The organism is Pelatocladus sp. (assembly GCF_059505505.1).
In genome coordinates, this window is the sequence record NZ_JCACKS010000227.1 from 1 (window position 1) to 41,516 (window position 41,516).

Genomic DNA, 41,516 nt, shown 5'->3' on the forward strand with positions numbered 1-41,516 from the left:
AGCGTTTAAAAGCTTTTGACTATTTTTAGTTTGTACTCACCCGTGGTCGATTACAGCAATGCTGGTAGTAGTATGAACTTTTTTAGCCATTCCAATGTGAACTTTACAGTTGGAAGCGATAGTAGAATCGCACTAGATACAACAGGTGTTGGTGATGCAGTTGTAGCTGGCTTTTTGTATGGTTTATTAGAAGGAGAAACTATTAAAGGATGTGCTGACCTTGCATTTATCCTCGCAACACATGTATCTACCAGATTTGGAGCAAGAGCAGGACTTCTCGATAAATATTCGTTGGCGGCGGAAAGAAGCAAACTTGGATAAGCTGTTTATGAAGCTTACACAGTGGATTGAATCAGCGATGCGATCGCCGCCTCAACTCGCTCCCAACCTGTAGGTGAACTGAAATCCAAGCCCATAAATGTTTTGCTGACTTTAGTACGCAGCACTAGATAGACGATTCCTGCTACTAAAACAGCACTGATTGCAGGAATATCTTGATCTTCAGGGAACGAACACTTCTGTTTGAGAAAATTAAGGCTATCTAACGCCATAGAATCGCGGACATTGGCCAGTTCACGAGTTAGTTCATTGCCTTCTAGCAATTCCCAACGCATAATCTCTTGTGTAATTGGTCGTTCTTTTAAATCATCTAGCAATCGTATTAATAGGTAGATCATCCAATCAGCTAGAGACTCAGCATCAGCAGTTGTTTCATCACCAATCAGCGCCTCAGCAGTGATCCAATAGTCTCCCTCTTTGCCAAACTTTTGCAGTAGAGATGGCAAATTCTCAAAATATCGGTAAATCAATACTTTATCAACACCAGCCTCACGAGCGATCGCATTCACACCTAATTGCTGAAATCCAGACTCTGCCAACAGTTTGCCCACCGCCGCCAAAATTCGAGCTTTGGTTTCCTCTTTATCACGCATCATGAATAGTTCTTATCTACTTGTCACTTCTTGGTGACTATGATACCTTGTCACCAAGGAGTGACTTTTACACTACTATTGCTTCCCTGTGAGAAGTAGACATGCAGAAAATTGCTTTTGACTTGGATGTTTATTCTTATCAAATTGATTTCATTGGACACGTAAACAATGCTGTTTATATCCAGTGGATGGAAATAGGACGAACTAAGCTATTAGAAACAGTGGGAATGGCGACCCATGAAATTTTTCAGCAGGGTTTCGTACCGATTTTAGTTCATACCAGTATTACCTACAAATCACCATTGTATTTAGGCGATCGCGTGCAAGTAGAACTCTGGCTGTCTCAACTGCGAAATGCTTCTGCCATCATGCAGTTTCGTTTCTACAATAGTCAACAAGTGCTGGCGGCTGAGGGACTACAAAAAGGATTGTTCGTTGACAAGCAAACTATGCGTCCAAGGCGACTTTACCCAGAGGAACGTGCTTTATTTGCTCGATACTTAGATGCAAGCACTGAAACTAGCTAGCGATTTTAACAGAGTGTATGGAGTTGTACGATCGCAATCGTTGAACATACGCCCTAATAAGAATCAGGCGATCGCTCACCTTAAGTATGAAATATTATTCATCTCCTGTAAGCAGTTTTGTAAACGCGATATGCTCTTGGGGGTTTGCGACTACCAGTAGGCGATCGCCTGACTCAAGGGTGAATTCACCAGTTGGGTAGCGATAGAGTTGTTTGTTGCGTTCAATTGCCATAATAGTGGCTCCGGTTAAACGGCGAGCGTTGGTTTGAGCTAGACTCAATCCTACAAAAAAAGAATCTGAATGTAAGATATACCAATTATGTTGTAGCCCTGCGATCGCCACTTCCAGATCAGCCGCGCCCCAGTACTGCGATCGTTCCGGTAAAATGTCTCGATACCGTCCACGGCGATAACGATTCACGACTTGCTGCACTGCATAGGTAGAATCCCCCAACTTCAACAGCATATGTGCGCCCATTTCTAGAGAAGCTTCAAATTCTGGTTGAACCACCTCTTGAGCGCCCAGTTGGTAGAGCGAATCAATTTCGTCATTCACATGAGCGCGGACGGTAATATCTAAATCTGGTGCTAGACTTAAAGCACGCTTCAAAGTTAGTCGAGTTGCCATTGGATCAGGTAGAGCGATCGCCATTGCTTTGGCTTGAGTGATATTGGCTTTTTCCAAAACTAACGAGCTCGAAGCATCTCCAAAAAGATAGGGAATCTTCCGCTCTCTTAAAGTTTGGAGAGCGGCTTCATTATTGTCAATTACTAGGATTTTATGTCCCTGAAAATACAGCATCCTGACAAGAGTTTGCCCTACCCTACCATATCCCACCACTAGCACATGGTTGACAAGTTCTTCTTCTAACCCAACTAGGTGAGGAGAATTGTTCAACTGCAATAACGAATTGATCTGGGGGAACCGTTCTAACCACTGAAGCAGATACGGTGTTACCTTCAGCATAAAGGGCGCGAGCAATAAGGTTGTAGCTGTGGTTCCTACGGTCAATCCATAAAGTCTAGACGAAAATAGTCCCTCACTTTGAGCGACACCTGCTAACACAAAGGAGAATTCTCCAATTTGGTTGATACCAATACCGACTGTAAGCGCCATTTTCAAGGAATAGCCAAACCCCTTGATAATTAATGCAACAATCGCTGCTTTCCCAATCATAGTAATGGCTATTAACCCGATTAATATCCCAGCATTGGCAAACAAGAAAGCAGGATCGATTAAGAGTCCAATCGAAACAAAAAACAGAGTCGCAAAAACATCTCGCATCGGTAGAACCCGATCAAGGGCATGATCGGCATACTCTACATTAGAAATCATTAATCCTGCGACAAATGCACCCATAGCGATACCTAAACCGATAGCGTAGGTGAATAGCGCAATTCCTAAGCAAAGTACCAAAATTCCCAGTAGAAATAATTCCTGAGATCCCGTTTGAGCAATTAATCGAATTAGGAACGGAATCACCCACTTTCCGGCTAAAATTGCCCCGCTCAGAAAAAGTACCACTTTGAGCAGTGCAGCAAATAAAGCAATACCGATCATCTCGGTTGGTTGGGTCAAGGCAGGAAGGACTGCCAGCATCAGTCCTAAGCCAAGGTCTTGTACAATAAGAATCGCCAGCATAATTTGTCCATGAATGGTCTGGACTTCATTCCCCTCAATTAAACTTTTGAGTACGACTGCTGTTGAGGATAGAGAAAGCACAGCACCCAGAAAAATCGCCTGGGGAAATGTCTCGACCCAGCCTGTCAAATACGCGAGTCCTCCTCCGAGTAGAATCGTGAGTAAGATTTGCAGCGATCCACCACCAAGGGCGATCATCCGTAACCGCAATAGGTCTTTGAGGGAAAACTCAACACCCAGAGCAAACAACAATAAGGCTACCCCAACTTCGGATAGCACTTGAATATCCCCCTCAAGTGTGACAAGCTTTAACCCTGCTGGACCGACAACCATACCTCCGAGCAAATATCCAAGTAACACGGGCTGATGCAAACGATTGACCAGATACCCTCCGCTTACCGCAACCCCTAACACTGTTACCATTTCGACAATCAGTGTTAATTCACCAGCCATCGATTCTCTTTCCTTAAATATTTTCTACAGGGTATCGTTTTTTAAATCATACCTAGCGAAGTTCGTTTGTATGTTTGCCAGAAGGTACAACGAACACTATAAAATAATATAGTTAATAACATAGCCCTAAGTCGGCTTTTTTACGTCAATTGATTTAATAAATGCATTCATATAGTTATCAAAGGGAGCATTTTGTTATGGATATGCAAGTCCTGAGAGAACGTGCGGAACTTAGCCGTGCAGAAGTCGCTTTCAGGCTTGCAATCAGTGAAACCAGTGTTCGCAACTGGGAAGCAGGGCGTACAGAACCGACAATGACGCCGAAAAAATACTTAGAAGCGTTGCGACTATTTAAATGCACACCAGAAGAATTGGCAGCAGCCAGCGAAAAATCTATCAACCAGCGACATAAACGTAAACCAGGAAGACCGAGGAGATTTCCCAATAATCAATTAAATCAAGTAACACCTATGCCTGATACACCAACTGCTGAGATGCGGCTATAGCTCAATCAAATCAGAGATACTACTATCTTAATGTTTATGAAAAATTCATGAAATTATTGATAAAATTTATACCATATAGGTGCAAATGAGGTAGAAGGCTTTGTAGGCGTCTTTTGCCACACTTTTCCCAAAATTAATGCTGGTACACAAAAGTTTGCGTTGAGCGAATTATCCGCAATAGACGTAGAATATTCCTGTGGCAACAATTTAACGATTTGCATAGCAATTTGTGTGTCACTCCAAGAGCATAAGTTTTGAGATATACCCGAAGTTATCAAATAAATTCATGTGTTTCACACACATTGAGAACAGCAGCATCGCTGACCGTATTTCCAGCTCAAGCACGATAAGATTCTAAAACAATAAATTTATAAGAGGTCGAATGGCAGAAACACTACTCTTCAACGCCTTAAAAGAAGCCATTGATGAAGAAATGGCGCGTGACTCCACAGTATTTGTACTTGGTGAAGATGTGGGACATTATGGTGGTTCCTACAAAGTGACAAAGGACTTGTATCAAAAATACGGAGAACTCCGAGTTTTAGATACTCCTATTGCGGAAAACAGCTTCACTGGTCTAGCTGTAGGTGCAGCAATGACCGGGTTACGACCAATTATAGAAGGCATGAACATGGGTTTTTTGCTCCTTGCCTTTAATCAAATTGCCAACAACGCCGGGATGCTACGCTATACTTCCGGCGGTAACTACAAAATTCCCATGGTAATTCGTGGTCCTGGGGGTGTAGGGCGTCAACTTGGTGCTGAACATTCCCAACGATTAGAAGCTTACTTCCAAGCTGTACCAGGATTGAAGATTGTAGCTTGTTCTACACCTTACAACGCCAAAGGATTGCTCAAATCTGCTATTCGCGATGAGAATCCAGTCCTATTTTTTGAACACGTCCTACTTTACAACTTAAAAGAAAACCTACCAGAAGAAGAATACTTCCTACCTCTGGATAAAGCAGAAATTGTACGACGTGGTAAAGATGTCACAATCCTCACTTACTCACGGATGCGTCATCATGTCACACAAGCCTTGAAAACTTTGGAAAAACAAGGTTATGACCCAGAGGTTATTGATTTAATATCTCTCAAACCCTTAGATATGGAAACGATAGGGGCATCTATACGCAAAACCCATCGAGTGATTATAGTTGAAGAGTGTATGCGAACAGGAGGCGTGGCAGCAGAATTAATTGCCTCAATTAACGAGCGCTTTTTTGATGAGTTGGATGCACCTGTACTGCGGCTTTCTTCTCAAGATATTCCCACACCTTACAACGGTATGCTGGAAAGATTGACAATTGTTCAACCAGAGCAAATTGTCGAAGCTGTAGAAAAAATGATCGCTTTGCGAGTTTAGAACCGGGGATTGGGGATCAGGTATTGGGGATCAGGTATCGGAACAGTTATTTATTGTCCCCCTTGTCTCTCTTGTCCTCTCCCCAATCCCCAATCCCCAATCCCCGATCCCTGATCGCTAAAATAATCATAAAGTTATCAAAGAGCGTTATCATATCGTTTGTCGCAGCGAGTTATGGTATGCAAAGACAGCGATCGCTATTAGCTTTAATTTTAGTTTTGGTGATTGCCGCAATAGCGGTAATTGCCACAATTCCTATACCGCTTGGCTTAGACTTGCGGGGAGGTTCGCAACTGACAATTCAGGTGAAGTCAACACCAGAAATTCCACGGATCACTGAACGAGAATTAGAAGCTGTCAAAAGTGTCGTGGAAGGTCGTGTCAACGGTCTTGGTGTCTCTGAACCTGTAATTCAAACAGTTGGCGAAGATAAGATTTTAGTGCAGCTACCCGGAGTTAATGATCCAGAGGACGCAGAACGAGTACTAGGTAGTACAGCACAGTTAGAGTTTCGCCAACAAAAACCAAATACAGAAACTCAGTTACTTGCTTTACGAAGTTCTCAACTAGAATTCAAACAAAAGCAGCAGGAATTAAGAAACTCTCAAGACACCGCAGCGATCGCCCAAAATAAAGAAGCGCTGCAAAATAACAGCAAAGCGATCGCAGAACTTTTTGAGAGTACCAACCCGCCACTCACTGGTCAATACCTCAAGGATGCCCGTGGTGAGCCAACATCAGGTAATAATTGGGAAGTAGCCATTCGCTTTGACCAAAAAGGTGGTGAACTTTTCGCCTTACTCACCAAAAATCTTGCTGGAACTGGTCGCAGTATTGGTATTTTTCTTGACAACGAACTAATTAGTTCTCCTGTAGTTGGGCCTGAATTTGCTGCTACAGGTATTAGTGGTGGTGGAGCTGTAATTACAGGTAACTTTACACCTCAACAAGCCAGTGAATTAGGTATACAACTCAAAGGTGGTTCTTTACCAGTACCAGTAGAAATTGGTGAGATCCGTACAGTTGGGGCAACATTAGGTAAAGATAGTATCCAAAGCAGCATCTGGGCAGGTGTCGGCGGTCTCATCTTAGTTCTCATATTTATGGTAATTTACTACAGATTACCAGGAGTAATTGCGGACATCGCACTAGTCATTTATGCCCTGTTGACTTGCGCTTGTTTTGCTCTGCTGGGCGTTACACTTACCCTACCCGGAATCGCAGGTTTTATCCTGAGTATTGGGATGGCAGTTGATGCTAATGTACTTATATTTGAACGTACACGGGAAGAATTACGAGCAGGCAAAACTTTATACCGTTCTGTAGAATCTGGCTTTTACCGCGCCTTTTCTAGTATTTTAGACAGTAACGTCACGACCTGGATTGCTTGTGCTGCGCTGTTTTGGTTGGGTTCTGGTTTAGTCAAAGGCTTTGCTCTAACTCTTGCTTTAGGTGTAGCGGTCAGTATGTTCTCAGCAATTACCTGTAGTCGGACATTAATGTTTTTGGCAATTTCTATTCCTTCCTTACGCAAACCTGGACTATACTCTCCTGATGTGCCAGCCTCAAATAAGACGGAGGTGGCTCGATGAAACTGAGTATCAACAAATCGCGATCGCTATGGTGGATAATTTCTGGCATCATTATTCTTGCTGGTATCATCTCTATGGTGATTTCCTACCAGCAAATAGGCGCACCCCTACGCCCTAGTCTAGATTTTGTTGGTGGTACACGCTTGCAGTTTGAACGAGATTGTACAAACCCAGATAACTGTAGTAAAGCCATTGATATCAACGAAGTTCGGGAAGTAGCCAACGCCCAAGGACTTGGTGATAGCAGTATTCAGATTATTGCTGATAAGGATACACGCAAAGATAACGGCGTATTAATTCGTACTAAAGCTTTGGATGTAGAAAAACGTACCAGTTTACAAAATGCTTTAAGCGAAAAAATAGGCAGCTTTGACCCACAAAAAACCCAAATTGACACTGTTGGTCCTACGATTGGACGGGAACTGTTTAGGAGTGGTGTAATCGCGCTTATAGTCTCATTTGTAGGTATAATAGTTTACTTAAGTTTTCGTTTCCAGTTAGACTATGCCATCTTTGCGATCATTGCTCTATTTCACGATGTCTTAATTACAGTAGGGATTTTCTCGATTCTGGGTTTGGTCGCAGGTATAGAAGTAGATAGCCTATTTATCGTTGCTTTGCTAACGATTACAGGTTTTTCTGTGAATGACACCGTGGTGATTTATGACCGAATTCGGGAGACACTAAAAACAAATCCTAATCGTCCCATTGCTGACATTGTAGATGATGCAGTTAACCAAACTCTTGCACGGTCAATCAATACAACCTTAACAACCTTGCTGACGTTGTCTGCGATCTTCCTCTTTGGTGGAGCAACCCTGAAATTCTTTTCCCTAGCTTTAATTATTGGCTTCACGATGGGCGCGTATTCCAGTATTTTTATCGCCAGTACTTTTTTAGCTTTGTGGCGAGAACGTAAAGGACAACCCGTCGTTTCTCCAACTTCTGAATCTATAAATAGTTAGTGTAAGTTGTTAGTTGAGTTGTTAGTTTTCTTCCTTGTCCTCTTTGTCCTCCCTATCCTTGTCCCCTCTCCCTCGCCTATGGATGAACCAGAAAAATTCTTACCTAGTGAAAACACAGATATTACTTTTGTTAAACAAGTACAAAAGCTACATCTGTTAACAGTGTATAGTAGATGGTTGTTTGTTGGCTTTTTATGGCTGACTATTGTGCCTTGGTGCTTGTGGAGTTTACGTGAAGAGATAGCTTTGTGGCAACAATATTTTACTTGGGTGGCGGTCAGATATGGACTTTTTTTCCATCCATTTGCCACTCTTGGTTTAGCTTTCTGTATCGGAATGACAGTTGCTGTTTTGGTTTGGCAAAGCCGTAATATTCTATTTGGATTACCGTTGCAGGATCAGGAACGTCTAGAAAATCAGGTTTTTCGGATACGTCAACAGGGGCCAAGTCATCCTTTGTGGAAATGGATATGTCAGTAAACCTTGAATTATTAGTAAAAAAATAGTTGCGATATCAGCATAAAGGCTGTATCTTCAAAGCGAAACTCAGCAAAAGTACTGCCTAAATTGGTGTGATGATTACTTCTTCTCAAATTCAATTAAGCGATCGCAAGTCAAAAATCGACCTTTACCAACTCCAGCAGCTGTTAGATATTTCAACTTTTTGGGCAAAAGAACGCAGTACTGAAGATTTAGAGGTAGCGATTGCTAACAGTGACCCCGTGATCAGTCTTTGGGATGGACAACAACTAATTGGCTTTGCTAGAGCAACTTCCGATTGTATTTATCGCGCTACAATTTGGGACGTTGTGATTCATCCAGATTATCGCGGTAACGGACTGGGCTGTAAATTGATAGAAACAGTTCTGAGTCATCCTCGTCTCCAACGAGTAGAACGCGTCTACTTAATGACTACTCACCAACAAGAATTCTATGAAAAAATTGGCTTTCAACAAAATTCCACTACTACAATGGTGTTTTACAGTTAACAGTTATCAGTTCTCAGTGATCAGAATTTTTTGATTACTGAGAACTGATAACTGTTAACTGATAAATTGAGGGATCGTTATTTGCAATCTAGCCATGTCTTCAGCTTGTTGTGTAGTCAGAGAAAATGGAACAATTTCTAAATTTCCCCCCATCACTCCTAAAATAGTTTGATTGAGTAAGAACTTCATTCCGGGGTCGAAAGTAATATTTTCTTCCTCAGTTTCAGCAACCTGATTTTTAGATGAAATTAAATCTATTGGTTCACTGTGTAAAATACCCTGTTTAGGTACATCTAGCCAGACATAAACAAAATTATCTGTAGATGAAGTTTGGGAAGAAATATAAATATTACCTTCCTCTATTTGAGCGATCGCACTTTCGATTAAGTTAATTAATACTTGTTTGAACCAACGAGAATCCACAACCACTTTCAAATCTGATTCTGGTAATAAGACTTTGAAAGGGAAATTGCGATTTTCCGCCAGCATGTAAGTTAAATCATAAACTTCCTGCAACAGTTCTGTAAGCGATCGCGGTTGCAAGTCGAGTTTATTTGTACCATGTTCTAATCTGGCAACTGTGAGAATTTCATCAATTAATTTCAGTAGCTTCAGTGTTCGATCATGAGCTTGTTTGATAAATTCTCGTTCTTCTTCTGGATCTTCACACAGATTTGCCAAAATTAATTGCTGTAAACCAATTAAACCATTGATTGGCGATCGCAATACGTGGGTAGTCCGCGCCAAATACCCCGCTTTAAACTGGCTCATTTCTCGCGCCATTTCATACGCTAGTTGAGTCTGTTTAATCTGTTGTTGGAGTTTCACAACATCTTGTTTTTCTGCTGGTAGTACTGGGGATGAACTAGATGGCCTATTTATACGTGCCAATAATCCAGCAATACCCAATCCTAATAAAAGTCCGGCTCCGAGATCTACCCAGTTACTCCAATTCATACATTCGGCAAATATCAACTTTTTAACAGTAATCATTTATCAGTTATCAGTTATCAGTTAACAAGCTTAATCACTGATAACTGATCATTGATTTAATCCAGCTTAACTCCTCCTTGCCGCAAAATCTGCCAATTCATTCCAGTCCATTTGGCAACAGTGGAAGGTACTCCATTTCTTGGTATTTTATTTTCATATTCTGTACTAGCCAAAGCCAGAACTTCAGGGAATTGGGCTGTGATTTCTGTCATTGTTTGCAAAGGTGGCTGGCCTGACAAGTTAGCACTAGTGGTAGCGAGAGGGCCTGTTTGTGCTAATATCTTTTGAGCGATCGCACAATCAGGAACTCGGATACCAATGGTCGTTGCATCTATAGGATTCATCACTCTTGGAAGCCGTGTAGAGGCTGGTAAAACTAAAGTCAGCGCCCCTGGCCAATATTTCTGAGCAACTTCTTGCCAAATTTGATACTCTTGTTCGCTACCTTTAACAAAAGCCCAGAGTGCTTCTGGATGAGCCGCCATTAAAATTAATGGTTTATCTTGAGTGCGTTGTTTAGCTTGAAAAATTAAGGTCGCCTGCTCTGGTAAACTTGCCAAAGCGGGAACAGTGTCTGTAGGAAAACTGATTAATCTACCTGCTTTTACAGCAGCTACGAGCGTATCGAAAGAAACTTGTGCCATTTCAAAATTATGAATTATAAATTATGAATTATGAAAATTAATTTTTATTTCATAATTTATAAGCAAGGGCAAAACGGTCGATACCAGCTAAATCAGCATGAATTTCAATATTGCAGTAGCTACCTTGATTTTGTAGCATCTCCCGTACTGCATCCGCTTGTCCGGCCATCATCTCTACAAGCCACACTCCACCTGATTTTAAATAACTAGGGGAAGTTTCGATTAAATAGCGGATACAGTCTAAACCATCATCACCACCATCAAGTGCCATATGTGGCTCATGATTGACAACTTCTGGTTGCAGGGTTGACATGGTACTGGTAGGGATATAAGGGGGGTTTGACACCATCCCACTGAATTGTCCTTTTAAAGACTCCAGTGGTTCCCACCAATAGCCTTGATAAAAGTTGATGCGATCGCTCAGTCCAGCATTCTGAGCATTAATTTGAGCGATCGCAATTGCTGCTGATGAGTAGTCAACCGCGTGAATTGTCGCTTTGTGCAAAGCATCTGCTAGCCCAATGGCGATCGCTCCACTACCGCTTCCTAAATCGACCCAGTGTCCTTGTTGGAGGCTCAGATTTTCCTTACTCTTGGCTACTGCTGCAACAGTAATATCAATCAAACATTCAGTTTCTGGTCTTGGGATTAAAACCGCAGGAGAAACTGTAATTTTAAATTGTCGCCAAGGTGTAACTCCTGCAATGTATTGTATTGGCAGGCGTTCTTTTAATCGTTTTTGCCACAAAATATCTAGTTCTTCTAAAGGTAGCTGCAACTGGATATGCGATCGCTCTTTAAACGACTCCAAACGTAGTGCCAAACGATCTAACCCAGCTATTTCTTGTAATAGCCAGTCTACTTCGACAGGTGATACATCAGCAGTAATCGAGGCTGCGATCGCTGCTTGACGCCATTCCCAAAGTTGCAAACCAGAAATTTCTTTTGCTTGTTGCTCTACCATGATGAACAGTTATTAGTTATCAGTTATCAGTTATCAGTTAACTGACTCTCTTTTTCCCCGACTAAATATCACGAAGTCTAATGTATGGGAATAATATCAATCTGATAACTGTTAACTTTTTACTGATAACTGATCGGGCTAGTTATTTTTTCGGTTGAGTGGGTGTTGTAGCAGCAGGTTTGGGCTTGATAGCTGGTGTAGCAGCTGTGTTAGGTGCATTAGTCCTTGGCTGCTTGCTGATATATTCTAAGCTCTCAGAAGATGGTACTAGAGTAACTTGCTTCAACCACTCGTCATTTTTTTGCTGTAACGTTTGGATGACGCCTTCAATATCAACTACTTGAATTTCAGCTTTGGGAATATCTTTCTTAATCTGGTTCAATAGACCCTGGGCGTCCTTTTGACTGAGAAACAGAGGTACAATTTCCTGATTGTTAGAACGTCGTTTGACTGAAACGTATCCTTTATCTGCCGATTGGACAATAAACACAGGTACGATTAACTGTTTGACCTCTTGACCCTTTTGGCGTAGTAGTGTGACTGCTCCCTGAAGGTCTTGTTGTCCAGGTTGCAGTGCAAATAAGACGCGGTCTGGTTTATTTTTATCTTCTTGCAGCTTTTTATAAATAACCCCCATTGGTACTGGTTTTACTTGCAGAGTTTTTACCATGTCCACAATCTTCGGGTCTTTTTGTTTCCGCAGTTCTTCTAAAAAAGCCTGTGCTTCCTGTCCGTTCATAAAAACATCTGCCACCGTAGTATTTTTTTGTCCATTTTGGGCAGCAGGTAGAGTACGAGTTAGCGGTACACCTTGAGGATTAGTAAGAAGAAAAACAGGTACTTCATTCAGTTTTTCTGCTATTTGTTGTTCTGGTAATGCTAGTACTGGGGCATTTCCGCTAAAAACTATTGCCAGCAGAGTACTCCCCACTAAACCTAATGTTGTACCCCAGCGAACCAATGATTTCATGACTTCTCCTAGCATCAATATTTTTAATTAAATCAAAGGAATAGTTATATTCGCACAGAACCGACTAGTTTCTGTTATGGTATCTGTTTTGCTAGTGGATTGTGCAATTGTCTGTTTGTCTATTTCGCCTAAAAATTGACAAACTTCAAACTAACGTAGATAGATGCCTGCTATATGTTGCTTTCAAAAGGGAACATCCCAAATTTTTCAATATACTGCGCTTGGGTTTAAACCCCTAGCTCTCGTAGCACAAGTCGTCTTTCTACGACTCAAATAAATCAAACAGTCTGCTTAAGCATACTTTAGCTATAAGACTCTTTGATTTTAATTGCAGGTGGGTTCTTTGAACATTTGAGATGCTCCTTTTCAAAAGACGAAAACTTTTCCACTCATGAAGGCGACAAATGCCATTTTATTGCCTTACTATGCCATACTTGACGCCACATGCAAGTCATTCGTTCCATCTACCACATGAAATCACTGCCTTAATTTACACATATCCCCAAAGAAATTCAATTTGTTGTTTTTACCTCAAAACTAGGCTAACAGCAAAATTACAGAGTTTTCTTCTACCGCAAAAATAAGCAAAGAAAGTGCAAATATAATTACCAAAAATTTTTGCAAATCTCTCAGATTAAAATATAGTCAATTTTTGTTTATTTATGAGAAAAACTAAATACTTTATGTTTCTATGTCTAGAACTGGAGGAATAATATTTAACCAACCAAAGTTGGAGGTGATAAATGACAGATTATGTTATGAATTGCGATCGCAATATCTACTTAGTATAACTATCAACATAGCTTAATAATAACTATAAGTCTGTTTTAGATTTCTCTTCTTTATCCTTATATAGGATTCTTATTTGATTTGTGTTGGCGTGGCCTGCCCTCTGCGCTTACAGAATTCAGTACAGTTGATTTTAAGCTTCTCTGTTAAATCGGGATGACAGGATTTGAACCTGCGGCATCCTGCTCCCAAAGCAGGCGCGCTACCAAGCTGCGCTACATCCCGTTGATTTCCTTTAATACTTTATCACATTTGAATGCATTAAAGTAAAACACAAACTAAATTGTAGATATTTATTCTACAGCTTAGTACTATGTAGATTTACTTTTGTGCAAACAATAGATAAATTTATAAGAAACTTGCCCATATGTCAAGTGACATGCTCTTGGCGCTGCCGCAAATTGACAGCGCGGGCTTCTCACTGACTGATTACTGAGGATACCAGAACATACCTTTAATACCTTCTGGATCGGACATAAAACCCAAACTTCGATAGAAGTCTACAACATGGGGGTCAGCAAACAGAGTCACATTGCTAATTTCTTCACTCCTCAGTTTTTTGAGTACGTATTTCATCAGTGCTTTACCCAGTCCTTTACTTTGAAATTCTGGATGAACTACCACATCCCAAATCGTGGCATTAAAAGCATGATCTGAGGTGGCACGGGCAAAACCAATGAGCCGCCTTTTATTACCTCGCACTTGCCACATGGAAGCAACGAGAAAACTATGCTCAATAGCTTTTTTGACTTTTCTTAAAGGACGACGCGACCAACCAACCGCATCACATAGTTCTTCAAGTTCATATAAATCAATATCTCGTTCTGTACTAAAAACAATGCGAGCCTCCTGGGTAGAAGCTTCTTTGACACCATTGGAATTACCAACAGTGTCCACTGTATACTCTTCAAAGGAAGTAGTTTTACTTGTTGCGATCGGTTCAGAAGCACTAAACCAAGTTTTCCAAAAACCCATGCCAGCGTGGTTCGGGTAGTATAACTGAATTGGTTTCTAATGAAAGAGTGTTTCTTAACGCTTAACTGAAATTTATGTCTAAGTATCTCTCACATCCGGGATTTTTGGTCTTGTTGAGATTTTCAATGACAATTATTCAGTAATCGTTTACTTCACATCAATCATTTTCAACTTTAGCATTTTGTGATAAAGCTAGGAGAAATTAAGCCAAAGCACAACTATTTTGAAAATAGGGTGTAGATCTGTAAAGGTGTAGAGGTGTAAAAAGAGTCAAACAATTTTGGATTTTAGATTTTGGAAAATGGAATTGACCCCACAGATAAATCGGGGGGCTTGAGGATGGTCAGGCTACTTAAAACTAAATAACACACAAAATATAATTAACGCTTTAGATTTGATCACAGCAAGCAAGGCTTACTTCCAACAATGGCTTCTGGTTTAAAATCTTCGACACTGGAACTCCTAAAGCGCTTTAATCGCGCATTTCCTCAGTTTTATGAACAATTTGTCAGTAGTGAGATTCAACTGCAAAATTTGCGGTTGGCCTACCGCCTCTATAAAAGCAAACGCGCGGTTATTGAACTGAAGCCAGAAGGTAGCAAAAGTGCCTTGCATTTCGCTTACCGTAACCAATCGTTTCTGTTGAGCGATATATTTGGTGTACTAGCGGCTTATGGGCTAACGATTCACGGTTTAAGCTTATACGGTCAGATCAAATCGCCGATGTTAGTATTTATCAAACTATTGGTTTCTCGTGGTAGTAAAGCTTTGAGCGAGAAAACATCAGAAAATGTTTGTCGCGCTATTCGAGAGGCTTTAGCAGGGCGATTTGAAGTAGAAGAAATGCTGGCAGTAGAATTTAATCTCGATGTTGGTTTAGAGCAGGTACAAACTGAATTTTATGTTGATCCAGTCTTTCATCTACCGGCTTTAGTAATAGAGGCTGATAACCAACCAGGATTATTTTATAAAGCGATGTATGCCATTTGGCAGGAAGACCTTTTGGTAGTGAATGCCAACTTGTTAGTATGGCGTGGACGTACGCGCTTGATTCTCTACTTGTTAGGACCGAATGAAAGTCTCATTCCAGAATACTTGGGTCACAAAATTGCTGAAGGCGTGCGACATAGATTATTGGGCAAGTGAAAACGTCAACCCCCTTCAGGGGAATTCAAAATTCAAAATTCAAAATTCAAAGTCACTTGTCTTGGTTTTTTGAGTTTTGACTTTTAACTAAGTCGTACTCACTCTTCAGAGTACGATAGAAGTATGGCTACCATCGAAATCTTGGGCGTTCCACACGCATACGAACTTACAGTTCCCACGTCCTATCCCCATACTTTGGTATTTGTTCACGGTTGGCTCAATAGTCGTGGTTATTGGCAACCTGTGATTTCTCGCTTGTCAGGTGATTTTCAGTGTCTATCCTATGATTTGAGGGGTTTTGGCGAATCCCAGTCTAAGAAATATACCGATTTTATTCATCAGGGAGTTTCTTTTGAACTGGGTTCTATTCACCGCAGTGACTTTGTGAATCCATTCGAGTCCCTTTACACGCCAGCCGCCTATGCACAGGATTTAAATGTTCTGTTGGAACAGCTAAATATTACTAGTGCTTGGCTTGTTGGTCATTCTTTGGGAGGTACGATCGCTCTATGGGGAACTGCTCAAAAGCCTGATCGCATTCGAGGAGTGATCTGTATCAACTCTGGTGGTGGAATTTATCTCAAAGAAGCCTTTGAGCAGTTTCGTTTAGCAGGTCAACGATTTTTACAAATTCGTCCTCGATGGCTTAGTCAAGTACCTTTAATTGATTTGCTGTTTACTAGAGCTAGTGTGGTACGTCCCTTAGAACGCTACTGGGCCCGTCAACGGATCATTGATTTCATTAGCGCTGATCCAGAAGCAGCTTTAGGAGCATTGTTGGATTCTACAACAGAGGATGAAATTAACCGTTTACCTCAGCTAGTATCCCAACTAAAACAGCCAATTTATTTCCTTGCGGGTACTCAAGATAAGGTAATGGAACCCAAATATGTCCGTCATTTAGCAAGTTTTCATCCATTGTTTCAATACAGTGGGAACAATGTGATCGAAATTCCTAATTGTGGGCATCTAGCTATGTTAGAGCAACCAGACGCGGTCGCTGACCACATCCGCTCAATTGTTTTTCAACACTCGGAAATAGGGGTTAGGGATTAGGGATCAGGGATTGGGGGTAAGAGATCGGGGATCAGGGAAGACACGGGGGACAGAGGAGAATTCTTTAACAAGTCTCTTCCCAATCCCCAATCCCCAATCCCCAATCCCCAATCCCCAATCCCCTACCTCCGATACAACTCCATTACCTGTGTTAATCCGAGGCGAGACTGAACACCAAGAGTTAAAGGTGAGGTATGACCTCGGCTTAAATGATCACAGGCGGCACAACCAATCATAGCGGCGTTGTCGGTGCAATATTTGAGGGGAGGAAATAAAACCCTGAGATTATGTTCTGTAGCTGCGGCTTGTAAGCGTTGTCTTAACCCACTATTAGCTGCAACACCACCACCGACGGCAATTGTACTGAGATCGTAGTCGATCGCACAAGCTATTGCTCTCTTCGTGAGCGATCGCGCGACGGTATCTTGAAAACTGGCTGCAACGTCTGCCACAGGTACTGGTTGCTCTTGTTTCTCAATTTGCTGTACTAGCCGCAGGACTGCTGTTTTTAAGCCGCTAAAACTCGCATCATAGGGATGATACCCACCATTTGGTAAAGAAACTCTCCCTTCTGGCAGGATAAAGGCTTGGGAGTTTCCTTGTTGTGCTAACTTATCTATGACTGGACCACCAGGATATCCTAGCTTTAAAAGGCGAGCGACTTTATCAAAGGCTTCACCAGCAGCATCATCACGAGTTTCACCTAGAGTTTCGTACACGCCACAATCTTTGACGTAGATTAAGCTTGTGTGTCCACCGGAAACTAGCAAGCTTAAATAAGGAGGCTCTAGGCTTGGTTCGCTGAGGTAAGTGGCGTAAATGTGACCTTCCAAATGATGAACGCCCAAAAATGGTTTGTTATGTACCATCGCTAGGGTTTTAGCAGCAGTTAACCCAACCAACAGCGCTCCCACTAGCCCAGGCGCACAAGTGGCGGCGATCCCATCTATCCCTTGCCAATCTAGCCGGGCTTGTTCTAGAGCTTGAGCGATCGCCGGATTAATGATTTCTAAATGCTGTCTGGAAGCCACTTCTGGCACTACACCACCATATTGACTGTGGACAGGAATTTGGGACGTAACAATATTACTTATTACTTGACGATTATTAACAATTGCTACAGCAGTTTCATCACAGCTGGTTTCTATCGCTAAAACGCTTACCATCACTGGGTTATGCCTAAGAAAGACTAGTTTGAGAAACTTTAACTTTTATTGACTTCAACTTTACTCGGTTCACAGGCAAGAGTATGATTGCCATAGACTCAAAACCTATCAAAATAATAGGAAAAATAGGAAAATTTGTCAGATTAATACCTGTCAAAAACTCTGTTTATCCTTTTTTGATTGTGGATTTAAACTCCACAATTTCCCAAAAGACCAGATAAGAAATATTAAATTTCTCCTGGTCATCATAAAGTGAACATGCTTCTACATACAAAGATCGCCACACAATCCTAAAGATTGAGGTGGAAAAGACTGATTGAGCCAGTCAAAAACCCTTTGGGGTAGGACAAATATTGTTGTAGTGTAGCTTAAGCCTCACGTCACAATATCAGTACCCTTCGGGAAGGCTAACGCCAAGCAATCCTGGTTTTTTCAAAGCCAGGAGGGTTCAAAATGATGTAGTAGTTGTGCAAATCAAAATTGTACAAGCCGCTTCGTTTTGTACAATATTAAGATTTTGTTTCGTAATGAAAGGAAACAATTCCATGCGACGCTTGTTTGCTTTGATTTTAGCTATTTGTCTTTGGTTTAACTTTGCTCCCGCCGCTAATGCACTCGGAGCTGACCTCGTACCTTGTAGTGAATCTTCTGCCTTTGCCCAGCGCGCCCAAGTAGCTCGTAATACTACTGCTGACCCCGAATCTGGTCAAAAGCGATTCGAGCGCTATTCTCAAGCGCTGTGTGGACCTGAAGGTTTACCTCACTTGATTGTTGATGGTCGTTTAGATCGCGCTGGTGACTTCTTAATTCCCAGTATTCTCTTTTTGTATATTGCTGGTTGGATTGGCTGGGTTGGTCGTGCTTATTTGCAAACAATCAAAAAGCAAGGAGGCGACGTCGAACAGAAGGAAATTCAAATCGACGTTCCTTTGGCGCTACCGATCATGCTATCTGGCTTTGCTTGGCCAGCAGCAGCAATTAAAGAATTGCTTTCTGGTGAATTAACAGCCAAGGACGAAGAAATCCCCATTTCACCACGCTAGCATTGTTTGATTTATCACCGTTTTGGAGATTAATTCATGGATAATCAAAGCCCTTTGTTTAAGTTTCTGAGTACAGCACCCGTAATTACTACGATATGGCTGTTCATTACAGCAGGCATTTTGATTGAATTCAATCGCTTTTTCCCCGACCTACTTTTCCACCCGTTGCCATAAAAAACTAACGGGTTTTCATTTTTGAAGGGTTTAGTTAGTAGGGGTGGAGCATTTGTATATGTATATTTTATCGTCAAAGCGAAAAATTTATAGTACAAATGCTTCGCCTATATAGCGAATAGTTAAATAACTAAATAAATAACTATTAATTTGTACCTACTAACAACTAACTATAAAGACTAAAAATAATCATCTAAAACTTTTTAATGTTAGAAACAATATGATTTTTATTATTTTCAGAAATAAATCACACCCTTTCATGTCTTAATTTAAAAATATCTGTTACATCCTTTGTGTTTTATTCTGATTAAAAGCCGCTTACGCGTCTAATGCATCCTACCCTAGTGGGTAGACACTCAAGTGGCTACTTACAGAAGCCACTTGAGTGTCTATGTGGTTAATTAACATAAATATTTAAAAGAAGCTAGAACCTGAAAAATTCTGTATGCTTAGATAGCAAGAGAGTAAATTAATTTTTCTAAACTTTAGTTTTCAAAAATCACACCCAAAGACAATTATTATTAATATAAAATACTGCCACCTTACTGTTGAGAGGCAAAATTAAAATATGGCGCAAGCAGTAGATGCATCCAAAAATCTTCCTAGCGATCCTAGAAATCGGGAAGTAGTTTTTCCAGCAATGCGTGATCCACAAATTGGGAATCTGGAAACACCAATTAATTCTTCTGCCTTAACCAAGTGGTTCATTAACAACTTACCTGCATATCGTCCAGGTATTACTCCCTTTAGAAGAGGGCTAGAAGTTGGTATGGCTCATGGTTACTGGATTTTTGGCCCCTTTGCCAAATTGGGTCCCCTGCGGGACGCTCCAAATGCTGACTTAGTTGGTTTATTGGGAACTGTAGGTTTGATAGCGCTTTTGTCTGTTGCCCTATCTTTGTATGCTAATAGCAATCCTCCTGAACCAGTTGCTAGCGTGACTGCACCTCATCCTTCTGAAGCTTTCCACACTAAAGAAGGCTGGAGTAATTTTGGTAGCGCTTTCTTGATTGGTGGTATTGGTGGTGCTGTTACAGCCTACTTCTTGACTGCTAATCTTGGATTAGTTCAAGGTTTGTTTGGTTAATAGATATTTGTTGCTTGTTGATGGTTGGTTGTTACTAAGAGCAAACAACTAACAACAAACAACAAAATATAAAGCAATACGGTTCAGTTAAGGATTTTTAGTAAAAAAATTGACCTGTACCAGACGCGTCATGGCGCACCTGGTACAAAGGATTATGGTCTTATCTGAACCGTATTGAAATATAAAGGACACGAACAAAAGGCTCAGTGGCTTTTGCTTTGTGTTCTTTGTTGGTTTTTTATGCAAGGAATTGATGTTTATTTAAACAAAGTTGCTTCAATAGAATTGAGAGTCGTTTCAAAATCGTCATTCACGATTTGAATATCAAATTCATCAGCAGCATTGATTTCATCTTGGGCGCGACGTAGACGACGAGCGATCGCTTCTTCAGAATCTTGTCCACGAGTACGTATCCGTTTCTCTAACTCGCTGAATGAAGGTGGCAAAATAAAAATACTGAGCGCTTGGGGAAAAGAACGGCGAATTTGTCGCGCTCCTTTTAACTCTATTTCCAGTAAAACCAATTTGCCAGAACAAATTTGGTTAAGGACTGGTTCACGGGGAGTACCATAGTAGTTGCCAGCAAATTCTGCCGACTCTAAGAATTCACCAGCTGCCACCAATTGTTCAAATTTACCACGGCTAATAAAGTAATAATCTTTGCCGTCAATTTCTCCTGGACGAGGAGAGCGAGTAGTTGCAGAAATAGAATAATAAAGTTCTGGATGACGCGCCAGAAGCGATCGCATTAAAGTGCCTTTACCAACACCACTAGGTCCGGTTAAGACAATGAGCTTGCCAGAAGATTGACAATCCTTGGTAGTAGCACCACTATGGATGGATAAAACTTGCATCATCCGCTCAACTTGTGAATCAATTAATAGACATTATTCATGAGTCGTTAGCCGTTGTGAGTTGCTAGGCCAACTATTTAATTTGAATTTTAGATTATGAAGCCACTGTGTTAGGCGGTCTGCTGCTCTTATTGCATATGGGGTTTGTCCCATTGTTGCACTTGGCGTTCGACTATAGCATGTGGCGTGATTTGGATTATACAGTTTTTGAGTCATGCCTCGCCCACAACTGGGGCGAAACAAATCGTCAATTTACTTTTTTTAATCCTCAAATCTTTCCCTTGGGGGGAATCTACTTAAAATCCAAAATCAATTTGACGAAAATGTGTCTATTTCACATGTTACTGCTGCTATGGCGCAAATAGGAGTAGCAATTTTCACCAGATCCTGATTTAGTTATCTACCGTCTGATGCTCGCGGGAAACTACGAAACGATTCGCTACTGTTTCCGGTTGAATCGCCGAAAGAATAACATGGCTGGAATCAGTAATAATTACAGCCCTGGTACGGCGACCGTAGGTTGCATCAATAAGTTGACCTCTATCACGTGCATCCGTAATGATCCGCTTAATAGGGGCAGACTCTGGACTGACAATGGCAACTACTCGGTTAGCCGACACAATATTGCCGAAACCGATGTTGATTAACTGAATGTCCATAGAAAAAACTTACACCAACTGTGGTGTGAGAAGCTTAATTAGATTATTTCCCATGTTATCCCCAAAAAATAGCAGTTACAACGCTTAACGTCACCTCAGCCACTGTTTTTTCAGAAGAAATGCTTTTTTAGCCATTTTTTATATCAATTAACCAAATATCTGCCTAAAGATATAGGTAAAATCTTAATAATCAATATATTTGCTGGATGTATATATTGAGAGCAAAAATTAGGTGTTAAGAGCGCTACGCGAAGTTAAAAATTCAACATCCAAAAAGCCCCTAATATGGTTTTTTTAATTGATTTCAGATAGTATCTTTATTTTCACGGTTCCGTATTTCATAATATATCTGTTCTCAGATATATTTCTCTTTTTGATACAAGAGTATCATAAATGTAGTTACTAACAACAATTAAAAAAACCAAAAAATTAAGGTGTTTTGTCATAAGATTCGAGCATTGAAAATCAATAGAAAAACTAATTTTCCTTAGCCTGTATAGATTTTCGTCTCCTAACCCTATCTTAGAGGAGGATAACAGGTTATTAAAATTTGTAATCAATATGAATAAACCATTTTGATTTTATGTGATTTAGTGTCACTAGCAAGGAATTCTGAATTGTTTTATACTGCATGTTTTTGGTAATATAATTACGCTTGTTGTTGTAACTATAAGTTGCAAACTAGATCTATACACAAGCCAAAAATAAATATGCACAAATCGCCCCAATACAAGGTTTCATCTCAGCAAATCTCGGCTGTTAGCTTCATTGCCAGATTTAATACTCCAACCGTGAGAATGACTATTCCATTTGTGCTAGCAGGTGCTTTGATGATTAAGTACGTAACTACACAGTCTGCAAGAACATCTGCTGCACAACCATTAAATTCACTTAACAGTGATGCTTCAGGCTCTATTTTGATTGCTGCCAAATCATCTACTCAACAATTATTTTCTACAGGTACAAATGTACCAAGTTCTGCCCTACTTCCTGCCACATCATCTACTCAAAAAACATTAAAATTACGTACTATTCCACCGCCACGTCCTAATTGGGCGATCGCCAAAGGAATGCCAATTCCTTCACGTCTTTCAGGCAAAGAAAATACACAAGTTGCCTATAATCTCGACACACCTCCAGATTTTAAACATAGCCAAGAATTGCAAAAAATTGTTAATCAAGTTGTTAGCCTTGCTGCTGCTAAAGGTTTGCCTAAAAAGCCTTTATCAATTACATTAATTGATGCCAAAACAGGTGAGACAGCAGGATACCAGCAAGATACACCCAGATATCCTGCTAGTGTTGTAAAGACGTTTTGGATGACAGTTTTATACTCCCAGATAGAGAGTGGAGTTTGGAAAAAGGAAAAAGACTTTACTCCTTATCTCGCCAAGATGATTAAGGAGTCTGATAATGAAGCTGCTAGCTATATTGTTGATCAAATTACAGCTACGCGTTCTCAATCGAGACTAAAGAGTGAAAAATTTAAGAATTGGAAAGATAAACGTGAGCAAGTAAATAGATTTTTCCGCGACGCTGGTTATAAGCGGATTAATGTGAGTCAAAAAACTTTTCCGCTTTATTACCTCAATCTTCCAGAACCTAGAGGTAGTGAATCGCAAATGTTAGGAAAGCCTAATTGGAATCCGAATCGAGTTACAAGCAGACAAGCAGCCAGATTAATGTACGAAATTTGTTATCTAAAAACGGCTGTTTCTCAAGAAGCGAGTCAAAAAATGTGCGGGTGGTTAGAAAGAGATTTAAATCCAAAAGCTTGGCAAGATCCGGATTTATATGCTTTCAATCCTGTACGAGGTTTTTTAGGTCAGTCTTTATCTAAGACTAACGTTAGTTTTCATTCTAAGGCTGGTTGGACTTCTCGCTCCCGTGCAGAAATGGCAATGGTTTCCACAGGAGATGAGAAAACAAGTTATGTTTTAACTGTTTTTGGCCACAGTCCCGCATACTCCAATAGCGTAGATATCTTTCCCCAAATATCTCGTCTTGTTTACAAACGCATGACTGCTCGCGATGCTAAACCAAAATTGAAACCGATCGCTCTTTCTAATTAATTATTTGTATTTGCTCTCAAACAAAGAACCTCCTCTGTATTCTGTATGAGGAGGTTCTTTATTATGATTATGCGTCTCAAATGTCAGAACTTGCCGATCGCCAAACAGATGACAGCCAAAATAGCACTGATAATGTAGAAGACGCCGACTACTTGTAGTTCTGACCAACCTGAAAGTTCGAGGTGATGGTGTAGAGGAGCCATTTTAAACAAACGTTTACCTTTACCATCAGGGCCTTTAGTCGCTTTATAGTAGCTGACTTGCGCCATTACAGACAGGGTTTCTACAAAAAAGATGCCACTGAGAATAAATAATGCTACTAGACTGTTAGACAGTAGTCCCACAGCAGCTAAAGCTCCTCCCAAGGCCAGAGAACCAGTATCTCCCATAAAAACACGAGCTGGGTTGCGGTTGTGTCCCAAAAAGCCTAAGCAACCACCGCTTAAAGCAGCACAAAAAATCATCAGTTCCGGTGAAGTGGAACCAACTAGCGCCCCTAACGCCAGTAATGCGATCGCAACTGTTCCTGCGGCTAATCCATCAATACCATCTGTTAAATTAGTAGCATTACTTTCTGCTACTAATACAAAACCCGCCAGAGGCCAGAACAGCAAGCCTAAAGGTAAAGACAAGCCAAAGGGTAAAGCTAAATTTGTGATGTTAGAAGGTTGATTAAAAAGCAGCCATATACAGAAGATAACCGCAAAGCCAATCTGTAGAGCAAGCTTCATCCGAGGAGAAATACCCTTGTTGGACTTGCGGCGCAAAATTTGCCAATCGTCGATCCAGCCAATTAATCCATAACCTAGTGTTAATGCAGAAACTGCTAGTACTTTTGTATCAAAGTTTGATAATATACAAGCACCTATCACCCCAACAGGAACAAAAAACACACCACCCATTGTTGGTGTACCCGCCTTTTTCAAGTGGGCTTGAGGGCCGTCTTCGCGAATGATTTGCCCTGTTTTGAGTGCTTGCAGCATTGGTACGACAAAAAAGCCCACGGCTGCTGAAATTACGGCGCATAATAGAAATGGCAAGGTGAGGGAAGTGCTAGTCCACGGCAATCTATTTGCCATGTCATCCAAAATTAGTGTTGCGACACTTAACCCTACGCCTAAAACCGAAACTAAACCTATGCCAGAAATGTTCAACCTCTGGTCAGGAGATAATTTAGCGTCCACGGATATTTCCCCTCACTCCACACTTGTACGATAGATGAACAATAGGGACTCGTTAAGCTGTTGACTGTTTAATCCTTAGTAATCTTTAGTGACTACTCTTCGTCTGGAACTACATCATCATCGTCATCAAAGTCATAATCGGCTATAGCATCATCACCACCCAAAAATTCCGAAATTTCTTCTTCGCTCTCTTGTGCAAGTTGTTGTTCTTGGACATCACGCGCTATCAGGCGACCACTATTCCCTAACCAATCCAAAAGAGAGGATTCTTGCTTTAATGGTATTACAGCAGCACGTTGAGTACGAGGTTCTTCGCGTAATGGGGAATTTAGCATATCAGACTTCAGATACAAGAAGCGTTATTATAGCTTGACATTAAGAGTCTATCACTTGATACGAAAGATTTTAGTTGATCATTCAACTAGTTACTTTCAAAATCCGACAAATTTTTTGTTTTTACTGTCAATAAAGTAAATAGTGATAGTTAGCTTGTGGTTCGGCATCTTACAAAAGTAAGAATTACTGTAAGTATTTTTGAGTACAGGTTAACAAGTAAGGGGAAAGGAAAAATCAGTCCCTTTAATCTTTTGCCTTTCTCTTTTCCTGGCTTCTGCAAAAACCTTATTGGTAGAGCGTAATACACAAAGACATCAACTTCTTGTTGTTCTTGATTAAGACTAATACTGTTTTAGGTGACAGGCAATGTTCACAAAAGCGACTTTATTAGAGGCTATTGCTGGTAAAAATCGTGGTCTTTTGGCAAGCGAACAGGATAGGCAAGCTATTTTGATTGCGATCGCCAATATCGAAGACCTTAATCCCACGCCACGTCCAGTAGAAGCTGGCGACTTACTTGATGGTAATTGGCGACTTCTTTATACCACCAGCAAAGCCCTTTTGAATCTTGATCGCTTCCCTTTGTATAAACTCGGACAAATTTATCAATGTATTCGTGTTAAAACTAACAGCGTTTACAACATTGCCGAAATTTATGGTTTACCTTTTCTTGAAGGTATAGTCAGCGTAGCTGCTAAGTTTGAACCAGTTTCAGGTCGTCGTGTCCAAGTTAAATTTGAGCGATCAATAGTCAGCTTCCAACGTTTAATTGACTACAAGTCTCCAGACAAATATATCCAACAAATAGAAGGTGGTCAAAAATTTACTGCTCTTGATTTTCCTCTCAACAGCAACGAACAACAAGGTTGGTTGGATATCACTTACTTAGATAGCGACTTACGAATTGGCAGGGGTAACGAGGGTAGCGTATTTGTTTTGACCAAAGCATAGGTTTACAAAAAATTTTCTTTGCGACTGAAGGATATTCCATGATTTGGTCTTTGTCAAGGAGGGTGTGACACCTTTTAATCGGGGAACAGGGAATAGGGAACAGGGGGCAGATAAGGCAATACGGTTCGGATAAGACAAATCAATTGACGTTTAAACCCTGTAGAGACGTTGCAGTGCAACGTCTCTACATGTCCAAAATTATGACGAAAAATTCTTAACCGAACCGTATTGAGAGATAAGAGAGAAAATTCATGCTTGTCCCCCTTGTCTTCCTTGTCCCCGATCCCCGATCCCTGTTAATTATGCTTCGCGGGATGCCTCCAGTATGTAGGAGTTGGAATTTTCTGGCACTGGTATTTGCATTACCTTTTTTTTACTAAAGGTTAACTCGTGATCTGCCTTATCAATGACAATCGTGTCCCCACCAATAAAGGTATTCTCTAAGATTTTGGTTGCGATCGCATTCTCTACTTCTCTTTGAATTGCTCGTTTAATCGGACGAGCGCCGTAAACTGGGTCATATCCAACTTCAACCAAGTAATCACAAGCAGCAGGAGATATTTCTAAAGAGATTTTTTGCTCTCTTAAGAGATTTTCTACTCGTTTGAGTTGAATACGGACGATTTGCCGCATTTCACTGCGGTTGAGGGTATGGAAAATAATTAAATCGTCAACGCGGTTGAGAAATTCGGGGCGGAAGTGCGATCGCAAACCATCCATTACCCGGTTTCGCATTTTCTCATACTGAGAGTCATCACTAGAAACATCCAGGATGTGTTCGCTACCAATATTACTAGTCATGACAATAACGGTGTTGCGAAAATCAACGGTTCGCCCCTGACTATCCGTGATTCTACCGTCATCTAGGACTTGTAGCAAAATATTAAATACATCTGGGTGAGCTTTCTCCACTTCATCCAGCAGTACAACCGAATAGGGGCGACGACGAATCGCTTCCGACAGTTGACCGCCTTCTTCGTAGCCGACGTATCCTGGAGGCGCACCCACTAACCGAGAAACCGAGTGTTTCTCCATATACTCAGACATATCCAAACGCACCAACGCGTCATCGGAATCAAACAGAAACTGGGCCAAAGCACGGGCGAGTTCTGTTTTACCAACTCCTGTTGGCCCCATGAATAAAAATGAACCGATGGGGCGACCAGGATCTTTCATTCCAGCACGGGCGCGACGAATGGCGGCGGCGACAGTTGAGACAGCTTCCTGTTGTCCGATGACTCTTTCGTGCAGATGGTGTTCGAGTTTTAGTAATTTTTGCCGTTCTGACTCCAACAAACTATTGACGGGAATTCCTGTCCATTTGGCGACGATTTCAGCAATATCGGCTTCGGTGACTTGTTCTCGTAACAGAGTTTTACCTTGACTTTGAATTTTCAGGAGTTCAGTTTCTTTCGTTTCGCGATCGCGTTGTACTCCTTCCAATTTGCCATACTTTAATTGGGCAGCTTTATTTAAATCGTAAGCCCGTTCTGCTTGTTCTATTTGTACCCGCAGCTTTTCTTCTTCTTGCTTTAAGCCGCTAATCGCCTCTAATAATTGTTTTTCGCCTTGCCATTGTCCGTTCAAATCCTGTTGTTTTGCGGTTAAATTGCTGATTTCTAGCTCAATTCGCTCTAAACGCTCTTTTGTTTGGGGTACAGCTTTTTCTTCTCCCGCTAAAGACAGCTTTTCCATCTCTAGCTGCATTAGACGACGATCAATTGTTTCCAATTCTGCTGGCTTGGAGGTAATCTCCATTTTCAACTGGGCTGCGGCTTCATCTACTAAATCAATGGCTTTGTCTGGCAAAAAGCGGTCATTAATATATCTGGCTGAGAGAATAGCAGCTGCCACCAAAGCCGAGTCTGATATTTTAACGTTGTGATGCACTTCGTAACGTTCTTTGAGTCCCCGCAAGATAGAAATAGTATTTTCCACGCTGGGCTGATCTACAAAGACCTGTTGAAAACGCCGTTCTAAGGCTGCGTCTTTCTCTATGTATTTGCGATATTCATCTAAGGTACTGGCACCAATACACCGTAGTTCTCCTCGTGCCAACATCGGTTTGAGTAAATTTCCCGCATCCATTGAACCTTGTTGCCCAGAACCCGCACCCACAACAGTGTGTAGTTCATCAATAAATAAAACAATTTGACCGTTTGATTCCGTAACTTCCCGGAGAACTGATTTAAGACGGTCTTCAAACTCACCTCTGTATTTAGCCCCAGCAATCAAACTACCCATGTCTAGGGAGATGAGTTGGCGATTTTTCAAAGATTCGGGGACATCACCATTGATAATGCGTTGTGCTAAAGCTTCAGCGATCGCAGTCTTACCAACTCCTGGTTCACCAATCAAAACAGGGTTATTTTTACTACGTCGGGACAATACCTGAATCAAGCGCCGAATTTCGTCATCTCGCCCAATTACCGGGTCGAGTTTTCCAGCTTTTGCCTGTTCTGTCAAGTCTCTACCAAATTTTTGCAAAGCTTCATAGCGAGACTCTGGATTTTGATCTGTCACTTTTTGGCTACCACGAACTAATTTAATAGCAGCTTCGAGCTTAGTAGTATCTAGATTAAAGTTTTTAACTATCCGTCGCCCGACACGTTCATCTTCTACAAAAGCCACCAGGATATGTTCTACAGATATGTAAGAATCCTTCATGCGTACTCTTGCTTCTTCGGCTAAATCTAAGAGATTATCTAAAGAACGTCCTAAATAAAGCTGATCACTTCTGCCAATTTTGGGCTGACGCCGGATATAATCCTCTAGTTGCTGTAGCAAACGGCTAGCATCCACACCAGCACGGTTCAGAATTCTTGCTGCTAACCCATTTTCTTGTTGTAATAGAGCAATTATTAAATGTTCTACATCTAATTGCTGTTGTTGATAAGCACGTACTATATCCTGAGATTTGACAATCCCTTCCCAAGCTTTATCTGTAAATTTATCTGGATCTGTAGGCTGCATCTTTATACGTATGATTTTAGGGACTGGGGGTAGGGGATCGGGGATCAGGGACTTGGAGGACAAGGGAGAATTATTTAACAAGTCTCTTCCCAATCCCCAATTCCCAATCCCCAATCCCCAATCCCTCAATTCAAAACGAGAATACACTTCTAAGGGTGGTTTGCCAAATAGTACCGTTAGAACTGTCGTTATCGGCGTTTGTTACTAGTGAAAATATTGGGGTGATACTAAGATTGTCACTAAGTTGGAGATTGTAAAAGGCTTCATAATTTGTCTGAGTCGCATTTCCTAAATCTTCGCTGACAAAAGGTTGACCGATCGCCACACCCGCAACAGTACCGGGAAGTAAGAGGTTGCGGAAACCCACACCTATAGCCCATGTCACCGGATGTAAATCTAAATCCTCATCAATAGCGGTATTATATCCATTGTAGTTACCAAATCCGAAGCGTCCAAAAATGCCTGCATTCCGGTTGAGGCTATACTCGGCATTGACACCAAAGGCATTAATATCTGTATTATTAATCAGAGCGTTTGTATATTGCAGTCTCAAGGCTAGTTTGTCGCTGGGCGAATATTCGACTTCTACACTGGCTTGATAGCGATCGCCAAATAAGCCCCCTTCTGTACTGGTAGAATTTGCTTGGTCAGCATCAGCAGCAATGTAAAGCGATCGCAGCGTAAATTCACCATCACCTGGACTCCACTGCACAGCAGCACCTGCACCCCCATTGCGATCAATTTGATTTTGGACAATCAGAGGATTATTTAAAAAGAAGCTAGAACTAAAATCAACGGCTTCGTTATTAGCATATTTATTGTGATCAATAAAATCTCGTGGTGACATTTTTGCACCCACTGTCACCGCCACATCTTCGGAAGGACGAAAACTATAATGTAAGCGTCTCAACTTGAGATCAGAGTCTACTTCTACATAATCAAGTCCACCACCATCGGCAATTAAACCAGTAGTTCCTAGCAGGTTATCATCATCTTTTTGTGCCAAACCAATCGCATCACCACCATTGTTACCAGCTTCTAGTTGAGTTAGCAGTAGGTCTTGTTGATTGAAGCTAGTAGAAAGGGTTAGGCGCGTACGAGAAATTACAGTTTTGTTAGCATCAGTACCATCACTCAAAGCAATAATAGCTTCACCATGTAATTTCGTAGTCGTAGAAAATTGATGTGCTTGTAATTCGCTGTTGCGTGCTTCTAAACCATCAACACGTTGGTTTAAATCATCCAAAGCCGAACGAAATTCTTTTTGCAATCGCCGTAAGACAACCATGTCTTCTTGGATAAAGCGATCGCTCATACTATTAGCAATAATATCTTCAACCTTAGATAAGGTAGTCGCCAGAGCGACAGCAAACTCATAACGACTAAGAGGACGATTACCACCAAAAGTGCCATCTGCATAACCAGAGATGACACCATATTTTTCCATGAGTGATACTAATGCTTGATAAGCCCAGTCTGTAGGCTTGACATCAGACAATTCTGAGACAGAAGTTTGCTGTGTTAGCAAGTCAGAATTGAGGTCGGGACTATTAAATGATTCATTTTGTACTGACAATTCAGAATTTGCGATCGCTGAAAACTCTGTTTGCCAAGCACTAGTATCAATATCTGGAGGTAATACTTCCACTTTTTTATTTGTGGGTGTATTCACCTCTGGCATCGCCGCTTGTAAACTTAAGTCAGGGTTTTGAGTTTCTGGTGGCTGTTGAATTAGCAGAGAATCCGCCCTTGAGGGTAAGCAAGTGTGGGTAAAAAAGCCCCAACCGACTAAACCCCCCGCTAAGATTTTTGGCGAATGAATCCTCCATTGTCGGCATTGCTTGACGCTCAATTATATACTCCTGCAATTCTGTTTGAGAATTACTGAGTTACAAGTTTTTGTTCTTCCTGTTTGGCAGTAGAACCTTGAGTACCCAGTTGAATAAGTTCTACTTTATACCCATCTGGGTCTTCTACAAAAGCAATGACCGTAGAACCATGTTTCATTGGCCCTGGTTCTCGTACTACTTTTCCACCACGTTTTTTAATTTCTTCACACGTCCCATAAATATCATCGACTCCGATGGCAATGTGACCATAGGCATTACCCAAATCATACTTATCTACGCCCCAGTTATAAGTTAATTCAATAACTGTGTGGTCGCTTTCTTCACCATAACCAATAAAAGCCAGAGTAAATTCTCCCCCTGGATAATCTTTTTGCCGCAGCAATTTCATTCCCAAAATTTCACAATAGAACTTCAGCGATTCTTCCAAATTGCCAACACGCAGCATTGTGTGTAGAAGTCGCATAACTATCTCCGGTTGTGGTGATTGGTCGTGATTGTTCTCTAAATATTCTAAACTGCCAACACTCTTAAATCACCTCCTTAGATCACAACATGCTGTCGTTATGACACAACAAGTTGTCGTTATGACACAACATGCTGTCGTTATGACACAACAAGTTGTCGTTATGACACAACATGCTGTCGTTATGACACAACATGCTGTCGTTAGATCACAACATGCTGTCGTTAGATCACAACATGCTGTCGTTAGATCACATGTTGCTGTGCCAAACCTATCTCCTAATCTTCCAATTCCAACTTTCCCCGGTAACCAGTTACAAGTCGGCTACCATCTTTAAAAATATGAATTTCGATTTGATCGCTTGCCCAAGAAATGTTATCTTGCAAAGCTGGATTGAAAACGTGAACCCGTTGATTGCTAGATGAAACAGGAGAATTGGGTGAATTTAGTGCTAATGATTCAATGTAGGGACCGTCAATAAGTATATCTAACTGATCTAGTAATTCTTGAGACCCAGCAGGAGCGTATTCAGATTGTAATTGCTCTAAAGTAAAACCACTAAATGACATCACATTGAGTCCCGCCGCTTTAACTTTGCGCGCCACACTTGCCAACGCCGCCGCTTGCCAAAAGGGTTCACCACCAGAAAAAGTCACACCTTGATTGCGGGGATTACTGAGAATTTTTTCTGCAAGATGATCTATGGTTACAAGTTGATTCATCTCAAATGACCAAGATTCTGTGTTAAAGCAACCGGGACATTCCCGCAAGCATCCTTGTACCCAAACCACAGCACGACATCCAGGCCCATTCACTTCAGATTCATCCACATAACCCATAATGTTGAGATATCCGGCGGGAATCTGCATTAGTGACATGTATGAATCGGTTTTATTTTGAGTCATAGTTTTTTCTCTGTAACTAATGTATGTATAGCAATCCGATTTGATTAATGAATTTACTCGTGGAGGCAGGCAATAGGCAATAGGCAATAGGCAATAGGGAAAGAAAGAAAAAAAGGAAGCTAGATGTGTACTGAGTTTTGTTCAAAAATCAAATAGGAATCCTATAGATCAGTAAAGTATTGATATTTAGGCAACTACACCGAGCCTTTTCCAACATGCAACTGCGGTTGACAGAGTTATATTTGCAGGCTACAGGTAAAAGATGAGAAACTCGTGAGGGAAGTGGGGGCTACGGTGTACACACAAGTCGAATTACTTAATCCCCCCTTGCAAAGCAGGGTGGTTTCATACGAAAAAAGAAAAATATGGAAGTGTGTATTTCTCGTTTTGAAGCATAGATTTTTACCCCTCTCCAAACCTCTCCCCTTATTAAGGGGAGAGGCTTTAAAAGAAGATTTTAATTTTTCTCTGCTTGTATGAAACCACCCTGCTTAATCCCCCCTTGCAAAGGGCTACGGTGTACACAGAAGTCTTATAAAGTTGCCTAGTAGCGTTTTGATCCCCCCTAACCCCCCTTAAAAAAGGGGGAACTAGAATCAAAGTCCCCCTTAAAAAGGGGGATTTAGGGGGATCAGAGGATTTATGTGTACACCGCAGCTTGCAAAGGGGGGAAAGTGTTCCCTCCCTTTGCAAGGGGAGGGTTAGGGAGGGGTAATTCGAGAACTGGTAGCAATTCGATAACTTGTGTGTACACCGTAGGGGAAGTGGGGGAGGGGACAAGGAGGACAAGGGGGACAAACTATTAATTGATTTCCAGCCAATAATCAACAATCAATCATTCTTAATTTATCGATGTGTATCTATATTGAACTGTGGTTTGATACACAGAAATTGAATAACTGGGAACTACGATAGATAGATTATGCCTGAGTATGTGATACCCAATCCTTAGTCTCAAATCCTAACCCCTAAAATCTTCGTTAATCTCTGCCTTAATAATCCTTCAACAGCCTATGCTAGATAGTCGGGCTAGCCACTGTGAGTGTTTGTGTTAGCGGTAAAAACTAATTCACAAAAAGGACAAAGAAATAGATGATTGATACTGCTATTGAAGCAATTGTGGCTCGCGAAATTCTTGACTCGCGGGGTAGACCAACAGTAGAAGCAGAAGTACATTTAATGAATGGTGCTGTGGGACTGGCGCAGGTTCCGAGTGGTGCGTCAACTGGCACTTTTGAAGCCCACGAATTACGCGATGGAGACAAAAGTCGTTATGGGGGTAAGGGAGTACTCAAAGCAGTGCAAAATCTCAAGGAGATAATTGTCCCAAAATTATTACATATGGATGCCCTGAATCAGGAATTCCTTGACCGCACGATGATTACTCTCGATGGTTCTCCTAACAAGTCTAATCTGGGTGCGAATGCGATTTTGGCAGTTTCTTTAGCAGCAGCCAAAGCAGGGGCTGAGTCTTTAGATATTCCTTTATATCGTTATTTGGGTGGGCCTTTAGCGAATTTGTTACCTGTGCCATTAATGAATGTCATTAATGGTGGCGCCCATGCAGCAAATAATGTGGATTTTCAAGAATTTATGGTCGTTCCCATCGGGGCGTTGTCTTTCCGAGAAGCGTTACGATGGGGTGCGGAGGTATTCGCTACCCTTAGCCAGGTATTAGATGAGAAGGGTTTACTTACTGGTGTGGGAGATGAAGGCGGTTTTGCACCTAATTTAGAGTCAAATCAAGTGGCTTTAGAATTGCTGGTTGCTGCGATTGAAAAAGCTGGTTACAAACCAGGGGAACAAGTAGCTTTGGCGTTGGATGTGGCTGCTAGTGAGTTTTACAAAGATGGGCAGTATGTTTATGATGGTAAGCCCCACTCACCAGCTGAGTTTGTTGACTATCTCGCTCAACTAGTTGATCAATATCCGATTGTGTCAATTGAAGATGGGTTGCACGAGGAAGACTGGCAAAATTGGCAATTACTCACCCAGAAGTTAGGCGATCGCGTCCAGTTGGTAGGAGATGATTTGTTTGTTACGAACGCCACTCGTCTACAAAAGGGTATTGATCTCAAAGCTGGTAACGCAATTCTGATTAAACTTAATCAAATTGGTTCACTAACCGAAACTTTGGAAACCATTGACTTGGCAACTCGCAACGGTTTGCGATCAGTGATCAGCCATCGTTCTGGTGAAACAGAAGACACAACAATCGCTGATCTTGCTGTCGCCACTCGTGCTGGCCAAATCAAAACAGGTTCTCTTTGTCGCAGTGAACGAGTTGCAAAATACAACCGTTTGCTGCGAATTGAAGATGAATTAGGCGATCGCGCCGTATATGCTGGTGTGGTAGGTATGGGGCCAAAATAGGGAACGGGGATCGGGGACAAGGGGATAAGGGGACAAGGGGACAAGGGGGAATTATTTAACAAGTTTCTTCCCAATCCCCAATCCCCAATCCCCAATCCCCGATCCCCATTACGGATAAAAACCCAACTTCGGTAATCCCAAGGTTTCATCCCAACCCATCATGATGTTCATACACTGAATTGCTTGACCTGCTTGCCCTTTGATGAGATTGTCGATCACTGACATCACGATCGCTCTGCCTGTGCGTGGGTCAACTTCTATACCGATATAACAAAGATTACTACCACAAGCCCATTTGGTTTGGGGGTAAATACCAGGATCACAAATTCTTACCCAAGGAGAGTTGCGATAAAAGGCTCTATAAATGGTAATTAAGTCATCTCTGACTAAGCCAGGATCGCGTAAGGAAGCATACACCGTGGATAAAATGCCACGTACCATCGGAATCAGATGCGGAGTAAATTGTATGGTGAGTTCATGACCTGCTAGTTCGCTGCAAATCTGCTCAATTTCCGGTGTATGACGGTGACGGGCGACACTATAAGCTGCGAGGGAATTATCTGCTTCGGCTAATAACATGTTGATTTTAGCTTCCCTCCCACCGCCCGATGTGCCAGATTTAGCATCAATAATGGCTGTTTCGGGGATGATTAACCCTTGTTTGAGGAGTGGAGATACTGCAAGCAGACTAGCGGTAGGGTAGCAACCAGGACACCCGACTAATTGGGCTTCGGCAATGCGATCGCGATACAATTCTGGTAGTCCATACACTGCTGTTGCAGCAGTAGCATTATCTTGCCGTTGTTTGCCATACCAAGCTGTGTAAGTTGCCAAGTTGCTAAATCGATAGTCAGCACTCAAATCGAGTACTAGACATCCTTTTTCTAATAATTTTGGAGCAAGTTGGCAAGCCAGACCATTCGGTACCGAGAGAAAAACTACTTCACAACGGTCAGCAATAATTTCTGGATCTACTGCTTCTATCGATAGATTGACTGTATGAGCTAAATGTGGATATATATCCCCAAACAGCTTACCAGCAGTGCTATCACCACCTAAGTAAACAAGTTCTACTTCTGGATGATCAATCAGTAGACGCACCAACTGAACACCACCATAGCCTGACGCGCCTACAATTCCAACGGTTACGCGTCTAAAATTGCCCATGATAATAAGATCCTTATCCGCTTTTGGTTAACCTGTTGTCAGCTATCAACAATTGACGCTTTAGCTCAAAGCTATTAGCTCTTAGCATATGACGGCGCAAAATTGAATGCTAACCCCTGATGATTTTGAACTGTTGCTGAATTTAAGTACTAAAACCTAATTTTAGCCGTAGACTTTTTCGCTATGTTATATGAAAAAATAACTCATCCCACGGCGCATGAAAACATAGCTCTGCTCGTTTGCATGAAAACCAATGACCAATGACTAATGACTAGGGTACAATCTGAAAAATAGGATTTGTAAAAAAAATTTACCTTTGGTAGCTAAAATCTGTGTCTCAGATCAAGACAACTTCAACCCAAGCCTTTGAATTTGATTCAATTGACGCCGCTTTGGCAGATTTGAAAGCTGGCCGTGTCATTGTGGTAGTAGATGACGAAAACCGAGAAAATGAAGGCGATTTGATTTGTGCTGCTCAATTTGCGACTCCAGACACAATCAATTTCATGGCGGTAGAAGCGCGGGGGTTGATTTGTCTTGCGATGACGGGCGATCGCCTTGATGAACTAGACTTGCCTTTGATGGTGAGTAATGTTGTTACCGAAAGTCATAATACTACATACGACAATCAAACAGCCTTTACTATAAGCATAGATGCTGGCTTTCATCTAGGTGTAACTACAGGTATTTCTGCGGAAGATCGTGCCAAAACGATCCAAGTAGCTATCAACCCTACCACAAAACCCAGCGATTTACGCCGCCCTGGTCACATCTTCCCCATACGTGCCAAGCAGGGAGGTGTATTAAAAAGAGCCGGACATACAGAAGCAGGTGTTGATTTAGCTCGATTAGCAGGGCTATACCCAGCAGGAGTCATTTGTGAGATTCAAAATCCTGATGGCTCGATGGCGCGATTACCACAATTAATTAAGTATGCTCAACTTCATAACTTAAAGATTATCAGTATTGCGGACTTAATCAGCTACCGTCTTCAGCACGATCGCTTGATTATTCGCGAAACTGTCACCAAATTGCCTAGTCAGTTTGGACAATTTAATATTTATGCATATCGCCATACATTGGATAATACTGAGCATGTAGCAATTGTTAAAGGTGATCCAGCGACGTTTAAAGATGAGCCAGTTATGGTGCGAATGCACTCAGAATGCTTAACAGGTGATGCTTTGGGTTCTCTGCGTTGTGATTGTCGGATGCAACTACAAGCAGCCTTGAAAATGATTGAAAATGCAGGACAAGGTGTTGTAGTATACCTACGCCAAGAAGGACGAGGAATTGGACTGATTAATAAATTAAAAGCCTACTCATTACAAGACATGGGGCTGGATACAGTTGAGGCTAATGAGCGCTTGGGATTTCCGGCGGATTTGCGTAACTACGGCATGGGAGCGCAAATGCTCATGGATTTAGGTGTACATAAAATACGTTTGATTACCAACAATCCTCGTAAAATTGCGGGATTAAAAGGTTATAGCTTGGAAGTAGTTGATCGCGTGCCATTATTAATAGAAGCTAATGACTACAACTCCTATTACCTGAGTACAAAAGCGAAAAAATTGGGTCACATGCTGCTGCAAACATATTTGCTGACAATGGCGATCCACTGGGAAGATGATCCACAAGCAGTGACAGAACGCTACGAACGCTTGGAGAAACTGCGTCATTTAGCCAAAAGTCATGATTTATTGTTACAAGAAGAAGCACGTCCCTTAGCGATCGCCTTGTTTGACAAACCATCTTTAACAGTACATCTGGGTTTTGATCAATCACAACTAGCAACTCATGACTGGTACAAACAAAAAAATCATCCTTATGTGCAGGCGATCGGGCAAATTCTTGATTATGTTGTCAGTCTACCTTATATACAAAAGCTAGAGTTTTTGATTTCTCCTGGTGTCGATCCCCTGAGTAATTTGCAAGTGCAACTAGATCGCCAGACTTTCTCAGCAGATACTTTACCTTCATCAATTTGTTGTGAACAGTTGGAAACACAGAAAATATATAGTTTTCATCTTTAAAGGAATCGGGAATCGGGAATCGCGGACAAAACAAATCAAAAGTCAAAAGTCAAAATTGGGAAGGGAGATAAGGGAGGAATAAACACCAATCCCCAATCCCCAATCCCCGATTCCTGTTCAAGAAATCGACTGACGAAAAGAATGAAGTAAATTAAAAAACTTATCAAAATCAAAACTGCGGGGATCGATTCTTGTACCTGAACGATCTACATCTCGATGGGTAGTAATGCGCTCATCTGGAACGCTACTCTGAGCGATTAACCAAGCTAGAGAATAATATTGTGCATCGGTGTAACCGATATGATATGGTTCATTGTTACGACCTTCTAGTGGTGTTTCTAGAGAGACGTGATAAGCAAAATTATTCACCGATGGTTCTAAACCAGGATTAGTTTGTACAGTTTCTGATCCATTTGATCCATCAAAAACTGAGTTACCAGCACCAAAAGCACGTTTGTCCGGTGGGACTATATAGATAATTGTCCCATTTAGGGTAATTAAGCTATGGTAGCTTACTTGCTTGTTTTCATCAGTATGAGGCGCTTGAAAGGTATTAATCGCACTAGATGCAGAATCGCTGGTTTCGTGAAGTACTATAATGGCTTGATTGTTAAGTGGTACACCATTTATATCTGTAGTAAAACGTTCTCCATAATTACTTGGGTTGGCTAAAGCAATTTCATAACTGGGTGTATATTGTTTAAAAGCTTTAGTCGTTTTAAACGAATATTGAGGAATATTTTGTAATTGTTCTGCTTGCTTATTTGTTGATACAGGCTTATTAGTGGAAGATGGCGTCGGAGACTTTTGCAGTTTGTCTGCTTGTTTATTCTTTGATTCAAGCTTGGGAGTTGAATCAGTTTTTGTTAATGATTTGGAAGAGTCTTGAAATTCCTCTTCCTGCTCGTTCGCTGCTTGTAGCTGTACTTTGGCTGGACTCCAAGCAGCAAGATCTAAATCTGTACTTGATGGGTTGCTGCTATTTGACTGTAAATTTGCTTTCCCTACAACAAGAACAACAGTTAAAGATATAAGCATCAAAGAAATTAGTAGCAATCTATTAATCCAGACGCTAAAACTCATATGTTTAAAAATAAAAATATTGCTTATACCAATTAAATATGAAGCTGCACATTATTTTAACCCCTCCCAACCTCCCCTTGGTAAGGGGAGGTGCCAAGGCGGTGGGGTTCTTTCTATGCATCTTCATATGGAAATGGTATTAAATTTATACTAATATATTCGCTTGAATAGAAAAAATTTACTATCACATTGAAAACACTACCTTAAATTGGGCATTGGGAAGAGCGATTTTTCCCCATTTCCCAACACGCTTGGTGGCAATTCTGAACACCAAAGCCAAGTTTTGAGGGAGCATCCCAAATGTTCAAAAAACGCCTGCGATTGAAATCGCAGTCTCATAGTGAAACTCTGCTGAAGCAGACTGTTTGATTTTATGAAGTCGTCTGAAGACGACTTGCGCTATTAGCAAAGGGTTTAAACCCTTTGCTTTATGGTATTTTGAAAAAATTGGGATGCTCCCAGTTTTGAGGACCTTCCTGGCTGTGATATTGGCTGAGAATGTCAACAGCCAGATTCACCTTACCAGGCTATTCCTTGAGTTTGTTTGTAAGGATAACACCAAATATCTATCTCTAATTGTAAAAAATATAACTAATAGCACTTGGGAAATCACTTTAATAAGCGATCGCCTTTACGAAATCTCTATTGACGCAAGCTCCAAATTACCGTAGGAAAAGAATAGGTATATAGGATTGTAGAGATAGGTTTACAAACTAGTCACTGTCAGGAGGATCGGAAGAATTCCGGATAGATTCTATGAAAGCTAGAATAGACAGTCAGTTAACCACTTATTCTTATATATTTATGTTAATTCATAATTTTAAATGGTTACTTAAGATACCTATAAAAAAATAACATACAAAATTGAGCAATTAGCTTCCCTTTTTTTCCGCAATTGCCCCAAAGACAACTGAATATACATTGTGTACGGTTTAACTAGGCAATAAGTAATTGGCATCTTTCAAAATGGATGCTCTCTACCGCGACGAAGTTTTATCTTATATATTGTCTTGCTCCTATGACTCCAAAACACACCAAGCTCAAATTCCCTCTGTTGCAATATCTGAATCAGCCTTTGTTTAGTTCTAATACCAAATTGGTATTGAATCCTCGACGCTTCGCTCATCTCTACAGAATAGAACTTCTCAAAAAATGCTGGAGGAGGGAATGTGACGCTAAGGGGCCTTTTTTTAGTTAGGGAATAGTGATCGGGGATCGAGGATTCTCCAGAGGAGATGTACTCGCGTTCGGGGACAAGGAGGACAACTAATCAGTGATCACTGTTAACTGTTAACTGTTAACTGATTCATCCCCTATCCCCTATCCCCTATCCTTCTTACCATCGAGTAAAGCACTGACAGTCATATCTCCCATCACATTAATAGCAGTACGACAGCGATCCAAAAACCAGTCTACGGTTACAAGTACGGCAATATATTGTGTAGGCAAACCTACGGAAGTAAAGACGAGAGTCATAGTCACTAGTCCAGCATTAGGAATGTTAGCCGCACCGACTGAAGCAAAAATCGAAGTGAGAACGACAAGAAGTTGTTGCCCAATATTTAAATGTTGTCCCAATACTTGAGAAATAAATAAAGCAGACATTGCCTCGTAAAGAGCCGTACCATCATTATTGAAATTCGCTCCGACTAATGCTCCCAAAGCTGCGGAAGATTCCCGTAAGCCGATTTTTGTTTGCAAAACTTCAAAGGTGACGGGCATTGTTGCCCCGGAAGAAGATGTGGAAAAAGCCATCACAAAGGCGTCGGAACCACCACGCAAGAAATTAACTGGTTTTACCCAAGAACCAAATTTAACTCTACTCAGGTAGTAGCAAGCTTGTAGCACCAGTGCTACTAACACCGCCAAAATAAAGGCTCCCAAAGATATAAACGGCTCGAAACCTTCTTTGGCAACTGTAGAGGCGACAATACCAAAAACAGCCAAGGGTACTAAACTTATCACCCAGTTTAGGATACGGATCACAGCCTCAAACAAAATTGAAATTACATTTTCAATGGGCTTGTATTCATTCTTACCTTGTGTCACCATCTCTGATTTAATGGCACGTAGAACAATACCAAAAGACAGAGCAATTACAATTAACTGGATGACATTGTTATTGACTAAAGGCTCAAGAATTGCTTTTGGGATTGCATCTTGAATCAGCCCCCAGGGATCGAATTTTTCCTGTGGCAAACCTGTACCTGTACCACCTGGAGCCGACAAACGTCCCCATGTACCAGGGCGCAGGAGATTTGCTACCAAAAGTCCGATAAATATTGCTACTGTAGTATTGGTGAGCAGTAGCACCGCCAAACGTCGTCCAGCAGTACCAGGAATATTTGCCGTCATGAAAGTATGCAGCACTGCTACCAAAATCAACGGCGGAGCTAGGGCGCGCAGAGCCTTAAGTATTAACTCGGCGGGAATAGCCAGGTTCTTGATTAGGGCTTCATTTGCTGGGCTGGGGTTGCCTGCACCTAGTAAAAATCCGACTGCGATCGCCAATATTAAGGCAATAATAATTTGTAATGTGAGTGGGATTTTTTGCCACCAAGGACGGCCTTTTTTTTCCTAGAGCGGTAAAACTTGCTAGAGAAGAGCAAAAATCTGGTAACGTAAGGATTA

Annotated in this window: 36 protein-coding genes and 1 tRNA gene; 17 read left to right on the forward strand and 20 right to left on the reverse strand. The window is 41.3% G+C overall.

Annotated features, from left to right (window positions below; genetic code table 11):
• The first annotated feature begins 42 nt into the window (after positions 1-42).
• A complete protein-coding gene (locus tag AC5JMK_RS21425) occupies positions 43-321 on the forward strand; it encodes a PfkB family carbohydrate kinase (RefSeq protein ID WP_495910992.1) in 279 nt (92 codons plus the stop codon).
• A 14-nt stretch (positions 322-335) separates the two neighbouring features.
• On the opposite strand, the gene AC5JMK_RS21430 is transcribed toward AC5JMK_RS21425, so the two are convergent.
• Positions 336-935, reverse strand: a complete 600-nt coding sequence (locus AC5JMK_RS21430; protein WP_096676719.1) for a TetR/AcrR family transcriptional regulator — start codon at positions 933-935, stop codon at positions 336-338.
• 98 nt (positions 936-1,033) lie between these two features.
• Between AC5JMK_RS21430 and AC5JMK_RS21435 the strand changes: the two genes are divergently transcribed.
• Positions 1,034-1,459 (forward strand): acyl-CoA thioesterase, encoded by a 426-nt coding sequence (locus AC5JMK_RS21435; protein WP_096676721.1) that lies wholly within the window; start codon positions 1,034-1,036, stop codon positions 1,457-1,459.
• Positions 1,460-1,553: 94 nt separating this feature from the next.
• Here AC5JMK_RS21435 and AC5JMK_RS21440 read toward each other — a convergent pair whose 3' ends face one another.
• The gene (locus AC5JMK_RS21440) at positions 1,554-3,554 is read right to left on the reverse strand and encodes a monovalent cation:proton antiporter family protein (RefSeq protein WP_096676722.1); all 2,001 of its coding nucleotides are present in this window, start codon (positions 3,552-3,554) and stop codon (positions 1,554-1,556) included.
• A 197-nt stretch (positions 3,555-3,751) separates the two neighbouring features.
• On the opposite strand from AC5JMK_RS21440, the gene AC5JMK_RS21445 reads away from it, so the two are divergent.
• The 6 genes from AC5JMK_RS21445 (at position 3,752) to AC5JMK_RS21470 (ending at position 8,972) form a co-directional block, all read left to right on the forward strand.
• Positions 3,752-4,060 (forward strand): helix-turn-helix domain-containing protein, encoded by a 309-nt coding sequence (locus tag AC5JMK_RS21445; RefSeq protein WP_096676724.1) that lies wholly within the window; start codon positions 3,752-3,754, stop codon positions 4,058-4,060.
• 382 nt (positions 4,061-4,442) lie between these two features.
• Positions 4,443-5,426, forward strand: a complete 984-nt coding sequence (locus tag AC5JMK_RS21450; protein ID WP_096676726.1) for an alpha-ketoacid dehydrogenase subunit beta — start codon at positions 4,443-4,445, stop codon at positions 5,424-5,426.
• A gap of 179 nt (positions 5,427-5,605) precedes the next feature.
• Complete coding sequence (secD, locus tag AC5JMK_RS21455) at positions 5,606-7,018, forward strand: protein translocase subunit SecD (protein WP_096676728.1); 1,413 nt, start codon at positions 5,606-5,608, stop codon at positions 7,016-7,018.
• Positions 7,015-7,983 (forward strand): protein translocase subunit SecF, encoded by a 969-nt coding sequence (secF, locus tag AC5JMK_RS21460; protein ID WP_096676730.1) that lies wholly within the window; start codon positions 7,015-7,017, stop codon positions 7,981-7,983. The genes secD and secF overlap by 4 nt, the downstream gene beginning before the upstream one ends.
• 78 nt (positions 7,984-8,061) lie before the next feature.
• Positions 8,062-8,463 (forward strand): hypothetical protein, encoded by a 402-nt coding sequence (locus AC5JMK_RS21465; protein ID WP_096676732.1) that lies wholly within the window; start codon positions 8,062-8,064, stop codon positions 8,461-8,463.
• A gap of 95 nt (positions 8,464-8,558) precedes the next feature.
• A complete protein-coding gene (locus tag AC5JMK_RS21470) occupies positions 8,559-8,972 on the forward strand; it encodes a GNAT family N-acetyltransferase (protein ID WP_495910993.1) in 414 nt (137 codons plus the stop codon).
• Positions 8,973-9,026: 54 nt separating this feature from the next.
• Here AC5JMK_RS21470 and AC5JMK_RS21475 read toward each other — a convergent pair whose 3' ends face one another.
• The 6 genes from AC5JMK_RS21475 to AC5JMK_RS21500 all read right to left on the reverse strand — a co-directional run bounded on the left by AC5JMK_RS21475 (position 9,027) and on the right by AC5JMK_RS21500 (position 14,307).
• Entirely contained in the window at positions 9,027-9,929 is a 903-nt protein-coding gene (locus AC5JMK_RS21475) for a sensor histidine kinase (RefSeq protein WP_096679073.1), read from the reverse strand.
• Positions 9,930-10,021: 92 nt separating this feature from the next.
• Positions 10,022-10,609 carry an L-threonylcarbamoyladenylate synthase gene (locus AC5JMK_RS21480; RefSeq protein WP_096676734.1) on the reverse strand — a complete coding sequence of 196 codons (588 nt, stop codon included), beginning with the start codon at positions 10,607-10,609 and terminating at the stop codon, positions 10,022-10,024.
• A gap of 49 nt (positions 10,610-10,658) precedes the next feature.
• The gene (prmC, locus tag AC5JMK_RS21485; RefSeq protein ID WP_495910994.1) at positions 10,659-11,573 is read right to left on the reverse strand and encodes a peptide chain release factor N(5)-glutamine methyltransferase; all 915 of its coding nucleotides are present in this window, start codon (positions 11,571-11,573) and stop codon (positions 10,659-10,661) included.
• A 142-nt stretch (positions 11,574-11,715) separates the two neighbouring features.
• The gene (locus AC5JMK_RS21490; RefSeq protein WP_096676737.1) at positions 11,716-12,543 is read right to left on the reverse strand and encodes a Tic22 family protein; all 828 of its coding nucleotides are present in this window, start codon (positions 12,541-12,543) and stop codon (positions 11,716-11,718) included.
• Positions 12,544-13,483: 940 nt separating this feature from the next.
• Positions 13,484-13,557, reverse strand: a tRNA-Pro gene (locus tag AC5JMK_RS21495).
• A gap of 204 nt (positions 13,558-13,761) precedes the next feature.
• The gene (locus AC5JMK_RS21500; protein WP_096676739.1) at positions 13,762-14,307 is read right to left on the reverse strand and encodes a GNAT family N-acetyltransferase; all 546 of its coding nucleotides are present in this window, start codon (positions 14,305-14,307) and stop codon (positions 13,762-13,764) included.
• 426 nt (positions 14,308-14,733) lie between these two features.
• Here AC5JMK_RS21500 and AC5JMK_RS21505 point away from each other — a divergent pair, with 426 nt between their 5' ends.
• Together AC5JMK_RS21505 and AC5JMK_RS21510 are read left to right on the forward strand one after the other, a co-directional pair.
• Positions 14,734-15,453 carry a hypothetical protein gene (locus AC5JMK_RS21505; RefSeq protein ID WP_096676741.1) on the forward strand — a complete coding sequence of 240 codons (720 nt, stop codon included), beginning with the start codon at positions 14,734-14,736 and terminating at the stop codon, positions 15,451-15,453.
• A gap of 123 nt (positions 15,454-15,576) precedes the next feature.
• The gene (locus AC5JMK_RS21510) at positions 15,577-16,509 is read left to right on the forward strand and encodes an alpha/beta fold hydrolase (RefSeq protein ID WP_096676743.1); all 933 of its coding nucleotides are present in this window, start codon (positions 15,577-15,579) and stop codon (positions 16,507-16,509) included.
• Between the two features lie 122 nt (positions 16,510-16,631).
• Here AC5JMK_RS21510 and tsaD read toward each other — a convergent pair whose 3' ends face one another.
• On the reverse strand, positions 16,632-17,675 hold the full coding sequence (gene tsaD / locus AC5JMK_RS21515) for a tRNA (adenosine(37)-N6)-threonylcarbamoyltransferase complex transferase subunit TsaD (protein ID WP_096676745.1): 1,044 nt from the start codon (positions 17,673-17,675) through the stop codon (positions 16,632-16,634).
• 545 nt (positions 17,676-18,220) lie between these two features.
• Between tsaD and AC5JMK_RS21520 the strand changes: the two genes are divergently transcribed.
• The 3 genes from AC5JMK_RS21520 (at position 18,221) to AC5JMK_RS21530 (ending at position 19,979) form a co-directional block, all read left to right on the forward strand.
• Positions 18,221-18,718, forward strand: coding sequence for a photosystem I reaction center subunit III (locus AC5JMK_RS21520; RefSeq protein WP_026720328.1), 498 nt, complete (start codon positions 18,221-18,223; stop codon positions 18,716-18,718).
• 36 nt (positions 18,719-18,754) lie between these two features.
• Positions 18,755-18,892, forward strand: a complete 138-nt coding sequence (psaJ, locus tag AC5JMK_RS21525; RefSeq protein WP_096676747.1) for a photosystem I reaction center subunit IX — start codon at positions 18,755-18,757, stop codon at positions 18,890-18,892.
• Positions 18,893-19,460: 568 nt separating this feature from the next.
• Positions 19,461-19,979, forward strand: a complete 519-nt coding sequence (locus AC5JMK_RS21530; protein ID WP_096676749.1) for a photosystem I reaction center protein subunit XI — start codon at positions 19,461-19,463, stop codon at positions 19,977-19,979.
• A gap of 257 nt (positions 19,980-20,236) precedes the next feature.
• On the opposite strand, the gene gmk is transcribed toward AC5JMK_RS21530, so the two are convergent.
• Complete coding sequence (gene gmk / locus AC5JMK_RS21535; RefSeq protein ID WP_096676751.1) at positions 20,237-20,836, reverse strand: guanylate kinase; 600 nt, start codon at positions 20,834-20,836, stop codon at positions 20,237-20,239.
• A gap of 389 nt (positions 20,837-21,225) precedes the next feature.
• On the reverse strand, positions 21,226-21,492 hold the full coding sequence (gene remA, locus AC5JMK_RS21540; RefSeq protein WP_026720330.1) for an extracellular matrix/biofilm regulator RemA: 267 nt from the start codon (positions 21,490-21,492) through the stop codon (positions 21,226-21,228).
• Between the two features lie 710 nt (positions 21,493-22,202).
• Here remA and AC5JMK_RS21545 point away from each other — a divergent pair.
• Complete coding sequence (locus tag AC5JMK_RS21545; RefSeq protein WP_495910995.1) at positions 22,203-23,564, forward strand: serine hydrolase; 1,362 nt, start codon at positions 22,203-22,205, stop codon at positions 23,562-23,564.
• 83 nt (positions 23,565-23,647) lie between these two features.
• Here the strand turns inward: AC5JMK_RS21545 and mraY are convergent, their stop codons facing one another.
• Together mraY and AC5JMK_RS21555 are read right to left on the reverse strand one after the other, a co-directional pair.
• A complete protein-coding gene (gene mraY, locus AC5JMK_RS21550) occupies positions 23,648-24,748 on the reverse strand; it encodes a phospho-N-acetylmuramoyl-pentapeptide-transferase (protein WP_096676755.1) in 1,101 nt (366 codons plus the stop codon).
• A gap of 92 nt (positions 24,749-24,840) precedes the next feature.
• Entirely contained in the window at positions 24,841-25,083 is a 243-nt protein-coding gene (locus AC5JMK_RS21555) for a DUF3134 domain-containing protein (protein ID WP_096676757.1), read from the reverse strand.
• A 367-nt stretch (positions 25,084-25,450) separates the two neighbouring features.
• Between AC5JMK_RS21555 and AC5JMK_RS21560 the strand changes: the two genes are divergently transcribed.
• A complete protein-coding gene (locus AC5JMK_RS21560) occupies positions 25,451-26,035 on the forward strand; it encodes a PAP/fibrillin family protein (protein ID WP_096676759.1) in 585 nt (194 codons plus the stop codon).
• Between the two features lie 300 nt (positions 26,036-26,335).
• Here AC5JMK_RS21560 and clpB read toward each other — a convergent pair whose 3' ends face one another.
• The 4 genes from clpB to AC5JMK_RS21580 all read right to left on the reverse strand — a co-directional run bounded on the left by clpB (position 26,336) and on the right by AC5JMK_RS21580 (position 32,226).
• Complete coding sequence (clpB, locus tag AC5JMK_RS21565; protein ID WP_096679075.1) at positions 26,336-29,008, reverse strand: ATP-dependent chaperone ClpB; 2,673 nt, start codon at positions 29,006-29,008, stop codon at positions 26,336-26,338.
• Positions 29,009-29,138: 130 nt separating this feature from the next.
• Entirely contained in the window at positions 29,139-30,860 is a 1,722-nt protein-coding gene (locus AC5JMK_RS21570) for an iron uptake porin (RefSeq protein ID WP_096676761.1), read from the reverse strand.
• A gap of 29 nt (positions 30,861-30,889) precedes the next feature.
• Positions 30,890-31,321: a lactoylglutathione lyase gene (gloA, locus tag AC5JMK_RS21575; protein ID WP_096676763.1), complete on the reverse strand. Its 432-nt coding sequence runs from the start codon at positions 31,319-31,321 to the stop codon at positions 30,890-30,892.
• Between the two features lie 278 nt (positions 31,322-31,599).
• Positions 31,600-32,226 carry a 4Fe-4S single cluster domain-containing protein gene (locus AC5JMK_RS21580; RefSeq protein ID WP_096676766.1) on the reverse strand — a complete coding sequence of 209 codons (627 nt, stop codon included), beginning with the start codon at positions 32,224-32,226 and terminating at the stop codon, positions 31,600-31,602.
• Between the two features lie 1,092 nt (positions 32,227-33,318).
• Here AC5JMK_RS21580 and eno point away from each other — a divergent pair.
• On the forward strand, positions 33,319-34,599 hold the full coding sequence (gene eno, locus AC5JMK_RS21585; protein WP_096676768.1) for a phosphopyruvate hydratase: 1,281 nt from the start codon (positions 33,319-33,321) through the stop codon (positions 34,597-34,599).
• 108 nt (positions 34,600-34,707) lie between these two features.
• On the opposite strand, the gene argC is transcribed toward eno, so the two are convergent.
• Positions 34,708-35,766, reverse strand: a complete 1,059-nt coding sequence (gene argC / locus AC5JMK_RS21590) for an N-acetyl-gamma-glutamyl-phosphate reductase (protein ID WP_096676770.1) — start codon at positions 35,764-35,766, stop codon at positions 34,708-34,710.
• Between the two features lie 332 nt (positions 35,767-36,098).
• Between argC and ribBA the strand changes: the two genes are divergently transcribed.
• Positions 36,099-37,802: a bifunctional 3,4-dihydroxy-2-butanone-4-phosphate synthase/GTP cyclohydrolase II gene (gene ribBA / locus AC5JMK_RS21595; RefSeq protein ID WP_096676772.1), complete on the forward strand. Its 1,704-nt coding sequence runs from the start codon at positions 36,099-36,101 to the stop codon at positions 37,800-37,802.
• Positions 37,803-37,919: 117 nt separating this feature from the next.
• Here ribBA and AC5JMK_RS21600 read toward each other — a convergent pair whose 3' ends face one another.
• The gene (locus tag AC5JMK_RS21600; RefSeq protein WP_495910996.1) at positions 37,920-38,885 is read right to left on the reverse strand and encodes an N-acetylmuramoyl-L-alanine amidase; all 966 of its coding nucleotides are present in this window, start codon (positions 38,883-38,885) and stop codon (positions 37,920-37,922) included.
• Positions 38,886-40,205: 1,320 nt separating this feature from the next.
• On the reverse strand, positions 40,206-41,432 hold the full coding sequence (locus AC5JMK_RS21605; protein WP_495910997.1) for a dicarboxylate/amino acid:cation symporter: 1,227 nt from the start codon (positions 41,430-41,432) through the stop codon (positions 40,206-40,208).
• Positions 41,433-41,516 lie beyond the last annotated feature (84 nt).

Excerpts from the sequence above, each read along its gene's own strand:
- AC5JMK_RS21430 (WP_096676719.1), bottom strand. The coding sequence starts at position 935 with ATGATGCGTGATAAAGAGGAAACCAAAGCTCGAATTTTGGCGGCGGTG.
- AC5JMK_RS21435 (WP_096676721.1), top strand. The coding sequence starts at position 1,034 with ATGCAGAAAATTGCTTTTGACTTGGATGTTTATTCTTATCAAATTGAT.
- AC5JMK_RS21440 (WP_096676722.1), bottom strand. The coding sequence starts at position 3,554 with ATGGCTGGTGAATTAACACTGATTGTCGAAATGGTAACAGTGTTAGGG.
- AC5JMK_RS21445 (WP_096676724.1), top strand. The coding sequence starts at position 3,752 with ATGGATATGCAAGTCCTGAGAGAACGTGCGGAACTTAGCCGTGCAGAA.
- AC5JMK_RS21450 (WP_096676726.1), top strand. The coding sequence starts at position 4,443 with ATGGCAGAAACACTACTCTTCAACGCCTTAAAAGAAGCCATTGATGAA.
- secD (WP_096676728.1), top strand. The coding sequence starts at position 5,606 with ATGCAAAGACAGCGATCGCTATTAGCTTTAATTTTAGTTTTGGTGATT.
- secF (WP_096676730.1), top strand. The coding sequence starts at position 7,015 with ATGAAACTGAGTATCAACAAATCGCGATCGCTATGGTGGATAATTTCT.
- AC5JMK_RS21465 (WP_096676732.1), top strand. The coding sequence starts at position 8,062 with ATGGATGAACCAGAAAAATTCTTACCTAGTGAAAACACAGATATTACT.
- AC5JMK_RS21470 (WP_495910993.1), top strand. The coding sequence starts at position 8,559 with ATGATTACTTCTTCTCAAATTCAATTAAGCGATCGCAAGTCAAAAATC.
- AC5JMK_RS21475 (WP_096679073.1), bottom strand. The coding sequence starts at position 9,929 with ATGAATTGGAGTAACTGGGTAGATCTCGGAGCCGGACTTTTATTAGGA.
- AC5JMK_RS21480 (WP_096676734.1), bottom strand. The coding sequence starts at position 10,609 with ATGGCACAAGTTTCTTTCGATACGCTCGTAGCTGCTGTAAAAGCAGGT.
- prmC (WP_495910994.1), bottom strand. The coding sequence starts at position 11,573 with ATGGTAGAGCAACAAGCAAAAGAAATTTCTGGTTTGCAACTTTGGGAA.
- AC5JMK_RS21490 (WP_096676737.1), bottom strand. The coding sequence starts at position 12,543 with ATGAAATCATTGGTTCGCTGGGGTACAACATTAGGTTTAGTGGGGAGT.
- AC5JMK_RS21500 (WP_096676739.1), bottom strand. The coding sequence starts at position 14,307 with ATGGGTTTTTGGAAAACTTGGTTTAGTGCTTCTGAACCGATCGCAACA.
- AC5JMK_RS21505 (WP_096676741.1), top strand. The coding sequence starts at position 14,734 with ATGGCTTCTGGTTTAAAATCTTCGACACTGGAACTCCTAAAGCGCTTT.
- AC5JMK_RS21510 (WP_096676743.1), top strand. The coding sequence starts at position 15,577 with ATGGCTACCATCGAAATCTTGGGCGTTCCACACGCATACGAACTTACA.
- tsaD (WP_096676745.1), bottom strand. The coding sequence starts at position 17,675 with ATGGTAAGCGTTTTAGCGATAGAAACCAGCTGTGATGAAACTGCTGTA.
- AC5JMK_RS21520 (WP_026720328.1), top strand. The coding sequence starts at position 18,221 with ATGCGACGCTTGTTTGCTTTGATTTTAGCTATTTGTCTTTGGTTTAAC.
- psaJ (WP_096676747.1), top strand. The coding sequence starts at position 18,755 with ATGGATAATCAAAGCCCTTTGTTTAAGTTTCTGAGTACAGCACCCGTA.
- AC5JMK_RS21530 (WP_096676749.1), top strand. The coding sequence starts at position 19,461 with ATGGCGCAAGCAGTAGATGCATCCAAAAATCTTCCTAGCGATCCTAGA.
- gmk (WP_096676751.1), bottom strand. The coding sequence starts at position 20,836 with ATGATGCAAGTTTTATCCATCCATAGTGGTGCTACTACCAAGGATTGT.
- remA (WP_026720330.1), bottom strand. The coding sequence starts at position 21,492 with ATGGACATTCAGTTAATCAACATCGGTTTCGGCAATATTGTGTCGGCT.
- AC5JMK_RS21545 (WP_495910995.1), top strand. The coding sequence starts at position 22,203 with ATGCACAAATCGCCCCAATACAAGGTTTCATCTCAGCAAATCTCGGCT.
- AC5JMK_RS21555 (WP_096676757.1), bottom strand. The coding sequence starts at position 25,083 with ATGCTAAATTCCCCATTACGCGAAGAACCTCGTACTCAACGTGCTGCT.
- AC5JMK_RS21560 (WP_096676759.1), top strand. The coding sequence starts at position 25,451 with ATGTTCACAAAAGCGACTTTATTAGAGGCTATTGCTGGTAAAAATCGT.
- clpB (WP_096679075.1), bottom strand. The coding sequence starts at position 29,008 with ATGCAGCCTACAGATCCAGATAAATTTACAGATAAAGCTTGGGAAGGG.
- gloA (WP_096676763.1), bottom strand. The coding sequence starts at position 31,321 with ATGCGACTTCTACACACAATGCTGCGTGTTGGCAATTTGGAAGAATCG.
- AC5JMK_RS21580 (WP_096676766.1), bottom strand. The coding sequence starts at position 32,226 with ATGACTCAAAATAAAACCGATTCATACATGTCACTAATGCAGATTCCC.
- eno (WP_096676768.1), top strand. The coding sequence starts at position 33,319 with ATGATTGATACTGCTATTGAAGCAATTGTGGCTCGCGAAATTCTTGAC.
- argC (WP_096676770.1), bottom strand. The coding sequence starts at position 35,766 with ATGGGCAATTTTAGACGCGTAACCGTTGGAATTGTAGGCGCGTCAGGC.
- AC5JMK_RS21600 (WP_495910996.1), bottom strand. The coding sequence starts at position 38,885 with ATGAGTTTTAGCGTCTGGATTAATAGATTGCTACTAATTTCTTTGATG.